Source organism: Arthrobacter sp. 4R501 (assembly GCF_002929755.1).
GTDB lineage: Bacteria > Actinomycetota > Actinomycetes > Actinomycetales > Micrococcaceae > Arthrobacter.
On the sequence record NZ_PJIW01000022.1, the window covers coordinates 1 to 56,632 of the forward strand.

Below are 56,632 nucleotides of genomic sequence, written 5' to 3' on the forward strand. Positions count from 1 at the left end.
AGCAAGCTCAGCGAAAGACACCGAAAGGGCCTCCGCCGCCGCCACAGCTGCTCTGCTATCCATACTCAAATCATCCCCGGAGGGTCTGACAATAACGGCGAGGCTGAATGCCGATGTGCATAACTCAATGGCTACGATGGCCGTCATGGCAGCTATCGCGACTAAGAGCCCGGCCGTTTCGGCGCGAGGGCGCGGTTCTGGCCCTCAGACCGGGGCCTCAACTGTCCGCTCGCGCCAAGGATCCGGCGCCTCAACTGTCTGGGAGAATCCCCTCGGGCCGTCTGCGAGGTGTCCTACCCGCCGGCGAAAGGAGGCAGCACGTCAACCACGTCGTCCGGATTTAACACAGTCGTGCGGTCCCGGACGGCCACCTCGTTGAGCAGGAAACTGCTCCGGGACAGGATACGTTGCAGGGGAGGAGTGCCGGCAGCGGGCTCGGCGCGGTCCACAGCCAGGACTGCCTGCAGCAGGTCGGCCACTGTGGCCCCCGGCGCGAGATCAACGAACTCCTCTTCGACCCCAGCGGCAGCGCGTGCGGCAGCGAAGTAACGTACGTTCAAGAATTCAGCCTCCGATGGCGCTCATGCTGCGGTCCGGCTGGACAAAGTCCGCCGCGCCGAGACCTGTGTGGTCCATGCCGTGGGCCTTTGGCTTGACCCACATGGCATCCTGCCAGCGTTCGGCCAGGGCCTGATCACTGGCGCCGTCCCGCAGAAGACCTAAGAGATCAAACTCCTCACGGGAGAACAGGCAGCTCATGATCTTGCCCTCGGCTGTGATCCGAGTGCGACGGCAGTCGGAGCAGAAAGGCTCCGTGACGGACGCGATGATGCCCACGGTGCCGAGCACCGGCCCGTGGGCTTCCGGCGCCGCCTCCACGCCTTCCGGCCGATGCACGTCAGCGGCAGACACTAGTCCCTCGGTACCCAGCACCGGACCAGCCGGCCCCGCGGTCCCGGCCGCCCGGCGTCGTACTTCAAAGCGTTCCGCGGGGGCACCGTCGCGGGCGCGCGGATCGGGAGTCAACACAAAGTCGTGCGAGAGCAGGGCTCGGATCTCGGCCGCCGTGATCATGTTCCGCCGCGTCCAGCCGTGGTCCGCGTCAAGGGGCATCTGCTCGATGAAGCGAAGTTCGTAGCCGCGGTCCAGCGCCCACGCGAGCAGGGACGGCGACTCGGTGTCGTTGATGCCCCGCATCAGGACTGCGTTGAGTTTGACGGGGCCCAGTCCCGCGGCCCAGGCGGCATCGACGCCGGCCAGGACACGGTCAAGGAAGGGGCGCCGGGTCAGCTTGGTGAAGGTTTCTTCGTGCAGCGAATCCAGTGAGACGTTGATGCGGGTCAGGCCCGCAGCCTTGAGCGCGGCGGCCTTCTTGTCCAGGCCCACGCCGTTGGTGGTCATGGAGATGGGCAGTTCCGGATGGTTGCTGCGCAGGGCCGCAATGATGTCAATCAGGTCCGCACGGACCAGTGGCTCCCCGCCGGTCAGGCGCAGTTCGCGAACACCGAGCAGCTCCACGCCGATCCGGACAATCCGCACGATCTCCTCGGCGGACATCACGGCCTGCTTGGAAAGCCATTCAAGCCCTTCGGCCGGCATGCAGTAGGTGCAGCGCAGGTTGCATTTGTCCGTCAGCGACAGCCGCATGTCCGTTGCCCGGCGGCCGTACTGGTCCAGCAGCCCCGGCGCCGTGCCGGCCGGCCGGGCAGGCGGCAGCCCCGGCCCTGCATCCTCCCGGGGTTGTGGCATGCCTAGCTGAACACTCATGAATTCAGGCTACGCCACGTTTACCCCCGGATCACGCCCATGACGTCCGGGATCCGGTCCATCGCCGGAAGTCCCTCCGAACGGTGGCGAAGTCCCGCGCTGCCGGGGCCTGGCGAACCTATGCTGGAGAGGTGAACAGATCCCAGCCCCTGCAGGAAACGGCCGACGACGGCGCCACCTCTCCCGGGCGCTTGGGAACCGACGGTGCCGCTCAAGGCAGCCGCCGCTGGGCTGCCGCCTCGGGGGCAGTGGCCGCCGGCGCCGCCGTCGTCATAGGGGAGCTGCTGGCAGGTCTGTTCAGTCCGTCCCTCTCGCCGCTGACGGCAGTGGGCGGGGCCATGATCGATGCTGTGCCGCCGGGTGTGAAGGACTGGGCCATCTCCCTTTTCGGCACCGCAGACAAGGCCGTGTTCGTGGGCGGGATGCTGCTGGTTATCGTGGCTGTCGGGTCGTTGGCCGGGATCCTGGAGCAGCGCAGGCGGTTTGCCGGTGCGGCGGTGATTGGTGTTTTTGGGCTCGTCGGGCTTACCGCGGTGCTTACCCGCGCCCAGATGACCCCGGCTGCGGCTGTAGTGGCACTGGCCGCAGCCGTGTCCGGTGCGCTCCTGCTGGGATGGCTGATCCGCCGGCTCCACGAAGGGCTCCCGGCCGGTGCAGCGGGAACAGCAGCCGTGACAGCAGCCGGGACAGACGCCGCGGGGACAGCAGCCGGGACAGAGGCCGCGACGGCGCAAGTTCCCGCGGGTACGGAAAGAACCGCCGGACGGCGCACGTTCCTGCAGGTCCTGGCAGCGAGCGCCGGGGCCACCGCCGTTGGCGGGGTTGTGGCCGCGGTCTGGCGAGGCGCCGCCGCCAGCATCAGCACCGCCCGCGAAAAGCTGCAGTTGCCGGCCGCAGTCTCCGGAGCGCCCGCCATCCCGGCCGGCGCCGAGGTAGGCCTGGACGGAATGCAGCCGCTGGTTACACCGAACCGTGACTTCTACCGGATCGACACTGCCCTGATTGTCCCGTCCCTCGACCCCGAATCCTGGGTACTCCGCGTCACGGGAATGGTGGAACAGGAGATTGAGCTGAACCTGGCAGATCTTCTGGCCAAGCCGCTGATCGAACGTCATGTGACCATCGCCTGCGTCTCCAACGAAGTGGGTGGAGACCTGATCGGCAATGCACGCTGGCTCGGCTGGCCGGTGCGGGAACTCCTGGCCCTTGCCCGGCCGCAATCCGGCGCCGACATGGTGCTGTCCCGGAGCTCCGACGGCTGGACGGCGGGCACACCGCTGGAGGTCCTCACTGATCAGCGCGACGCCTTGCTTGCGGTGGGGATGAACGGCGAACCGTTGCCGCTGGAACACGGCTTCCCGGTCCGGTTGATCGTGCCGGGCCTCTACGGCTACGTTTCCGCGACCAAATGGCTCACTGAACTCCGCGTCACCAGGTTCGCGGACGACGTCGGCTATTGGACGCCGCGCGGCTGGTCCGACCGCGGCCCCATCAAAACGTCCTCGCGGATCGATGTGCCCCGCACCGGCCGGCGGGTGGGGGCCGGAACGGTCATGTTCGGTGGTGTGGCCTGGGCCCAGCACACCGGGATCGGCAAGGTGGAACTCCGCGTCAACCGCGGTCCGTGGCAGGAAGCCCGCCTCGCGCCCGGGATTTCGCTGGACACCTGGTACCAGTGGCAGCTGGGCATCGAGCTGACTCCCGGCCAGTACGAGGTCCAGGTCCGCGCCACGGACCTCAACGGCGAGCCGCAGGTGGAGGAACGCCGGCCGGTTACGCCCGACGGTGCCACAGGCTTCCACACCATTAGAGTTGACGTGAATCCATGACCGCCCGGACCGAAGGCAGGACCATGCACAGCCCTCCGCACCAGCACGGCCACACCCCGAGCAGCAGCGAGCACGTCCACTTCGGGCACGGCCACACGCCCCACCAGGCACGGTCCGTCGCCCTGCACCGCGCCGCCGTGACCGAACTGCTGGCGCCCCTGCTCGCCCAGGGCCGGACGGAAACGCTGGCACTTCACGACGCGCTGGGCAAGGGCCTGGCCCAGGACGTGATGGCCCCCCTGAACCTCCCGCCGTTCGCCAACTCCCAAATGGACGGCTTTGCCGTCAACAGCCTGGACGTGCCCGACGGCGGTGCGGAGCTGCCTGTGGTTGTCCCCGTTCCGGCAGGTGCCGTGCCGGCGGCCCTGGACCGCGGCACTGCCGCCCCCATCATGACGGGAGCCATGATTCCCGCCGGTGCTGACGCCGTCGTGCCCGTGGAACGTGCTGTTCCGGACCGGTTCCCTGCCCCGGGGGAAACAACCACTGTGTGGCTGCCGGCGACGGCGGCCGGCACATTCGTGCGGTCGGCCGGGAGTGACATTGCGGCGGGGGAGCCGGCGCTGGCCTCGGGAACCTTCCTTGGCCCGGCGCAGCTGGGGCTGCTGGCGGCCCTGGGGATCGCTGAAGTTACTGTGCGCAGGCCGGTGACCGTCCTGCTGGCCACCACGGGCGACGAAGTGGTGGAACCCGGCCAGCCCCTGCCGGCCGGCAAGATCTACGATTCCAACGGAACCCTCCTCGAAAGCGCCATGCGGCAAGCGGGCCTGGCCGTCGTGCGCACGGCCATTGCCTCGGACCATCCTGACGAATTCCGGGCACTCCTGCGCAGCCACGCCGGCACGGTGGACCTGATCGTCACCACGGGCGGCGTCAGCAAAGGAGCCTACGAAGTGGTCCGCCAGGCCATGGACGGGCAGCCTACCGAGTTCCTTAATGTCGCGATGCAGCCTGGTGGCCCGCAGGGCATCGGGACGTTCGACGGGGTGCCCTTCCTCGGATTCCCGGGAAACCCTGTTAGCTGCCTGGTTTCCTTCGAAATGTTCCTGCGGCCTGTGCTGGCTGAACTGTTCGGAGCACCGTCACCGCGGATCCCTGTACACGCACGGCTGGGCCACAGCCTTTCGTCGCCTGAACACAAGCATCAGGTCCGGCGCGGAACCCTCCAGGGGGACGGAACCGTCCGACTGGAAGGGGGCGAAAGCTCCCACCTTATGCACGCCCTCGCCGGCTCCAACGCGCTGGTGCACGTACCCGTAGGGGTCTCGGCGCTCGCCGAGGGCGACGAGGTGGAAGTATGGATGCTGTGAATCCAGAACATAGCCCGTCCGCGCTGACCCATCTGCGCCAGGACGGCAGCGCACAAATGGTGGACGTGTCCGCGAAAGCCGAAACCACCCGCGAAGCCACCGCTACGGCCACGGTCCGTACCACTGAGGAAGTGCTGGGCCTGCTCGGATCAGGCGGCCTGCCCAAGGGTGATGCCCTGGCCGTGGCGCGGGTTGCCGGCATTATGGCCGCAAAAAAGACGCCCGAACTCATCCCGCTATGCCATCCCTTGCCGCTCTCGAAAGTCACCGTGGACTTCGAGCTCGGAACCGATTCCGTTGCGATCCTGGCCACGGTTAAGACCCGCGGGGTCACCGGGGTGGAGATGGAAGCGCTGACGGCGGCCTCCGTGGCTGCGCTCAGCGTGTACGACATGATCAAGGCCGTCGACAAACACGCCGTGCTGACCGACATCAAAGTGCTGGCGAAAAGCGGCGGCAAGAGCGGGGACTGGACACTATGAGCACTGAGAACACTTACACGCCTGAGCCCAACACCGAGCCGCACACGCACCTGCCGGTGCCGCACACGCACGGCGAGGTGCAGGGCCGGAAGGCCGGGGTTGTCATCGCATCCACCCGGGCCGCCGCAGGCATCTATGAGGACGAAACCGGGCCCGTCATCATCGACTGGCTCACCGAGCACGGCTTCGAGGCATACCCGGCCATGGTGGTTCCGGACGGTGAGCCTGTCGGTGCGGCGATCCGGGCGCTCCTCACCCAGCATCCCGCCGTCGTGATCACCAGTGGAGGCACGGGGCTCAGTCCGGACGACCGCACACCCGACGTCACCCTGCCGCTTCTGGACCGCGAAATCCCGGGCATCATGGAGGCCATCCGGCGCGAAGGCGCAGCCAAAACACCGCTTGCGGCGCTCAGCCGCGGCCACGCCGGAGCTGCCGGGGAGACGTTCATCATTAACCTGCCCGGGTCACCCAAAGGCGTTATGGACGGCCTGTCGGTGCTGGACCCGTTGATCGGGCACCTGTGCGACCAACTGGAGGGCGGCCATGGGCACTGAATCGGTTTTCGAAGTGGTGCACGCGGTACTGAGCCCAGAACCCATTTCCGTGGACCAGGCCATCGCCGCGGTGGAGTCTGACACCGCAGGGGCCGTGGTCAGCTTCAGCGGCGTGGTGCGGAATCACGACGGCGGCAAGGCAGTGGAGCGGCTCAGTTACAGTGCGCACCCCACGGCTCACCAGGTCATGGCCGACGTCGTCGCCCGGCTGGCCGCCGAACATGCCGGCGACGGGGCCGCCACGCAGCCCGTGCGGATCTGGGCTGCCCACCGCATTGGGATGCTGGAAATCGGAGATCCGGCGCTGGTCTGTGCGGTCTCGGCTGCGCACCGCGGACAGGCCTTTGCCGTGTGTTCTGAACTCGTGGACCGCATCAAGGAGCAGGTTCCCATCTGGAAGGAACAGTTCTTCGCCGACGGCACGGTGGAGTGGGTGGGCGCAGGCAGCTGAGCACCACTGGCTTCCCTTCGCCTGCCGGTGGTTGCGAGGTAACGCACAGCCTCCGGTTCAATCCCGCACCCGGCCCGACGGTAGGGTTAACGGCATGACCGAACAACTCTCCGTGCCCACCCGCGTGGCTGTCCTGGGCGCCAACGGGCGCATGGGCGCCGAAGCCGTAAAGGCCGTTGAAGCTGCCTCCGACCTGATGCTCGTAGCCGCCCTGGGACGCGGCGACTCGCTGGACCAGCTGGCCACTTCGGGTGCCCACATCGTAGTGGACCTCACCGTCCCCGAGAGCACGGAAGCGAACGTCCGCTACGCCGTCGAGCATGGCATGCACGCCGTCGTGGGAACCACCGGTTGGGATTCCACACGGCTCGCCGCCCTGGAAGCACTGCTGGCAGAGAATCCGGAAACCGGAGTGCTGATCGCCCCCAACTTTGCCCTCGGCTCCGTGCTGGCCTCGGCCTTCGCTGCCAAGGCTTCCAAATATTTCGAGTCCGTGGAAATCATCGAACTGCATCACCCCGAAAAGGTTGATGCGCCGTCCGGGACCGCTGTGCGCACCGCCCAGCTCATCGCAGCCGAGCGCAAGGCTGCGGACGTTCCGCCCAGTCCGGACGCGACCACCAGCGAACTCGCCGGCGCTCGGGGTTGCGATGTTGAAGGAGTCCGCGTTCACAGCGTCCGGCTGCGCGGGCTGGTGGCCCACCAGGAGGTGCTGCTTGGCGGTCCGGGGGAGCAGCTGACCTTCCGCCATGATTCCTTTGACCGTGCTTCCTTTATGCCCGGCGTGCTGCTTGGCGTGCGAAACGTCGCCGCGCATCCGGGACTGACAGTGGGCCTGGACGGCTACCTGGACTTGGGGCTCTAGACCGTGGGCGAGTTCCTGGCTGCGTTCCGGAAGAACCGCACCAAGATCTGGGTGGGTGCCGTCACGCTCCTGCTGGTCTTCTACCTGGTGGTGTCCTTCCAGCGCTCCGTTCTCCTGCTGCTGGACAGCAACCCCGCCGCCAAGGCCATCGGAGCGGCCTACCTGGTCCTCCCGGCCATCGGCGCCTGGGCCATGATCCGTGAACTGCTGTTCGGTGCGCGCACGGAACAGATGGCCAAGGTCCTCGAGGCCGAAGGCGGGCTCCCGGTGGACGAACTCCCGCGCACACCCGCCGGCCGGATCGTCCGCTCAGCGGCGGATCTGGAATTCGAAAAGTACAAGGCCGAGGCTGAGGCCGCGCCCGGCGACTGGCGTTCGTGGTTCCGGCTCAGCTGCGCCTATGACGCTGCCGGGGACCGCAAGCGCGCCCGCGCCTCCATGCGCGACGCCGTGAAGCTGTTCCGCGGCAACGTTCCGGCGTAGGAGACTGCTCTCGGCGACTGCTCTCGGCGACTGCTCTCGGCGGCAGGTCAATGGCGGCAGGTCAATGGCGGCAGGCTAGCGCAGGCCGGCTCGTCCGCCGCGCCCCAGTTGGTTGGCGGCATGGCCCACCAGTTCCAGTGGCCCCCGCCATTTCAGGAGGACAAACACGATGCCCACGGCGATGGCCGTCGCGGCATGTGCCCAGTACATCCCCGCCTCGGTCCAGCCCGCGGGCAGCGGCTTCAGGTAGAACGCCGAAACCACCCACACATGCACTGAGTAGAGCGTGAGCGTCATCGCCCCCGCGCCGCGCAGCGGCAGCAACAGGTCCAGGTCCAGCCAGTCAGCCAGCCTGCCGAGCAGGAGGAACACACCCACAACGGCGGCCGCCACGCCGCAGGTGTGAAGCAGATCCAGCGTGGTGGCCGAATGCGGTGCCGCGGCCGCCAGCCACCACCACGATCCTTCCTGCCGGATTCCCGTGAGGTTGACCTGGAGGACACTGTCCAGCGGGTATCCGGGGGCGTTCAGGACTGCCTCCAGCGCGGCCCGGCCGCCCCAGGTCTCCATTGCGGCGGTGCCCAAAGCCTTGGCCAGTGCGGCCACCGCAGTCCCGCCGGCAAGCAGCAGGACAGGAACCATCGCCTTGGCGAGGGCCAGCCGGCCAATGACCAGGCCCACCAGCAGGTACGACAGCCACTGGAACACCGGGTAGTAACCGGTCAGGAACAGGTCTCCCAGCAGGGGGAACGGGGTCGAGAGGTCTTCCCAAGACGGGTTGTGCCCCAGATTCAGGGGCGGATTGGCTGCCATAAGCCAGGGGCGGAGGAGATATGCGAGGACCGGGGAAACGACGATCCAGCCGACCGCCCAGGCGCACAGTGCCTTCAGCTTCAGGCCCAGGAACGGCAGGATGCACAGGAACAGCAGGGCGTAGTGGACCAGGATGATCGCAAGGTTCACTTCCAGCCCGCCCAATGAGAGCCCGACGGCGGCAATCACCAGGGCGCGCAGTGCTATGCCGCGGCGTGCTGCGTTCAGGGCAACACCTTCCGGAGGTACCTGTTTGCCGGTGGACAGCGCCAGGCCCACGCCCGCCAACACGGCGAAGAGGGCTGCCGCGCGGCCGGAGAAGGTCAGGCCGATCCACGTGGGAGTGAGGTCGGCGTTTGTCTCGAAGGTGGGGAGCAGATGTGTGGCCATCATGCCAAGGAGCGCCAGCCCCCTGGCTGCGTCAATACCGCGGAGGCGGCCCACGGCCTGTGAGGTTCGAGGCACCCGCGAGGGTCTTGCCGGGGCACGGGACGTCATGAGGCGATGTTCTCACACCAACCTTTGTGGCAGCAGTCAAGAGCCAGCCGGAAACGCGGTCTTGTAGACCTTGCGTTCGAATATATGTTCGAATAATATGGACACCATGCAAACCCCATCCCAGCCGCGACCCTTCCCGGAATCCCCAACCGCCGGCGGATCCGTGCGCCCCTCTCGGGACGCCCAGTACCCCGGCTCGGCACAGCCTGTTGGGCTGATGAAAGCGATGAGCCCGGGAGTGGTGGACTTCCTCTTCCGCCAGCTCGTGACAGGTCGGCCGCCGGTGGACATCCAGTGGCAGGACGAAGGCGTCACACTCACCGCCCAGCCGGCGGGTGCAGAGCTGGCCCGCAGGTTGGACGAAACCGACCTCGACGCCTTGACGCCCACGGAACTGTTCCACTACGTCCGGGCGGCCCAGCGGCTCGCGGCCTGGGCTGAGGTGCTGCGGGAGGCTGCGGTGGACCGTTACTGCCAGCCGGGGAAGCCGCAGGATGGCGTAGTTCCCTCGGCCAGGCGCGCATCCCTAGGATAGAGGGGTGACTGATGCCCTGACCGTCTCTACCGTGCAGTACCAGGCGCTGGAAGGCGGGATTATCCCGAACGTGCAAGAACACGTCCGGCTGGTCGAGGACGCCGAATCCCACGGAGCCCGGCTGGTGGTGTTTCCTGAGCTGTCGTTGACGGGGTACAACCTGGCGCTACTGGCTGCTGACGACTCGTGGCTTCAACGCGATGACCCGCGCTTGGCCGATCTCCACGAAATCTGCCGCCGGACGGGGATCACCGCCGTGGCAGGTGCTGCCTATCGGGAACCTGACGGCACACCGCGGCTCGCCAGCCTCGTGATCCACCCCGACGGCACCACTGGACTCGGGTTCAAAACCCACCTCCACGGCCCGGAGCGGGAGGCCTTCGCCGCGGGCGACGGTGCCGTCGTGATCGAGCTGGATGGCTGGAAGATCGCGCTGGCCATCTGTTTTGACGCCGCGGTTCCGGACCACTCCAGCGGGGCAGCCCAGGCCGGCGCGGATATCTATGCCGTTTCGGCCCTGTACACGCAGGCGGAAGAACGGCGGCTTGGCCTGCATCTCGGAGCCAGGGCCATGGACAACAGGATGTTCGCCATCTTGGCGAACCTTGGCGGACACACGGCGCTGGGCCCCTCCTGCGGCCTCAGCGGGTTCTGGGGACCGGATGGCTTCGAAATGAAAAAGGCTGCCGGAACCGGCACCGAAATAGTCACCGCCATCCTGCAACGGAGTGCCTTGCGGAAATTCCGCTGACTCCGCGGGAGTCGACCTGCGGTGCGTGCTGACCCCATTCCCTGGGGCATCGCGGCCCGCTAGTTGACGCGGATCACGCCGTCCCCATTGTCCTAACCAGCCGCCGACAGGGTAACGTTTTTTCCATGCCTCACAAATCCGCCACCGCTCCTGCCCTTGGTACGCTCCTGACCGCTATGGTCACGCCCTTCACCAAGGATGGCGCCGTGGACTACAAGCAGGCGGCCGAACTGGCCACCAAGCTTGTGGACGATGGCTGCGACGGCCTGGTCGTCACCGGGACCACCGGCGAAACGTCCACCCTCTCGGATGAAGAAAACCTTGGCATGTTCCGTGCTGTCAAGGAGGCCGTGGGAGACCGCTCCGCCATCATCGCCGGCACCGGGACGAACGACACCGCACATTCGGTGCGCCTCTCCCAGCAGGCGGCAGCGCTCGGCGTCGACGGCTTGCTGCTCGTCACGCCGTACTACAACAAGCCCAGCCAGGCCGGGGTCCGGGCACACTTCGAGACCGTCGCATCCGCAACCGATGTGCCCGTTATGCTCTATGACATTCCGGGCCGCTCCTCCATCGCGATCGAGCCCGAAACCATGATCCGCCTGGCGCAGCACCCGAACATCGTCGCCGTCAAGGATGCCAAGGCCGATTTCATGGCAGCCAGCCGCGTGATGGCAGAGACGGACCTGTACTTCTACTCCGGCGACGACGGATTGACCCTTCCGTGGATGTCCCTTGGCGCCGTCGGGCTCGTGGGTGTGACAACCCACGTCGCAACCCGCCGCTTCCGCGAGCTGATTGACGCCATCAACGCGAACGACCTCGAAACCGCGCGTAAGATCAACTTCGAGCTGCTGCCCGTCGTGAGGGCAACGATGACCCGCGTCCAGGGAGCCGTTGCAGCCAAACAAATTCTTAAATGGCAGGGAGTCCTGCCCAACTCGATTGTCCGTTTGCCCCTCGTGGAGCCGGACGAAGCCGAGATCGTAACCATCCGCGAGGATTTGGCGGAAGCGGGGCTGGTCTTTCCCTGAGGGCTAAGATCAGCACCCTTCCGCCTGGAAAGTAGTGCACTATGACCCAAACCGCCCTTCCCGGCCTTGTCACGCCTCCACGCCTGCCGCAAGGCACCCTCCGGATCGTTCCGCTGGGCGGACTGGGGGAGATCGGCCGGAACATGGCCGTGTTCGAAATCGACGGAAAACTGCTCATCGTGGACTGTGGTGTTCTCTTCCCGGAGGAGACCCAGCCCGGCGTTGACCTGATCCTGCCCGATTTCTCCTACATCGAGAACCGTGTCGACGACATCGTGGCCGTTGTCCTGACCCACGGCCACGAGGACCACATCGGCGCCGTTCCCTACCTTCTGCGGCTGCGCGCCGACATCCCCCTGGTGGGCTCACAACTGACGCTGGCGCTCATCGAGGCCAAGCTGCAGGAACACCGGATCCGTCCGTACACGATGACCGTTGAAGAGGGTCAGGTCGAAAAGTTTGGCCCCTTCGAATGCGAGTTTGTCGCGGTCAACCACTCCATCCCCGACGCACTGGCCGTGTTCATCCGCACGGCCGGCGGCACTGTCCTGCACACCGGCGACTTCAAGATGGACCAGCTGCCCCTGGACGGCCGGATCACCGACCTCCGGCACTTCGCCAAGCTGGGTGAAGAGGGCGTTGACCTCTTTATGTCCGACTCCACCAACGCTGACGTGCCGGGCTTCACCACCGCCGAAAAGGAAATCGGCCCCACGCTGGAACGGCTCTTCGGCCAGGCCACCAAGCGCATCATCGTGGCGTCCTTCTCCTCGCATGTCCACCGCGTCCAGCAGGTGCTGGACGCCGCCGCCAAGCACAACCGCAAGGTGGCCTTCGTGGGCCGCTCCATGGTCCGGAACATGGCCATCGCCGCCAAGCTCGGCTACCTCGACGTTCCCGACGGCCTGCTCGTGGACATCAAGAACATCGACAACATGCCGGACAACCGCGTGGTCCTGATGTCTACAGGTTCCCAGGGCGAACCGATGGCCGCGCTGTCCCGCATGGCCAACGGCGACCACCGCGTAGTGGTGGGCGACGGCGACACCGTGATCCTGGCCTCCAGCCTCATCCCGGGCAACGAAAACGCCGTCTTCCGCATCATCAACGGCCTGCTCAAGCTGGGCGCGGACGTGATCCACAAGGGCAACGCCAAGGTGCACGTTTCCGGACACGCAGCCGCCGGCGAACTGCTCTACTGCTACAACATCCTTGAGCCGCTCAACGCCATGCCCGTGCACGGCGAGACCCGCCACCTGATCGCCAATGGCAAGATTGCCATCGAGTCCGGCGTCCCCACCGCCAGCGTCATCCTTGCCGACAACGGCACCGTGATCGACCTTAAGGACCACCGCGCAGACGTGGTAGGCCAGGTTGAAGTGGGCTTTGTCTACGTGGACGGCTCCAGCGTCGGCGAAGTCACGGAAGCGGACCTCAAAGACCGCCAGACCCTTGGCGATGAAGGCTTCATCTCCATCATCACCGTCATCAACCGCACCACCGGCAAGGTGGTCTCCGGACCCGAGATCCACGCCCGCGGCGTGGCCGAGGACGATTCCGTCTTCGACGAGATCATCCCCAAGATCAACGCCGCCCTGGAAGAAGCCGTGCTCAACCGCACGGACCACACCACCCACCAGCTCCAGCAGGTTGTCCGCCGAGTGGTCGGCACCTGGGTCAACCGCAAGCTGCGCCGCAAGCCCATGATCATCCCGGTGGTCCTCGAGGCGTAACAGCCCCGAAGGCAAGCGGAATGGCAAAGGCCCGGTTCTTGTAGAACCGGGCCTTTCCCATCCGCAACATGAGGCCGGGAACAGCCGGAAATCCGCGGAAAACCGCGCCAGTTCCGGTACCGTGGCACGTATGGCCACTCGTACCACTCCCGCGCCCCGAGGCACTGCTGGCGGCAAATCCAGCGCCAAATCCGGCAGCCCGGCGGGCCGCGGTGCAGGCGCCACAGCGTCCAGCCGCACCGGCGGCCGGGCTGGCTCTTCGGCCGGCACCGCACGCACGCGCCAACTGCCCGCCGTCGAACAGCGGCAGCCCTGGCTCCTGCGTATTGTCGGCGGCGCCTGGCTGGCCGTGGGCCATCTGGTCGGCGGCGGTGTCCGCAGGATCGGCTCCGATGTCAGCGACCTGCCGGCGGAGGAGCGCCGCGACGGCGCGGCCCTGTTCAACCTTGCCCTGGGCGTCTTCATCGCCACCTTCGCCTGGTGGGGAATGACCGGCTGGTTCCCCGACGCCGTCTACGGCGTAGTCAACGGCACCTTCGGTTGGATGTCACTGCTTTTGCCGCTGATGCTTTTTGTGTGTGCCTTCCGGCTCTTCCGGCAGCCCGACGACGGCCGCGGAAACAACCGCGTGGGAATCGGTTTCCTCATCATGACGTTTGCGGGCTGCGGCCTTGCCCACGTGGTGGGAGGGCAGCCCACCGTTGCCGAAGGCTTCGACGGCCTCCGGCAGGCTGGCGGAATGCTCGGCTTCCTGGCCGCCTCACCCCTCGCGGCCATCCACGCGGCGGTGCCCGTGGTGGTCTACGGCCTGCTGGCCTTCGTCTCGTTGCTCATCATTACCGCCACCCCCTTCGGGGCCATTCCACGCCGCCTGCGGGGTGCCTATGAGCATCTGATGGGCCTGGACCTGCAGGAACCCGGCGACGGCGGGGACAGCCACGACCGCAGCTACCTCGAGGAATCGAAGGCAACCCCGGCGCCGCGGAAGAAGAAGCGGCGTTTCTTCGGCAAGGACGACGAGTCCGACGTCGGGCTGGAAGGCTACGTGGGCGACGAAGCCTTTGAGCACGCCGTCATCGACGACGACGAGACCGACGCAAAGTCGGGTCGCGGACCGCGCCCCGCTCCCGGCGTGCGCCGCCCCACCCAGGCGGAAATCGCCGTCGAAAAAATCAAAGCGGCCCAGGGCCTCAGTACTGCAGGGCGGGCTCCGGCAGAGGACAACACCACCGAGGCCATCCCGCTGGTCACACCCGGGATGGTGGCCGCCGGCTCACTCAACGCTGCACCGGCCGCCGCTGCGCAGGTGCCGGCCAAGCCCGTCACGCCCATGCCCCTTCCGGCTCCCATTCCGCAGCGGACCGAGCAACTCTCACTGGCGGGCGACGTCACCTACACGCTGCCGCCGTCGGACGTTCTGACCCCGGGCTCCATTCCCAAAGAGCGCACGGAGGCCAACGACGCGATCGTCGCTTCCCTGACCGAGACCCTCAACCAGTTCAACGTGGAAGCACAGGTCACCGGCTTCAGCCGCGGGCCCACCGTCACGCGGTACGAGATTGAGCTGTCCCCGGGCACGAAGGTGGAGCGCGTCACCGCCCTGTCCAAGAACATCTCCTACGCAGTGGCTTCCAGCGACGTCCGGATCCTCAGCCCCATCCCGGGCAAGTCCGCCATTGGTATCGAGATCCCCAATACGGACCGCGAAACCGTCTCCCTCGGTGACGTCCTCCGCAGCCAGAACGCCCGCCGGACCGACCACCCCATGGTGATGGGCGTCGGCAAGGACGTCGAAGGCGGTTATGTCGTGGCGAATCTCGCCAAGATGCCCCACCTGCTCGTCGCAGGTGCCACCGGCGCCGGTAAGTCCTCGTTCGTGAACTCCATGATCACCTCGATCCTCATGCGGGCAACCCCGGACGAGGTCCGCATGGTCATGGTGGATCCCAAACGTGTGGAACTGACCGCCTACGAAGGCGTCCCGCACCTCATCACGCCCATCATCACCAACCCGAAGAAGGCCGCCGAGGCCCTGCAGTGGGTGGTCCGCGAAATGGATGCGCGGTACGACGACCTCGCCAACTACGGGTTCAAGCACATCGATGACTTCAACAAGGCGGTCCGCGCCGGCAAGGTCCAGCCGCCCGTGGACTCCAAGCGCGTCATCCGGCCCTACCCATACCTGCTGGTGATTGTTGACGAGCTCGCCGACCTGATGATGGTGGCCCCGCGCGACGTCGAAGACTCCATCGTCCGCATCACCCAGCTGGCCCGTGCCGCCGGCATCCACCTGGTCCTGGCCACCCAGCGGCCCTCCGTGGACGTCGTCACCGGCCTGATCAAGGCCAACGTGCCTTCCCGGATGGCCTTCGCCACGTCCTCCGTCACGGACTCCCGCGTGGTCCTTGACCAGCCCGGAGCCGAAAAACTCATCGGCCAGGGCGATGCGCTGTTCCTGCCGATGGGTGCCTCCAAGGCCATGCGTGTCCAGGGCGCCTGGGTCACGGAGTCTGAAATCCACAAGGTCGTGGAACACGTCAAGGGCCAGCTCAAAGTCGACTACCGCCACGATGTCGCCCCCGAAGCGCCAAAAAAGCAGATCGACGACGACATCGGGGACGACCTCGAAGTGCTGCTTTCGGCCACCGAACTGGTGGTCACCACACAGTTCGGTTCGACGTCAATGCTCCAGCGCAAGCTCCGGGTGGGCTTCGCCAAGGCCGGACGGCTAATGGACCTCCTGGAGTCCAGGGGAGTGGTCGGCCCCTCCGAAGGGTCCAAGGCACGCGACGTCCTGGTGAAACCGGACGACCTCGCGTCGGTGCTGGCAGCCATGAAGGGCCAGGACGCGCCGGCCATTGCTGATTCACAGACGGCAGCGCTCAGCGACAACGCCAACGCGAACATTGCCCAGGGCGGTTATGCGGAGGACCTCGTGCAGGCGGACCTGGACCAGCGCAGCCAGAAGGTTGAGTACTTCGACGGCGCCGACGCCACCTCGGGCGACGACGAAGACGGTTCCGAAGACGCTTGGTCGCTCACCGGACGGTAGCCTAGGAGTGTGACTAGCACCGAAGCAACTGCCGCCGGCTCCAGCAGCCCAGGAATCTGGAATCTTCCCAACATCCTGACCATGCTGCGCATCGCCCTGGTGCCGTTCTTCGTCTGGTTCCTCCTCGCCGATGCCCCTGGCCTAAGCAGCGAGTCAGGGCCCTGGCGCTGGGCCGCTGTGGTGGCCTTCGCCGTCGCCATCTACACTGACAAGCTCGACGGCGACATCGCCAGGAGCCGCGGCCTCGTCACCAATTTCGGCAAAATCGCCGACCCCATCGCCGACAAGCTCCTCATCGGCTCAGCCCTGGTGATGCTGTCCATCCTGAATGAACTGCCGTGGTGGGTCACCATCGTCATCCTCGTCAGGGAATGGGGCATCACCGCCCTTCGTTTCTTTGTCATCCGGTACGGTGTCATCCCGGCCTCGCGCGGGGGCAAGCTCAAGACGGTCGTTCAGACGGCAGCGATCTTCCTGTATCTCCTGCCCCTCGGCGCGCTGGCGCCGTGGCTTGTCTGGGTGGCTTTCGCCGTCATGATCGTGGCTGTACTGATCACGGTATGGACCGGCGTCGAATACGTCATTGAAGCCCTGCGCATCCGGTCACAGGGCAAACGGGCCGGAAAAACTACAGCTGGCAACTAGGGAGCCGATGTGACCAACCTTCACCACCTGGCGGAACAGACAGTCAAAATGGCCCTGGAAACGGGCCGCACCGTCGCGACCGCGGAGTCGCTCACTGCGGGAATGGTCAGCGCCGTCCTCGCCGACACAGCCGGAGCCTCAGGCATGCTCCAAGGCGGTGTGGTGGCCTACCAGAACTCCGTCAAAGTGGACGTCCTGGGTGTTCCGGCAGAGCTGCTGGCCGCCGCCGGATCCGTTGACGGTGCTGTCGCAGCGGCCATGGCGGCCGGGGCCAGGACTGCGCTGCATGCTGACATCGGCGTTGCCACCACAGGAGTAGCCGGCCCGGAGGAACATGATGGCAAAGCGGTGGGGGCGGTGTTCATCGGGGTTGCCACAGCGGACGGCGCGTCATATCTCGAATACGCCTTCACCGGGAACCGTGCAGAGATCCGCGGACAGGCTTGCGGCGCCGCGCTGGAAAGTCTGATCGCGGCCCTATCTTCCTGAAGCTACCGGGCGTAAAGTTGCCGGGAACAAATCCCGGTGTCCATTAGTTATTACATTGTGTCGCTTCCGGAGAGCGGAGGCGCCTAGGATGAATAAACCACCACGGTTCGCTCCACGGCGGACCGAACTTATGAGGGAGCAAGGCGATACAGATGGTAAAGCAGCCCGTATCCATAAACGGCGTTGTCCGCTGGAAGGATGTGGGCCTCGCCGATCAGGCCAAGAGCGAACAGAAGGAGCGCAAGATGGTTGTACTTCGTCACGAAATCGGTGATGTCCTGCGCGATGTACGCCAGCGCCAGGGACGCACGCTCCGCGAAGTTTCGCACAGTGCCCGTGTTTCCTTGGGCTACCTCAGCGAAGTAGAGCGCGGCCAGAAGGAAGCTTCATCAGAGCTCCTTTCCTCAATCTGCTCAGCCCTGGACGTGCCGCTGTCGAGCATGCTCAGGGAAGTCAGCGACCGTGTCGCCGTCGCCGAGGGCGTTGCGGTTCCGGACACCGTTCCCCAGGAATTCTCACAGCGCTACGGCCGCGACCTTGATCGCGATCTGAACGCTGAACTCAACAACGAACTGTCCAAGGGCCTGCTTTCCGGCGCACGGTAAGCCGTCCGCAGGAGCCAGACAGGAAGTACAGCAAAGCCTCCGGCCATGGGCCGGAGGCTTTGCTGTGTGCGGCTATTTTGCAGTGTCGCCGGCGGACGGGTCCTTCGCGAAACCGTCGAGTTCAAAGAGGGAGTTGAGCTTTGCCATGTATTCGGCGAGGGTCTGCAGTTCCCCGACCGGCCACTCACCGAGCCGCTCACGGAAATCCTGGCGGCGCGCATCCTGGACCTGATGCATTTTTTCTTCGCCCTTTTCGGTGAGGCGGATCGACTGCGCCCTTCCGTCCAGGGGGTCAGCTTCCTTGAACACCAGCCCGATGCTTTCCAGGAAAGCGATCTGGCGGCTGACGGATGGCTTGCCCACTCCGATGTTCAGGGCAAGGTCTGTCAACCGGATGGGTCCCTCGCGCCGGATGACCGAAAGCAGGCCGTAGGCTGCCGGTTCCATGTCCGGGTGCACCTGCCGCGAGAGCTGATGGGACACCGACCGGGCGCGCCGCCAAAAGAGACTGATTTGGTGTTCCACGGTGTTCAGGGCCTCATCGACGGTGTCCTTGTCGGTACCTGTCCCCGCAGGGGACGTCGCCGGAAGGCCGGTTTCGGGGAGGCCTGTGGCAGGAGGGCCGTCGGCAGTGTTGCTCATGGCAACAATTCTAGGGTCCGGGGCCGTGAGAGACTCTATTGGTGCGGATCAGTGACTATTGGCGGCTTATGGACGACGAATTCGGGGCTGGCTACTCCCGGGTCTTGAGCAGCACCCTGGTCCTGGCCGGGGCCGGCGGGCGAACCGCCGACCAGGCCCTCGCGGCCGGAATGAGCCCGCGGCAGGTGTGGCTGGCCATCTGCGATGTCCAGGATGTGCCGCCGGAGCGGCGCCTGGGACGCGACGTCAAACCCCTGCGCGACTGACGCCGCCACCAACCGGACAGCGTTCCCAGGCTCACGTGCGCCCTTTCTGGGCTGACACGCCGCCGGATCTGTTCGAATACCTGTTCGGGTAAAGCTATGCTTTTCGTAGTGGGTTATCCACATAGGCGATGTCATCCGGCCAGAATGTCAGCGGGTGCCATTAGCGTCAGAGATGACCAAGAAATGGCCGCTGAGGCCACTCCAAAGCGAGAAAGCATTAGAGGTGTGAACCATGGCGGCAGCCCCGGATCGTCAAAAGGCGCTCGACGCAGCGCTGGCACAGATTGACAAGCAGTTCGGCAAGGGCTCGGTCATGCGGCTGGGCGATGAAGTCCGTGCCCCCATCGAAGTCATCCCCACCGGATCCATCGCGTTGGACGTCGCCTTGGGAATTGGCGGCCTGCCCCGCGGCCGCGTGGTGGAGATCTACGGCCCGGAATCTTCGGGTAAGACCACCGTGGCACTGCATGCCGTTGCCAACGCGCAGCGCCTGGGCGGCATTGCCGCCTTCATCGATGCCGAGCACGCACTGGACCCCGAGTACGCCGCCAGGCTGGGCGTGGATACGGACGCCCTCCTGGTCTCGCAGCCGGATACAGGCGAGCAGGCCCTGGAAATCATGGACATGCTGATCGGCTCCGGCTCGCTGGATGTCATCGTCATCGACTCCGTTGCTGCCCTGGTGCCGCGTGCGGAAATCGAGGGTGACATGGGCGACAGTCACGTGGGTCTGCAGGCCCGCCTCATGAGCCAGGCGCTGCGTAAGATCACCGGCCGCCTGAGCCAGACCAAAACCACCGCCATCTTCATCAACCAGCTCCGTGAAAAGATCGGCGTGTTCTTCGGCTCCCCGGAGACCACCACGGGCGGTAAGGCCCTGAAGTTCTACGCCTCCATCCGCATCGACGTCCGCCGGATCCAGACGCTCAAGGAAGGTGCCGACTCCGTCGGTAACCGCACCAAGGCCAAGATCGTCAAGAACAAGATGGCCCCGCCCTTCAAGATCGCCGAATTCGACATCATCTATGGCCAGGGCATCTCCCGCGAGGGCGGCATCATCGACATGGGCGTTGAGCACGGCATCATCAAAAAGTCGGGTTCGTGGTTCACGTACGACGGCGACCAGCTGGGCCAGGGCATGGAGAACTCCCGCAGGTTCCTGCGCGACAACCCCGAGCTGGCGACCGAACTGGAGCGCCTGATCAAGGAGAAGCTTGGTGTCGGGGTAGTCAAGCCCGCCGAAGCCGATGTCAAAGACACGCCGAAGCTGAAGGCTGTTGACGGCTTCTAGGGACGTCCCTGACGTGACGGCCGGGCAGAGCGTCGGATGGCGTGCGGCCGGGCAGGATACCGGATCGGGGCGACGGCAGCGGAGATGGGGCGGACGCCCTGGCTTCGGGCCGGACGGACCCGATCCGGATGCTGCCCTCACCGGAGACGCCGACGCAAACCCAGACGCAGAACCGGATCCAGCGTCCGTGGCGCGGGCCATCGTGCTCCGGCAGTTGACCAGTTCGGCCAAGAGCCGGCTGCAGCTGGCTAGGAAACTGGCCGAGCGGAACATTCCGGAGGATGTGGCGGAAGCCGTCCTGGACCGCTTCCAGGAGGTCCGCCTCATTGACGACGCCGAGTTCGCCGACATGTGGGTGCGCAGCCGGTCGCAGTCTCGGAAGCTCGCCAAAGGGGCCCTCCGGCGCGAACTGGCGGACAAGGGGATTGACGGGGACACCGCTGCCGCCGCACTGGAACAGCTTTCCGACGCGGACGAGGAAGTGTCGGCCCGGCTCCTGGTGGAACGGAAGCTCCAGGCAGGCACGGATTTATCGGACCGCGCCGAGCGGGACAAGATCACGCGGCGGCTGGCGTCAATGCTTGCCCGCAAGGGCTATCAGCCGTCGCAGGCGTTCCGGATCGTCGGCGAGGTGCTCGACGCACATGCGGAGACCCAAACAGACGCACCGGACAACCGGCCGGATCTGTAGGCCCGGGGAAGCGGCGCTCCCGCCCCTACGGCAACCTGAGCGATCCCGCAACCTGGGCGATCCTGCAACCGTAGTGACCCGGTACCCTTAACAGGTGAGTTTGACCATTCCTTCCCCCGCATCCGGTACCGCCCCGTCAGCCGACCCAGCCCTCAAGCAGCCCCGTACCTATCAGGTGCGCACGTTCGGCTGCCAGATGAACGTGCATGATTCGGAGCGGATGGCCGGCATGCTCGAGGCCGCGGGCTACGTACCGGCCAGCGGCGAGCAGGCCGACGTCGTGGTGTTCAACACCTGCGCGGTCCGCGAAAACGCGGACAACAAGCTCTACGGCAACCTGGGCATGCTGGCGCCCGTCAAGGCCGCCAACCCGGGGATGCAGATCGCCGTGGGAGGCTGCCTGGCCCAGAAGGACCGCGAGACCATCCTGAAAAAGGCTCCCTGGGTGGATGCTGTCTTCGGCACCCACAACGTCGGAGCCCTCCCGGCACTGTTGGACCGGGCCCGGCACAACAACGAAGCCCAGCTGGAGATCCTCGAATCCCTGGACGTCTTCCCCTCCACGTTGCCCACCAAGCGTGACTCGGTCTATTCCGGCTGGGTGTCCATCTCGGTCGGCTGCAACAACACCTGCACGTTCTGCATCGTCCCGGCCCTGCGCGGGAAGGAAAAGGACCGCCGCCCGGGGGACATCCTCGCTGAAATCCAGGCCCTGGTGGATGACGGCGCCATCGAGGTCACCCTGCTGGGCCAGAACGTGAACTCCTACGGTGTGGAGTTCGGTGACCGGCAGGCGTTCTCCAAGCTCCTGCGCGCCTGCGGGGAAATCAACGGCCTGGAGCGGGTCCGCTTCACCAGTCCCCACCCCGCCGCCTTCACCGAGGACGTCATTGACGCCATGGCCGAAACCCCCAACGTGATGCCGCAGCTGCACATGCCGCTGCAGTCGGGGTCTGACAAAGTGCTGAAGGACATGAAACGGTCCTACCGGTCCACCAAGTTCCTGGGCATCCTGGACAAGGTTCGAGAGAAGATCCCGCACGCCGCCATCTCCACCGACATCATTGTGGGCTTCCCCGGCGAAACCGAGGAGGACTTCCAGGCCACCCTCGATGTTGTGGAGCAGTCGCGCTTCGCGACCGCTTTCACGTTCCAGTACTCGAAGCGTCCGGGTACTCCCGCCGCGGACCTGCCGGACCAGCTTCCCAAGGCCGTGGTCCAGGAGCGTTTTGAACGCCTGACCGCGCTGCAGGACAGGATTGCCGCCGAGGAAAACGCCACGCAGCTTGGCCGCCGGGTGGAGGTGATGGTCACCGCCCATTCAGGGCGCAAGTCCGAAGAAACCCACAGGCTGTCCGGCCGGTCCCAGGACCAGCGGCTGGTGCACTTCTCTGTTCCCGAGGGGGCAGAGACACCGCGTCCGGGTGACCTGGTCACCGTGACCATCACCGAAGCCGCGGCCTTCCACCTTGTGGCCGACCCGTCGGTGCAGGACTACAGCCTGCGACGCTCCCGCGCAGGGGACGCCTGGGACAGGTCCCAGGCCGACTCGTGCGGGGCTCCCGTGCCGGCTGCCGCAGGCGGCGCCGGCCGGACCGGAGTCTCGCTGGGTATGCCCACGCTGCCGGTCCGGAGCCGCTGACCGGTGGCCCAGCCACCGGTTATTGCCGTCGTTGGTCCCACTGGGTCCGGTAAATCCGATCTGGCCGTGAACCTTGCCCTGGAACTTGACGGCGAGGTCATCAACGCCGATGCCATGCAGTTCTACCGCGGGATGGACATAGGCACCGCCAAGATCACGCCGGCAGAACGCAAGGGCGTTCCCCACCACCTTCTGGACATCCTGGACGTCACGGAGGAAGCCAGCGTTTCAGACTTCCAGCAGCAGGCCCGGAGCATCGTCAGCGATATCCACGCACGCGGCAAGCGCGCCATTCTGGCGGGCGGTTCGGGTCTCTACGTGCGGGCCGCCCTCGACGTCCTCGAATTCCCCGGCACGGATCCCGCCCTCCGACAACGGCTTGAGGCTGAGCTCGAGGAAGCCGGCCAGGATGTCCTCCTGGCGCGGCTCCGGGAGGTGGACCCGGTGTCGGCGGGCCGTGTCTCCGATTCGCGGCGGATCATCAGGGCGCTCGAAGTCCACGAGCTCACCGGCAGGCCGTTCAGCTCCTTTATGCCCCAGCGCGAGTATTTCCAGCCTGCTGTCCAGATCGGGCTGGCGGTGGACCGCGACGTCCTCCGTGGACGGCTGGCACTGCGCGTCCACAACATGGTGGACCAAGGGTTGTTGGCGGAAGTGCGCCGGCTGGATGCGGCCGGTCTCCGCGGCGGCAAGACTGCGCCGCGGGCCCTGGGCTATGCCCAGTTCCTGAAAGTGCTCGACGGCGGCTCAACAGTTGCCGAGGCAGCCGAGGACACCATTGTGGCCACCCGGCAGTTCGCCAGGCGCCAGCTCACGTGGTTCCGTGCCGATCCCCGCATCAGCTGGCTGGACTGGCAGGCGCCGGACCTTACGTCCCAGGCCGTGGCTCTCAGCCGGTAATCTAGGACCATGGACGCAACTCCCGCAGAGACCACAGAGCCCGCCTTCCGCACCTTGGGCGGACTCCGCTTCTCCAAGGGCCACGGCACCGGCAACGACTTTGTGCTGGTCGCCGACCCCGACGGCGTCCACACCATCGACGCCGGCCAGGTAGCCGCACTCTGCGACCGTCACCGCGGGATCGGCGGCGACGGCCTGATCCGGGCCGTCCCCTCCCGGTACCTCTCCGAAGGCCGCGAGCTGCTGCTGAGCAGCCCCGGGGCTGAGTGGTTCATGGACTACCGCAACGGCGACGGGTCGCTGTCGGAAATGTGCGGCAACGGGGTCCGCGTTTTTGTGCACTTCCTGCGCGCCGAAGGCCTGGTAGACCTGCCCGACGGCGGCGCACTCACCATCGGGACGCGCGGCGGCGTCAAGACCGTGGTCCGGACGGGGGACAGCTACGCGGTGGACATGGGGCCGTGGGAGTTCATTTTCCCCGGCGACGCGACCGCCAAAGCCATGGATTCGCTGGTCACCGCGGACGGCCTGGAAGTGCCCCGCCCGGCCCTGTCCGTCAGCATGGGCAACCCGCACACCGTGGTGGCACTGGCTGAACTGTCCGAATTGGAAGCCACCAGGCTCTACACTGCTCCGAAGGTCGATCCGGTGCCGGTCAATGGAACCAACGTTGAATTCGTCGTGCCTGCCGAACCGCTGGTCCACAACGGGATCGGCACCATCACCATGCGCGTCCATGAGCGGGGCGTGGGCGAGACCCAGTCGTGCGGAACGGGCGCGTGTGCCGCCACAGTGGCCATCCGGCACTGGGCCGGGGCGGAAGCGCCGGACTCCTGGCAGGTCAACGTGCCGGGTGGCGTCGTCGGCGTTAAGTTCTTCTCCGGGGCCGGCGGGCACGAGCACGTCGAGCTCAGCGGGCCTGCCGTCATTGTGGCTACTGGGACGCTTTCCTGACCCGAAGGATGCGGAAGGACTTGGACGTGGACTCCCGGCTCACGGCGAAGGATGCATCCAGTTCCGTCGCGAGCCAGCGCTGAAGCGAATCCGAGCCCAGGTTTTTTTGGACCACCAGCCACGCGGAGCCGCCCGGCGCCAGCCGGGGCAGCCACAGCTTCAGGAGGCTGTGCAGTTCATCCTTGCCGATCCGGATGGGCGGATTGGACCAGATCGTGTCAAAGCGCAGGTCCGGGTCCACCGCCTCCGGCGTGCTGGCCAGCACGTTGCCCAGGCCCAGCAGGGCCGCATTCTCGTTGGTCAGTGTGATGCAGCGTTCATTGACGTCCACGGCGTAGACCTTGGCGTGTGGCGCCCGCAATGCGAGGGTCAGGGCAATGGGCCCCCAGCCGCAGCCGATGTCAAGGAGGTTACCTGTGGGGTCCGGGGCCGGGACCTCGGCCAGGAGCACCGCCGTCCCCTTGTCGATGCCGTCGGGGCTGAAGATGCCGCCGGACGTCTGCAGCGTGCGCGTTTCGCCGGCCAGTTCCACGGTGAGCGGCTTGCGGGTGAACGGCCCGGCGGGCGATGCGCTGAAATAGTGTGCGGACTCCATAACTGGCCAGATTAGTTGGCCGGGGTGGACAATGCGAAACCGCGGGCACCGCTTCTGCTAATCTTGGACCCATGTTCTTGATCTTCGAGTAGCCGGCACGGCCGGTGTCCCTCCCGGACGCCGCCCGTTCCGAAGCCGTGCCCCGCAGCGATGCAGGTATTAACCTTCCGCAAGTGCGCCACATACCAGGTCTTCCGTACCTGTTATGCCGCCGGGCAACACTCGAGCGATCTGCCGCCGCCGGTCCTTGCTGTTTGCCCGCGCTTCCACCACTCCACGCATCCCCGGATGCGAAGACTCCCTGCGCTGCCCGGTCCCGGCCGGCGCGCAGCAGACCAGGAGGCCCGGATGACTGCAAGCCGTCAGCCCAGCGCGAATACTTCACCACTGACCAACGATCGGCACTATTCTGAAAATGCCGAAACTTCAAAGGAGACCATGACCAGCCAGCCCAACACCGGTTCCGATCCAGCAGCCCAGGACATGAGTCCCGAGGAGATCCAAGCTGTCATCGACCGGATTCTCGCCAAGGACGTACCGGCCAGGAACGTCACCGCCGCAGACGGTGACAAGGCCGTGTTCGGCAGGGCTCAGGCGATCTCCCGCCTGGACGACGAACACACCAGCTACGACGGCGACCAGCAGGACCGGGAGGAACGCCGGGCACTGAAGCGCGTGGCCGGGCTGTCCACGGAACTCGAAGACGTCACCGAAGTCGAATACCGGCAACTGCGCCTCGAACGTGTGGTGCTGGCCGGGCTATGGTCCGAAGGCACCTTGGCGGACGCGGAGAATTCCCTGCGTGAGCTCGCCGCCCTCGCCGAAACAGCAGGCTCGGAAGTCCTGGACGGGATGGTGCAGCGCCGTGCCAAACCGGACCCGGGCACGTTCCTGGGTTCCGGAAAGGCCCTTGAGCTCAAGGAAATCGTGATGTCCACCGGGGCTGACACCGTTGTGGTGGATGCCGAGCTGGCACCGTCCCAGCGGCGTAGCCTTGAGGACATCGTCAAGGTCAAAGTCATTGACCGCACGGCCCTGATCCTGGACATCTTTGCCCAGCACGCCAAGAGCCGTGAAGGCAAGGCCCAAGTGGAACTGGCGCAGCTCGAATACCTCCTGCCACGACTGCGTGGCTGGGGTGAATCGATGTCCCGCCAGGCCGGTGGCCAGGTGGGCGGCGCTGGCGCCGGCATGGGTTCGCGCGGACCCGGTGAAACGAAAATCGAACTGGACCGCCGCCGGATCCGGACCCGCATGGCCAAGCTACGGCGGGAGATCGCGGCGATGAAGCCGGCACGGGAAACCAAACGGGCCAACCGCCGTCGTAATTCAGTGCCTTCCGTTGCGATTGCCGGGTACACCAACGCCGGGAAGTCATCGCTGCTGAACAGGCTGACCGACGCCGGCGTGCTGGTGGAGAACGCGCTCTTCGCCACCCTGGATCCCACCGTGCGAAAGGCCGAAACCTCCGATGGCCTCGGCTACACCCTCGCGGACACCGTGGGGTTTGTCCGGTCGTTGCCCACGCAGTTGGTGGAGGCCTTCCGTTCCACGTTGGAGGAAGTGGCTGACGCGGATCTGATCCTGCACGTGGTGGACGTGTCCCATCCGGACCCGGAAGGCCAGATTGCTGCAGTCCGCAAGGTCTTCAGCGAAGTGGATGCCCGCAAGGTGCCAGAGATCATTGTCCTGAACAAGGCCGATGCCGCTGATCCGTTTGTGGTGGAGCGCCTCAAGCAGCGCGAGCCGCGCCACGTGGTGGTCTCGGCCCGCACCGGGCAGGGGATCGCCGAACTGCTGCGGGCCATCAGTGACGGGATTCCGCGGCCCGGCGTGAAGCTGGAGCTCCTGATTCCCTACGACCGCGGTGACCTGATCAGCAAACTGCACGAGACCGATGCCGAGATCCTGAGCCTGGATCACGGCGAGCACGGTACCCGCGCCTTGGTAATGGTGCGCGAGGGCCTTGCGGCTGAACTGGAATCCTTCATCAACCATGACTGAGGTTGCGGCGGGGGAAGTCAAAGGTACGGCCGGCGAGGAGTTCGTGATCGAACTGCTCGACCGCGCCGTGGCCGGCATGGGCGGTCAAAGCCGCAGCGGGCAGCACGAAATGGCCAGGCAGGTGGCCAAGGCCATCGAAACCGGCGACCACCTCCTGGTTCAGGCCGGAACGGGGACCGGAAAGTCCCTGGCCTACCTGATTCCGCTCATTGCGCACTCGCTCGTGAGCAACAAACCCACCCTGGTGTCAACGGCCACGCTTGCGCTGCAGACCCAGATTGTGGGCCGCGACCTTCCCCGGCTGCTGAAGACCATCACCCCTGCCCTGGACCGCCCGGTCAAGGTGGCCCTGGTCAAGGGCCGCTCCAACTATGTGTGCCAGCACAAGCTCGAAGGCGGGTTCCCCTCCGAGGAACCCGCCGAGGGCCAGCTGTTCTCCCTCGGCGAAGACACCAGCGTCCCGCATTTCGCCGCTGCCTTGGGCGGGCAGCCGTCCCAACTCGGCAAGGAAGTGGTGCGACTGCGCGAGTGGGCGGAGAAGACCACCACGGGCGACCGTGATGAACTGCTTCCCGGAGTAACAGACCGGGCCTGGCGGCAGGTTTCAGTGACGTCCATGGAATGCCTTGGGGCCCAGAAATGCCCCATGGCAGCCGAATGCTTCAGCGAACTGGCGCGCCACGACGCCGCCGAGGCCGACGTTGTGGTCACCAACCATGCCATGCTCGCCGTCAGCGCCTTTGAAGGCCTGGCAGTTCTTCCCGAGTACGACGTTGTGGTGGTGGACGAGGCCCACGAACTGCAGGACCGGGTCACCGGTGCGGTGTCGGGGCAACTCTCCGTGGCAATGGTCCACGCTGCGGCGTCGGGCGCACGGAAACACACGGCCATCACCGTGGATGCCCTCAACGCAGCTGCCGCCAACCTGGAACTCGCCCTGGACGGCGTGCCCAACGGGCTGCTCCCGAATGGCCTCAACGACGAACAGCTGGATTGTGTGGACCAGTTGCGTGAGGCCTGCCGCGCTGCACTGTCCGATTCCAAGGGGGACGGCAGCCAAACGGCCGACGGCGGGCGGCAGCTCGCGCGCTCACGCCTGATGCTGATCCTCGAACTGTGCGAGCGGCTGATCGTGGCCCGTGAAAACCGCGAAGTGGTGTGGTTTTCGCGCGCAAGTTCCTTCGATCCGCAACAGGGCTATGCGCAGCCCGACGAGTCTGCGCCGGTCCTGGTCAACATCGCGCCGCTTAGCGTTGCCGGCAAGCTCCGCGAAGGGCTGTTCGCCGGCCACACGGTTGTCCTGACGTCGGCAACCCTGGCCATCGGCTCAGCCTTTGAACCGACCGCCGGCGGCTTGGGACTGGTGGGGGAGGGCGCGCCCAGCTGGAGCGGGATCGATGTCGGATCGCCCTTTGACTATCCCAAACAGGGGATCCTCTATGTCGCAGGGCACCTCCCCAAGCCAGGCCGCGGGGCGTCGCCGGAGGCCCTCGATGAACTTGAGGCGCTGATCCGCGCGTCCGGCGGCGGCGCCCTGTGTCTGTTTTCGTCCCGTCGAGCCGCCGAGGAGGCCGCTGAAGCGATGCGTCCCCGGCTTGGCCTCAGCATTCTCTGCCAGGGCGACTCCACCATGACGGCCCTCGTGAAGCAGTTCGCGGACGAGCCCGATACCTGCCTGTTCGGCACCATGTCCCTGTGGCAGGGTGTTGATGTTCCCGGTGGATCATGCCGGCTGGTGGTGATCGACCGCATTCCGTTCCCACGGCCGGATGACCCGCTGATGACGGCACGGTCCCGCGCCGTTGCGCAGGCCGGCGGAAACGGCTTTATGGCGGTATCGGCGACCCAGGCGGCCATCCGCCTGGCCCAGGGCGCGGGAAGGCTGATCCGTTCCACCGGAGACAAAGGCGTGGTGGCCGTGCTTGATTCCCGGCTTGCTACAGAACGCTACGCCGGATTCCTCCGCGCCGCTCTGCCGCCGTTCTGGCCCACCACGGACCGCAAAACGGCGTTCGCCGCCCTGGAAAGGCTGGCCCGGAAGGGCGCCTGACTGCGCGCAGTCCTATAGCGACCGGAGGACCGAGACGACCTTGCCCATGATTGTGGCGTGATCGCCCAGGATGGGCTCGTACTGGGTGTTCTGCGGCAACAGCCACGTGTGGCCGTCGCGCTGGCGGAAGGTCTTGACGGTGGCTTCGTCGTCCAGCAGGGCCGCGACAATATCGCCGTTGGAGGCGTCTGCCTGCCGGCGGACCACTACCCAGTCGCCGTCGCAGATGGCAGCATCCACCATGGAGTCGCCGGCCACGCGCAGCATAAAGAGCTCGCCCTGGCCCACGAGCTGACGGGGCAGGGGCATCACATCTTCCACCACCTGGTCAGCAAGGATGGGCCCGCCGGCCGCGATCCGGCCCACCAACGGCACCATGGCGGTGTCCATGGCAGAGGGAAGTTCGGTGACCGTCCCGCCGATGCCGTGCAGGAGTGAGGGCTTGGTTGTCCCGTTCGACTTAGTGGACCCGCCGTCAAGCGTCAACGGCATCAGGACTTCCATGGCGCGCGGACGCTTGGGGTCCCGGCGCAAGTATCCCAGCTTCTCCAGCTGTGAGAGCTGGTGGGTCACGCTCGACAAACTCGCCAGGCCCACGGTGTCACCGATTTCACGCATCGACGGCGGATAGCCGTTGTCATTCACCGAGCGCTGGATGGTTTCAAGGATCTTCTTTTGGCGGGCGGTGAGCCCCTTGGGGGTTCGTGGGGGCTGGCGGCGCTGCGGTGTCGCCTTGCCCTCGGCGGCTGGTGCTGCCATTTTCGCCAATGCCTTTCGGTTGCCCGGCTCCGCTCCGGCCGCTGGTGCCTGGAACGCCCCGGGGCTGGTGTCGGAGTTGATTGTCAGACCCTGCTGATCAACTACAGAGGTGGTTGTTCTTTGATCCAAACGTAGGCCAGCCACAGGGCTTTTTCAAACATTTGTTCTAGCGAGTCTCGACAATATTCGTTGATAAGTGCTAAAAATGAAGAAGCAAAGTTCGAACATGTGTTCTACTCGTTGCTTGCGGATTCGAATATTCGAATTTATGGACGGCTCAGGCCGGTGCCGGCAAGTGGACGCGGAGGGCGCGCCGGGCAGCACAGTATGGTCCAGGAGGGCTCATTTCATGTCAGCTATATCTGCTTCGCAGGACTCGCGTCCGCAGTTAATTTCCGTGCAGGACCTCACTTCGCGGCAGTGGTCCGCACCCGTTTCGACGTCGGGTTCGGCGCCAAGGCAGCGCAGGGAACCGTTGCCGCCGCTGCGCCTGACCCGCAGGGGCCGGATTGTCCTCATCGGCATCCCGCTGGTGATCCTTGCCGCAATCCTGCTTTCCCTGGCTGGTTTCCTCAACGCCCCGGCAAGGGCCGCCGATTCTGCCGCCGACCTGTCACTAACGCCAACAGTCTCGGTCACGGTGCAGGCCGGCCAGTCACTCTGGGCGATTGCCAGTGCGGTGGCGCCCGAGCGTGATCCCCGTGATGTCATCGCGGATATTGCCCAGTTGAACAACCTTTCCGCCGGGGGCGTTGTCCCCGGACAGCAACTCTTCGTCCCCATCAGGTAAACAGCCTGCAGGCTCGGGCGTGTGCCGCCGCAGGCCGTCACATTTTCCGGCCGTCTGCTTCGGACCTAAACTGTTCAGGTGAATGACCAGCTAGAGCGTCTGAACAGACTTCCCCTCCGGACCAACCTCCGCGGACTGACCCCGTACGGTGCCCCGCAGCTGGATGTACCTATCCTGCTGAACGTCAACGAAAACACCCATGGCGTCCCGGCGGACGTACGTGCCGCGATCAGCGTGGCCGTGACGGAAGCCGCGGCGGGCCTCAACCGCTACCCGGACCGAGAATTCACCGAACTCCGGGAAGCGCTGGCCGAGTATCTCGGCCACGGTCTGGATGCGACCAACATCTGGGCGGCCAACGGCTCCAACGAGGTCCTCCAGCAGATTCTCCAGGCTTTCGGCGGGCCCGGGCGCGCGGCGCTGGGATTCCCGCCCACGTACTCCATGTACCCGCTCCTGGCCAGCGGCACGGACACCGGGTACCTCGTCGGGCAGCGGGCCGACGATTACGGACTCAGTGCCGAATCGGCCGCGTTGCAGGTCAAAGAGCTTCAGCCCAACATCGTTTTCCTCTGCTCGCCGAACAATCCCACCGGCACGGGCCTGGGCCTGGATGTTGTGGAGGCCGTGTACGAGGCCGGCGAGGCCAGCCAGACCATCGTCATCGTTGACGAGGCCTACCACGAGTTCGCCCACGACGGAACGCCCAGCGCCCTTACGTTGCTGCCCGGCCGGGAGCGCCTCATTGTGTCCCGCACCATGAGCAAGGCGTTCGCCCTCGCGGGCGCCCGCCTGGGCTACATGGCCGCCGCTCCTGAAGTCACGGACGCTCTGCGCCTGGTTCGGCTGCCGTACCACCTTTCGGCCATCACCCAGGCAACAGCCCTCGCCGCCCTGCAGCACCGCACTGCGCTGATGGCCGACGTCGAGGACATCAAGGAGCAGCGCGACCGCATCGTGTCCGAGCTGACGCGAATGGGACTCAAACCTGCCGCCTCCGATTCGAACTATGTCTTCTTCGGCGGCCTCGACAGCCCCCATGACGTCTGGCAGCGGCTGCTGGACGACGGCGTACTCATCCGCGACGTCGGCATCCCCGGCCACCTGCGTGTCACGGCGGGAACTGAGACGGAGACCACAGCCTTTCTGACGTCGCTGGAACGCATCCTGGCCAGCCAGGCCAGGCTGCCCGCCTAAACTTGAAGTATCGGCGCCGCCGCGCGCCGGCACATCTCCTTCGCTTTCGCACCACTGACTTCGCCTAAAGGACATATGACCATGAGCTTCACCGGATCGAACGCTGCCGCGCCCCGGACCGCACGCATGGAGCGTGCCACCAGTGAATCGTCAGTGCTCGTGGAGATTAACCTCGACGGCACGGGCGTTTCGGACATCGACACGTCTGTCCCGTTCTACGACCACATGCTGACGGCGCTCTGCAAGCACTCGCTCATTGACATGACGGTCAAAGCCACCGGTGACATCCACATTGACGTCCACCACACGGTGGAGGACGTCGCCATCACGTTCGGTGAAGTTCTGCGCACTGCCTTGGGAAACAAGGCCGGGATCCGCAGGTTCGGCGAGGCCACCGTGCCCCTCGACGAAGCCCTGGCGCACGCCGTCGTCGACGTCTCCGGCCGCCCCTACCTGGTGCACGGCGGAGAGCCTGCCGGGCAGGAGTACCACTTGATCGGCGGCCACTTCACGGGGTCATTGACCCGCCACGTCTTTGAGGCCATCACGCTTCATGCCGGCATCTGCCTCCACATGAACGTCATCGCGGGCCGCGACCCGCACCACATTGTGGAAGCGCAGTTCAAGGCCTTCGCCCGCGCCCTGCGTGCTGCGGTCGAGCCCGATCCCCGCGTGGAGGGAATCCCCTCCACCAAGGGTGCCCTGTGAGCGGCCAAATTCTCCGGGACGGCGCCGTCATTGATCCGGCCACCGGCAAGAAGCCTGTGTCGCCCGAAGGCAAGCCCACGGTCACTGTCCTGGATTACGGTTCGGGAAACGTCCGGTCCGCCGTGCGCGCCCTGGAGCGGGCAGGAGCCGAGGTCATCCTCAGCTCCAAGCCGGCGGACGTGCTTAATGCCGACGGCTTGGTAGTACCCGGGGTCGGCGCGTTCGAGACTGTGATGCGCGAGCTCAAGGCCGTGGACGGCATCCGGCTGATCGGCCGGCGCGTGGCCGGGGGCAGGCCGGTCCTGGCAATCTGCGTGGGCCTGCAGGTCCTGTTCGAGGCCGGGGTGGAGCACGGGACAGAAGCTGAAGGCATGGGGGAGTGGCCGGGCAAGGTGGAACTCCTTCCCGCCGAGGTGGTGCCACACATGGGCTGGAACACGGTTGACGTTCCGGAAGGATCCAAACTCTTCGCCGGCGTCGCGGACCAGCGCTTCTACTTCGTTCACTCCTATGGTGTCCAGGACTGGAACTTCGACGTGATCCAGCCGCGGATGACTGCGCCCCTGGTGACCTGGTCAGAGCATGGCGCGCGCTTTATTGCCGCAGTGGAGAACGGACCGCTCTGCGCTACCCAATTCCACCCGGAAAAATCCGGCGACGCCGGTGCACGGCTGCTGCGCAACTGGGTGGACGGCCTTCGCAAGCCAGCTGCCACGGACGCCGCCTAGATGTGGTCGATTGTCCTGATGGGCCTGGCTGGCCTCTTGGTGGGCGGCGCACTGTCCTTCAGGCAGCAGCACAAACCGCTCTGGACCCAGGTGGGCTTCTACGTCCTGGCCGGGATGGCGCTGCTGGCCGCCTACCTCCTGACGCTTCCTGGAACATAGCTCACACATTCAACAGTTCCGCTTCCACGAGCAACCCAACACCCAAGAGGATTTGAGATGACCACCGCAACTGATCTGCCGGTTCTTGAACTGCTGCCCGCCGTCGACGTCGTAAACGGACAGGCCGTGCGGCTGGTCCAGGGGGAGGCCGGTAGCGAGACGAGCTACGGCACACCGCTGGAGGCAGCCCTCAACTGGCAGGAGCAGGGCGCCGAATGGGTGCACCTGGTGGACCTTGACGCCGCGTTCGGCCGGGGGTCGAACGCCGAGCTGCTCCGTGAAGTGGTGGGCCGGCTCGACATCAAGGTGGAGCTCTCCGGCGGACTCCGGGACGACGAATCCCTCGAGGCGGCGCTGGCCCTTGGCGTGGCCCGCGTTAACCTCGGCACGGCGGCGCTGGAGAACCCCGAGTGGACCCGCAGTGCCATCGACCGCTTTGGCGACAGGATCGCCGTCGGCCTCGACGTCCGCGGAACCACCCTGGCAGGCCGCGGCTGGACCAAAGAAGGCGGCGACCTCTGGGAGGTCCTGGGCCGGCTCGAAGAAGCCGGGTGCTCCCGGTACGTTGTCACTGACGTTACGAAAGACGGCACACTGCAGGGCCCCAACGTTGAACTCCTGCGCCAGATGGTGGAGAAGACCGGCAAGCCGGTGGTCGCCTCCGGCGGCATCTCCAGCCTGGACGACTTGAAAGTGCTGCGCTCCCTGGTGCCGCTGGGCGTGGAAGGCGCGATTGTTGGCAAGGCGCTGTACGCCGGTGCCTTCACGCTCCCCGAAGCCCTCGACGTCGCCGGCCGCCGCTAGGCAGTTTCCGTGGACAGCACGCACAACGCCGATCCGGCTGCGGAATCGCCGCCGCCGCGCCATCTGCCCGGACACATTGCGGCGGCTTTGGCGGGCGCGGGCGGCCGTACTGACTCGGCCGGCCAGCCGTGGGAAGGCCGGAGCCTCGCCGGGGACGACGGCAGGATCCATAATTTCGAGGACGACGACGGAACGGCCGACGCCGGCTACCTCGCCGCCGTTGCGGCCCTGGTTGACGGCAACGGCGACGAAGCGGCTGTGGTGGCCTCGCTGGCCACCGCCCGCGTCTTTATCCCGATCATCGCCCAGCTCGGCGAGGAAGCGGCCGGCGTCGACGGCCTGACGTCGGACAAGCAGGCGGACATGGCGCTGGTCACCCTGAAGGCCGCCGACGGCCGGACGGCCATGCCGGCCTTTACCTCGGCCGAGGCCTTGGCTGCCTGGCATCCCGAAGCCCGGCCGGTGGCGGTATACGCCGCCCGGGCTGCCCTCTCAGCCGTGGCCGAGGGGGCCGAGTTACTGGTGTTCGATCCAGGCTCGGAGCTCACGTTCGTGGTCCGGCGGCCCGCCGTTTGGGCGCTGGCCCAGCAACGGGAGTGGATCCCTTCCTACACAGATGCGGCGTTGGCAGCCGAGATGGCGGAGGCAACGGCCGCCTTCCCTGCGGTGCGCAAGCTTGCCCTCCTCCCGGGTTCCGGCGTCGCCGTCCTCTCCGGTAGGGGTGCCAGGCTCTCCGGGGGCGGTGCCGGGCCGGAACTTCAGGTGCTGCTCCACCTTGAGGATGGGTTGGACGCTCCGGCAGTCCAGGAGCTGGTGTCCGGCCTCCAACAGGCATGGTCCCGGAATGTATTGTTTGGAGAGCGTGTTGACTCGATCGAAATCAAGTTGCGGCGCGCAGCACAATAGCTGACGGTTGGCGCGGAGATCCCGGGCTGCCGCGGGCAGACCCAAAGGATTTTCCGTGAACTTCGCTCTTTACCGGGAGCTGCTGGCCCACCGGCCCATCCGGCGGCTGCTGCTGGTCGGCATGATCGCCCGCATCCCCCACTCCGCGGCAGGCCTGCTGCTGACCTTGCATATCGTCCTGACCCTGGACCAGGGGTACGCAGCAGCCGGCGCCGCAGCGGCTGTTATGACCATCGGCATTGCCGTTGGCGCACCTTGGCGCGGCAGGCGCGTGGACACTGTTGGCCTGCGCCGGGCGCTGATTCCGTCAGTGGTGTCAGAGGTCCTCATTTGGTCCATGGTGCCGCACGTATCCTACCAGTGGCTGCTTCCGCTGGTGTTCGTCGGCGGCCTGCTGACGTTGCCGATCTTCAGTGTGATCCGCCAGTCCCTGGGCGTCCTCGCGGACGGCGACCAGCGGCGGACCGCTTTTGCGCTGGACTCGATCGCCACGGAGATGGTGTTTATGATCGGGCCTGCCGCCGGAGCCGTTGTGGCCACCAGCGGCTTCACCGTTCTGGGGCTCACCGTGGTGGGCGTTTCGACGTCACTGGCCGGATTGTTCCTCATGTGGTTCAACCCGCCCACCCGAAGTGCCTCGCAGACTGAGGAGTGCCAGGCCGACCAGCGCCACGCCGCGGCAGTGGCTGTGGTTTCCGCCGCACCGGCACACCTCCAGGAAGCGGCGGCAGACCTCGTCCCGGCCGGGGCAGAACGCACCCGCAGCGGGCCGGCGGGGCTGCGCGGCAAGGTGGCCCACAACTTCGCATGGCTCACGGCCACCGTAGCGGCGGTATTCGCCGTGGCGGCTGGAACCGGCATGGTGCTCAGCGGCACGGACGTTGGCATTGTTGCTGCCTTGGAAACAGGCGGGCACCAGGGCGAAATCGGCATTGTGTTCCTCTTTTGGTGCGCCGCATCGGTGGTGGGCGGACTGGTGTACGGGGCCATGCACCGTCCAGTTTCGCCGATCCTGCTGCTGCTGGGGATGGCGGCCCTGACTATCCCGATGGGTTTCGCCCAGGACACCTGGACGCTGGCCTTCGTCTCGATCCTTCCGGGCCTGTTGTGCGCCCCCGTCCTGTCGGCCGCCTCCGAACATGTGGCAGACCTGGTGGCGGAGGACCGCCGCGGCGAGGCGATGGGCTGGTACGGCTCTGCGCTGACTGCCGGGGTGGCGCTCGGGGCGCCCCTTGCCGGGATTTTCATCGATGGGATGGGACCATCCGGCGGATTTGTCTCCGTGGGCGTGGCCGGAGTTCTGCTCTGCCTGGTGGGACTACTGCTCCAGGCCCACCGACGCCGCCGCGCTGCCGTCTGACGCCGGCCTCCGGAGTTATTATCCAGATATTTCGCCTTTCCAGGTGCGGAAGTCCCGTTATCTGGACAAGAACAAAGTGGAACACGACGGCGGCGGAGGGTCCGTGTGGACCGTCCGCCGCCGTCGTCGTACTTTGTGAAGTTCTTGCTGGTTGGTTCTAGTTGACGGCGCCCGTGTACTTTTCGCCCGGGCCCTTGCCCGGGGCGTCCGGAATGAGGGACTCCTCGCGGAACGCGAGCTGCAGGGAACGCAGGCCATCGCGCAACGGGCCGGCGTGCTGGGATCCGATTTCGGGGGCCGCTGAAGTCACGAGTCCGGCAAGGGCGGTGATGAGCTTGCGGGCCTCGTCCAGATCCTTGAGTTCCTCTGCATTGTCCTCGGCGGCGAGGCCCAGCTTGACCGCTGCCGCGCTCATCAGGTGCACGGCGGCGGTGGTGATGACCTCGATGGCCGGCACCTCCGAGATATCACGGATTTGCTGGGTCACGTCAGCCTTGGCGTCCGAGGCCTCGAAAACGTGTGAATTACTGTCTGGGGTGCTCATACTGGTAAGCTTGTCACAGACCGACTGGATGTCGTTATTTTTCTGTGGAAGGTCCCACCAACGCTTAGCTGCGTTAGGCGGGATTTGTTCTGTAGAATGACATGCAGTTTGCAAGCGGAGTACTCTCCCACCCGCGTCAGCCGTTTTCCCACCGGAAGCAATTCCGCCAGGAACCAAGGTTGCCGGGTACCGGTCGGACAGTTCCATCAGGCGTTGAGCCTGGGGAAGTGCGCACAGCCTTTACGAAGGATCGTGCATCCGACCTTCGAGGCCTTCGATTGCTCCGGCAATTGGGGGCCTTCTCTATTTGCCGGTGGAATGCCACATCAATCACAGGAGCTTTAACATTAGCGAGCCAAGAATCAATGAGCGTATCCGCGTCCCCGAGGTGCGGCTGGTCGGTCCTGCAGGTGAACAAGTAGGAATCGTCCGTATTGACGATGCCCTGCGTTTGGCTGCCGAGTCCGATCTTGATCTCGTTGAAGTTGCACCGCAGGCCAAGCCTCCGGTGTGCAAGCTGATGGACTTCGGCAAGTACAAGTACGAGGCCGCCGTCAAGGCACGTGAAGCACGGAAGAACCAGACCAACACTGTTCTGAAGGAAATCCGCTTCCGCCTCAAGATTGACACCCACGACTACGAGACCAAGCGCGGCCATGCACTGCGCTTCCTCGGTGCCGGTGACAAGGTCAAGGCCATGATCCAGTTCCGCGGCCGTGAGCAGCAGCGTCCGGAAATGGGCATCCGCCTGCTCCAGCGCTTCGCTGACGATGTCGCCGAAGTGGGCGTTGTCGAGTCCAGCCCCCGTATCGATGGCCGCAACATGGTCATGGTTGTGGGCCCGCTGAAGAACAAGGCCGAAGCCAAGGCTGAGGCACGCCGCGCATCACAGCGTGCAGAGGCCAAGGCGCAGAACGAAGCGAAAGCTACGGGTGGCGGCCGCATCGACGTCTCCGGCGACGACCAGGCACCGCTCACGCAGTCGCTGGCTGACCTTCTTCCGGAAGGTTTCGCCATCACCACGGTGCCGGAAACCGAAGCTCCGGCACAGTCTGAAGCACCTGCTGAAGCCGCTCCGGAAGCCGAAGCCCCTGTCAAGGAAGCGCCGGCGAAGGAAGCTCCCGTCAAGGAAGCCGCCGCGAAGGAAGCTCCTGCAAAGGAAACCGCCGCCAAGGCAGCACCCGTGAAGGAAGCCGCCGTCCAGGAGGCGCCCAAGCAGGCTGCCCCGAGGGCCGCTGCTCCCAAGCGTGAGGCTCCCAAGGCAGCCCCGGCACCCGTCAAGGCTCCTGTCGCTGCCAAGCCCGCCGAAGTTGCGGCTCCGGCAGCTCCGAGGCCGCCGGTGCCGATGCCTAAGCCGATCGCCCGGCCGGCAGCGCCGAAGCCTGCTGCAAGGCCTGCCCCCAAGGCAGCTCCGAAGCCGGCTGGCAAGAAGACTACCTAGTTCAAAGCTGCGGGAGGTTATCCTCCTGCAGTACGCAACCAGCATGCCGCCTGCAGGGGCGGCTGCTCGAAAGAACTGCAGACAATGTCTGTGGACACGTAAGGAGATCGGTTCCCATGCCGAAGATGAAGACCCACAGCGGTGCTAAGAAGCGCTTCAAGCTGACCGGCAGCGGCAAGCTGCGCCGCCAGCAGGCCAACCGCCGCCACTACCTTGAGCACAAGTCCTCCAGGCTGACTCGTCGCCTGGCCGGCGACAAGATCGTCTTCAAGGGTGACGCTAAGGTCATCCGGAAGATGCTCGGCATCTAAGTTCCAAGTTCTCTGACTGATGCCACCTGGCAGCAGTCAACTACCAAAAAGGCTTCTCAGGCCAGCCGGTTGTTCCGGCAGTAGATGCTTGGGATCAGAATTTTCGAAGGAGTACGCACGTGGCACGTGTGAAGAGGGCGGTCAACGCCCACAAGAAGCGCCGGGTTATCCTTGAACGCGCAAAGGGCTACCGTGGACAGCGTTCACGCCTGTACCGCAAGGCAAAAGAGCAGCTGCTGCACTCGTTTGTGTACAGCTACGGCGACCGCAAGAAGAAGAAGGGCGACTTCCGCCGCCTGTGGATCCAGCGCATCAATGCTGCATCCCGCGCCAACGGCCTGACTTACAACCGCCTGATCCAGGGCCTGAAGGCCGCTGAGGTTGAGGTTGACCGCCGTATGCTTGCTGAGCTGGCCGTTTCGGATGCGAACGCATTCGCCGCGCTGGTGAAGATCGCCAAGGGTTCCCTGCCTGCCGACACGTCCGCTCCGGCCGTCGAAGCCGCAGCCCCCAAGGCTGCCAAGGCACCCAAGGCACCCAAGGCACCCAAGGCCAAGGCTGCAAAGCCTGCCGCTGACGTGGCTGCCAAGTAGCACCCACGCCAGTTCGGGGACTGGTGGCTGAAGCCACTAAGGTTCTTATATGAACGAAACCGGGCGCCCGCAAGACTTTCCACTCTCCAACCCCCGAGCTGATCGGGTGAGGAAGGTGGCACAGCTTGCCGGGCGCCCGGCCCGTTTAAAGCGCAGCGAGTTTCTGGCGGAGGGTCCCCAAGCTGTCCGTGAGGCCCTCACGCTGCACCAGAAAAGGATTGCAGCGGGCGAGCCCGGCGTCGTCTATGAGGTGTACGCGAGCGAGGCCTGCCTCGACCGGCACCCGGACCTGGAGGCTCTCGCGGAGGGTATTGACGCATACCTCACTACCGATGAAGTGCTGGCCGCGATGGCGGACACGGTTACCCCGCAGGGCATTCTTGCGGTCTGCGGTTTCCTGGACGTCAGCCTTGAGCAGGTCCTCGACGCCGGCCCTCGGCTGCTTGCAGTGCTGTGTCAGGTCCGGGACCCCGGCAACGCCGGCACTGTACTCCGGGCTGCTGACGCGGCCGGGGCGGACGCCGTCATCCTGACCTCGTCCAGCGTTGACATCTATAACCCCAAGGCCGTCCGTTCCACCGCCGGTTCCCTGTTCCATCTACCCGTGGTCCTGGGTGCCGATATCGCGGAAGTGGCAGCCGCCTGCCGTGCGCGGGGGATTGGCATACTGGCCGCCGACGGTGACGGCGACGTCAACCTGGATACGCTCCAGGACGAAAACGCCGCCCGCCGGATCGCAGGCCCCGGCGTCGAATCGCTGTTTGCCCTGGAGGGTCCCACTGCGTGGCTGTTCGGAAACGAAGCGCAGGGGCTCGCCGAAGATGAACTGGCCTTGGCAGATCACCGGGTGGCGGTGCCGGTATACGGTGCCGCCGAAAGCTTGAACCTCGGCACGGCGGCAACGGTGTGCCTCTACGCCAGTGCCCGGTCCCAGAAAGCGTGACTGAAGACGTGACTTAAAAGGCAGGGCCCCGGAAGTTTCTCCGGGGCCCTTGCTGTATGAACCAGATGAGGTACTTGCTGTATGAACCAGATGAGGTAGGGGTATCAGGGCGCCCGTGTGCTCTTGCTGCGTCCTGTGATGGCGCCGTAGACGCCGGCAACTACCAGGCCGCCTACGATGGCCAGGATCCAGGTACCCAGATCAAAGAAGGCAAGGTCACCCTTGCCGAACAGGAGGCTGCCAATCCAGCCGCCTACAATTGCGCCGACAACGCCGAGCACGAGACTCGTCACCCAGCCGCCGCCGACTTTGCCCGGCATAACGGCTTTAACGATGGCCCCTACGATGAGGCCGAGAATAATCCAAGCAAGAAAACCCATGTCTCCTCCTTCATATTCGTCGGGATTAAACGTCCCGATTAGTGTTCAAGCTAACACACCGCCCCTCTGATGTCAGCAGGCTTAGTGCATGTCAGAAGTGCGTCTTCTGCACCCGAAAAGGTACGGTATTCGTGGGCGGAGCCCACTGCGGCGCCGCGAATATCCCTGCTGTTCTTGAAACCTGTGAAGAGGAGAAGCCTCCGTGGCTGCAAATGGCGGTACCAAGGCGATCGTCGCGGCCCTAGCCGCAAACCTGACCATCGCCGTCCTGAAATTCGTGGCCTTTTTTCTGACGGCTTCCTCGTCGATGCTGGCCGAAGCCATCCACTCGATTGCCGACTCCGGCAATCAACTGCTGCTCCTGATCGGCGGCAAGCGCGCCCGGAAGGCAGCCAGCCCGGAGCACCCGTTCGGGTATGGCCGTGAACGCTACATTTACGCCTTTATCGTCTCGATCGTGCTGTTCAGCGTGGGCGGGCTTTTTGCACTGTTCGAAGCGTGGGAGAAGCTGCAGCACCCGCACGCCATCGAAGGGGACTTCTGGTGGGTTCCACTGGCGGTGCTGATCGGCGCCATTGTTGCTGAGTCCTTCTCGTTCCGGACGGCCATCATCGAATCCAACCACGTCCGCGGCAAGCAGGGCTGGGTGAGCTTTGTGCGCACGGCCAAGCAGCCGGAACTGCCCGTCATCCTGCTGGAAGACCTCGGGGCGCTTCTTGGCCTTGTGTTCGCGCTCGTGGGTGTGAGCATGACCCTCGTGACCGGCAACGGGATCTGGGACGCCGCGGGTACCGGCATGATCGGCCTGCTGCTCGTGGCCATCGCCGTGGTGCTGGCTGTCGAAACCAAGTCCCTGCTGCTGGGCGAGTCCGCCACCCGGGATGACGTGGCCCGCATCAGTGAGGCCATCGAGGCCGGGGGACACAACCGGATCATCCACCTCAAGACCCTTCACCTCGGACCGGAGGAGCTGCTGGTGGCCGCCAAGATCTCCGTGGGTGCCGCAGAAACCGGCCGGGACATCGCCGCCGCGATTGACGGTGCCGAGTCCCGAATCCGCACGGCCGTTCCGATGGCCCGGGTGATCTACCTCGAACCGGATCTGCACCGCGAGGACAGTCGCACGGACGAGGTCTCAGGCGCCGGTCAGGTTCCCAGCGCCGGCCAGACAGCCGCTGATGCCGGGGCTCGGGACCCGCAGGCCTGACGTTCCTTCCTCAGCGCACCGAATGCTTCGGTGAAGCCGCTGCCCGCCCGTTCCCAGGATCAGGCGGCCAGCGGCTTTTTGCGTTCCAGTACGCCGCTGGTCACCGCGATGCCAAAGCCCAGGACTGCCAACCCGGCGCCCACGAGCGCGGGTGCCACGAAGCCCCAGCCCCAGGCGATCACTAGGCCGCCCAGGAAGGCGCCCAGGGCATTGGCAACGTTAAGCGCGGCGTGGTTGAGCGAAGAAGCCAGGGAGGGGGCGTCCGGCGACGCATCCAACAAACGGGTCTGCAGGGCCGGGATCAGCATGGAGCCGGACGCTCCCACCACAAAGACCATCACCAGGGCCGACCAGGGCCAGTGCACAGCCACCGCGTAGACCACCAGCGCGACGGCGATCCCGGGCAGGACCCAGTACAGCGTCCCCATCACTGACTTGTCGGCCAGCCTGCCGCCGACGACTGTTCCGGCCACCATGCCCAGTCCGTAGAGGGCCACCACAATGGGCAACAGCGATCCCGGAATCCCGGCCACCAGGGTCATGGTGTGCGCAATGTAGGTGTAGGTCGCGAAGAAGCCACCAAAACCCACGATGCCGATCAGGATGGCCAGCCACACCTGGAGCCGTTTGAGCGCACCGAGTTCGCGGCGGATGCTCGCGTCAGGATGGGGGGCCTGGTACGGGACATAGCGCCACAGCAGCACCAGTGTCAGCAAGCCAATGCCTCCCACGAGGAGGAACAGCAGCCGCCAGCCGAAGGTCTGGCCCACCCAGGTGGCCGCGGGCACACCGATGACGTTCGAAACGGAGAGGCCCGCCATCACCATGGAGATGGCCCAACCCCGACGCGTGGGGGAAACCAGGGAGGCGGCGATCACAGCCGCGACCCCGAAGAATGCACCGTGCGGCAGTCCGGCCGCAAACCGGGAAACCAGCATGCTCCCGTAATCGGGAGCAACATAGGACGTCAGGTTGGCCAGCGTGAAGAACAGCATGAGGCCCAGTGCGAGGTATTTGCGTGGCAGTTTGGCACCGACTGCGGCGAGCAGCGGCGCGCCCACCACAACCCCGAGGGCGTAGGCGGAAATGAGGTGTCCGGCCTCCGGGGTGCTGATGCCGAGTCCTTGTTCCACCTCTTTCAGCAGGCCCATCATGGTGAACTCCGTGACGCCGATTCCGACGCCGCCCATTGCCAGCGCAAAGATCGCCGCGCCAACATGCGGAGTCTTCGCCTTGGACGCGGTGGAGGTTTGGACGACGCTGCTCATGTGCCTGCTTTTCAAAGGGGATGTTGGGGGAAGGCCCGTAAACCATTCTCCCTCATAGACTGGGGCGGTGAGTGGACTGATACAGGTAGTTGGCGGAGCAATAGTGGACTCGTTGGCGAACCCCGCCCGCATGCTGGTGGCCAGGCGGACTGCTCCCGAGCAGTTCGCTGGGCTCTGGGAATTTCCCGGCGGGAAAGTGGACGCCGGTGAGGAATGCGAGGCCGCGTTGCACCGGGAACTCAGGGAAGAACTGGGCGTAGAGGTCCGTCTGGGGCCGGAACTCCACTCCGGGACGGCAGCTGGCTGGCGGCTGAACGAGCGGGCCAGCATGCGGGTGTGGTTCGCGGAGATTTCCGACGGCGATCCCCAGCCGCTCGAAGACCATGACCAGCTGAGATGGATCAGCACCACGAATCGTGATGAAGCTCTCAGTCTTCCGTGGATTCCCGCAGACTTCCCGATTGTCCGGGCACTTCTTGAATCACTGGGCACGCCTGTGGGATCAGCCCCCTTCGCTGAATTATAGGAGCTGCTAGTGGAAGGCAAGGACAGTGCCTACTACAACGTGCTGGCAGTCAAAGCCGAGATGAAGGACGATCCCCGGGTCCAGAAGCTCTACAAGATCCTGACCTCGCAGGACATGAAGGATTTCCTGCAGGAGAAGTACAAGGGCCTGGTCATTCCGGCCAGCTAGGAATCCGTCCCTAGAACAGGGTGGGCTGCTGACGTGGCCCGGCGGCGGCCGGTTGGGACTCCCCAGCCGGCCGTTCCTGTGTGCCGACGCCGGTAGACGGGATACTCCCCGCCGGATACTGGGCTTCCTCGCCACGGGGATCGTCTTCGAGGTCACGGTGGCTGAAGCCGTGGCCGCTGGTGAAGCCGTGCCGGTGCTTGAAATAGCGCACCTTTGCGGTGAGCCAGGTGCGGTATTCCTTGGACGCGTAGGACCCTGTGCCATAGAGGCGCCGGTAGCGGCCAGCCAGTTCCGGATGGTTCTTGGCAATCCACTGCATGAACCACTCGCGTGTTCCCGGCTTCAGGTAGAGGGCGCCCGCTGTGACGCCCGTGGCACCGGCTGCGGCCAACGAAGCGAACAGGGAATCGAGGGCTTCGTCACTGTCGGACAGCCACGGCAGGATAGGCATCGCCATAACACCGCAGGGGAGCCCGGCATCGCGTAAGCGGGAGACCAGCTTCAGCCTCGCCCGAGGCCCCGGCGTGCCTGGTTCCACGGCTTCCGAGAGCGCCTCATCCGTCATGGCCAGTGAAATACCCACCCCTACCGGCACCTGGGCGGCAGCCCGCTTCAGGAGCGGGATGTCCCGGGCGAGCAGCGTCCCCTTGGTGAGGATGGACAACGGCGTACCTGAGTCAGCCAGCGCCGTGATGATTCCCGGCATCAGCTGGTAGCGGCCCTCGGCCCGCTGGTAGGGGTCCGTGTTGGTGCCAAGCGCCACCTGGTGACGGCCCCAGGACGGTTTGGCCAACTCCTTCCGGAGGACCTCGGCCGCATTGACCTTGACCACCACCTGGCTGTCGAAATCCAGTCCGGCGTCAAAGTCGAGATACGTGTGGCTCTTGCGCGCAAAACAGTAAACACAGGCATGGCTGCAGCCGCGGTATGGGTTCACGGTCCACTCAAACGGCATCCGCGACCCGGCCACCACCTTATTGAGCACCGATTTGGCGGTGACCTCATGGAAGGTGATGCCGGCGAATTCGGGGGTGGTCACAGAACGGACCAACCCGGCAAGGGGAAGCAGGGCGGGTGATGGGCCACTTCCGAGGTCATCGGCGGGCCGGGGCATCAGCGCTTGTGCATCCCATCTCATGCCTTCCATTCGAATGTATGTTCGAACTTAAGTCAAGGACCGGGCGCCGCGGAAGTCCGCGCGCCGCGGGTTCGGCGCCGGCCTGGGGGAACCGTCAGTCCAGCAGTTCCCACACCACGGTGACGCTGGCGTTAATGCTCGCGTGGCCCGCCTCCACGCTGATGGCTTCGCTGGCGGCGGCGCGCTGGATCCGGGCCACCGGGATGGGCCCGGGCGCATCCGGGTGCTCGGCAACGGACATCACCGCGCCAAGCCGCGCGGACGCCAGGGATGCAAACTGTTCGGCTTTGGCTGAGGCATCCTGCCATGCAGCGTCCCGGGCGAGTGCGGCGACGGCTGACTCATCCGAGAAACCAAGTTCCAGTCCGTTCAGGCGCACGTCATCGCCGCCGGCGTCTACTGCGGCGGCAATAACGGCGGATGCCGCGCTGACCTGCCGCAGGCGCACGGTAAGCATGCTGGAGGTCACGTACCCCGTCACCTGCTGGCCCCCGCCGTCGCGCCAGACGAACTCCGGCCGGACGTTCAGTCCGGAGGTCCGGATGTCCGTGTCAGCCAGGCCGTGCCGGCGGAGCGCACCGGATACGGCTGCGGACGCTGTTCCTGCATCCGCATAGGCGGCGCCCACGCTGTCCCTCCGGCACTCGACGCCCACAGAAATCGTCAGTAAGTCAGGTGGCGCCTCCGCCGTCCCCGTTCCGGTCACGGTGATGGTCCTGTTGTTTGTCGTGGTGTTGGGTTCGCCCGTCATTGTCAGACCTCGATTCCGCCGGCCCCATGGGGCGCCGGCTTTGGTGTCCTGATGTCAACGTAACCGCCGGCTGCCAGGCCGGCCTGCCGCTCGAAGAAATTTGCCGTCGCCGGATTGCCCGTCCGGAGCTGCGACCAGCCGGCGGCCAGGAAATACAGCGGAAGGAAGGGCAACCCCAGGCAGTAGGCGTACTGGCTGCAGTGCTTTTCCTCATGCCCCAGGAGCGCCGGATTGGACGTCAGTTCTTCAGTCCGGATCCGGCAGATGACCACGTTGCCCAGGGTGAAGGCCCCCGCATACGGAATGCGCCACCGGTAGCCGGACGCTATGACCAGCCCGCGGGGGCCTTTGCTGACGGCGGTTCCCGCAGCCGCGGCAACGGCCAGGCCCAGCAGGGTAGTGCCGTTGGCCAGGTTGGCGAGCTGCCGTACCCGCTGCCCCGGCGTCAACAGCTGCGCGGCTGACAGGCTCTGCCCTTGTGTCATGAGGCCATGGTAGCCGGAGCCTTCACTTAGACTGGAGGATAGTGGCCGCCAGTTTGACCGGTGTGCCCTGACCTGGTCATCGAGTGCGTTCACCTTGGGTGAATCCACAACATGACCTGCCAGTGACGGATGCGCTGCCGGGAAACCGCGCACGGCTGCACCCCTCACCGGCAGCCCCGACTCGTAGCTAAGAACAGTAGATGACTGAAACTTTGCCGGGCGCCGCCATCCCGAACCCTACGGATGAAGCCGCCATCACTGCAGCTGTAGACCAGGCCATCGCCGCCATTGCCGGCGCAGGCACCCTTGACGAACTCAAGGCGGTGAGGCTGGCGCACACCGGTGAGAAGTCACCGCTCAGCCTGGCCAACCGGGAGATCGGCGGACTGCCGAAAGACCAGAAAGCCGTAGCCGGCAAACTCATGGGTTCGTCCCGGGGCCGGGTCAACAAGGCGCTCGCGGACCGCACCGCCGAGCTGGAAGCACAAAACGACGCCCGGATCCTGCTGGAAGAGACGGTGGACGTCACTGCCGCACCCCGCCGTCGTCGGGCAGGAGCGCGTCACCCGCTCTCCACGCTGCAGGACCGCGTGGCGGACATCTTTGTGGGCATGGGCTGGGAAATCGCCGAAGGCCCCGAGGTGGAATCCGAATGGTTCAACTTCGACGCCCTGAACTTCAAGCCGGACCACCCCGCCCGCGAAATGCAGGACACGTTTTTCGTGGAGCCGCCGGAGGCCCACCTGGTGATGCGTACGCACACCTCCCCGGTGCAGGTCCGGTCCATGCTGGAACGCGAACTGCCCATCTACGTCCTCTGCCCCGGCAAGGTGTTCCGCACCGATGAACTGGACGCGACGCACACCCCGGTGTTCCACCAGTTCGAGGGCCTGGCCATCGACAAGAACTTGAGCATGGCCGACCTCCTGGGCACGCTGGAGCACTTCACCCGACAGTTGTTCGGCGACGAGGCGTCCGTCCGGCTGCGCCCGAACTACTTCCCCTTCACCGAACCCTCCGCGGAACTGGACATCTGGCACCCGGGCGCCAAGGGCGGCCCGCGCTGGATCGAATGGGGCGGCTGCGGCATGATCAACCCCAACGTCCTCCGCGCCGCGGGCATCGACCCGGATATCTACTCCGGTTTCGCATTTGGCATGGGCATCGAGCGCGCGCTCATGTTCCGCAATGACGTCGGCGACATGCGCGACATGATCGAAGGCGATGTACGTTTCAGCGAGCACTTCGGGATGGAGATCTAACAGTGCGTATCCCACTTTCCTGGCTGCGTGAATTCGCAGCAGTACCGGCCGGAGCAACGGCCGAAGACCTGATGGCCGAACTGGTCAAGGTTGGCTTTGAAGAGGAAGCGGTCCACCGCCCCACGGACACCCTGCAGGGCCCGATTGTGGTGGGCCAGGTCCTGAGCATCGTCAAGGAACCCCAGACCAACGGCAAAACCATCAACTGGTGCCAGGTCCGGGTTGTCCCCGAAGGCCAGGAACAGACCCTCACTGGAGACGGCATCGACCCGTCCGGGGTGCAGGGCATCATCTGCGGCGCTCACAACTTCGTTGAAGGCGACAAGGTAGTTGTCACTCTGCCGGGGGCGGTGCTGCCCGGCGACTTCCACATCTCCGCCCGGAAGACATACGGCCACCTCTCCGCCGGCATGATCGCCTCCGTGCGTGAGCTTGGCATCGGCGAGGACCACGACGGCATCCTGGTGCTGTCCCGGATCGGGCTCGATCCCGAAATCGGCACGGATGCCATGGAACTGCTGGGCCTCTATGACCAGGCAGCCGAGATCAACGTGACCCCGGACCGCGGCTACGCGTTCTCCATCCGTGGTGTGGCCCGCGAATATGCGCACGCAACCGGCACGGGGTTCACGGACCCCGCGTCAAAGGTCCAGGCCCCGGCGGAACTTTCCGGCGGCTACGGCGTCAAGCTCAACGACGACGCGCCCATCTACGGCAAACCCGGCTGCGACCGTTTTGTGGCCCGCACCGTCCGGGGCGTCGACGCCACCAATCCGACGCCGCCGTGGATGACCTCAAGGCTCCGGCTTGCCGGGATCCGCTCCATCTCCCTGCCCGTGGACATCTCCAACTACGTGATGCTCGAGCTTGGCCAGCCCACGCACTGCTATGACCTGGACAAACTGTCCGGCGACATCGTGGTCCGCCGGGCCGTGGCGGGGGAGAAGATCACCACCCTGGACGACAAGGAGCGCACGCTCGACGTCGAGGACCTCCTCATCACCGACGGATCCGGCGCGATCGGCATTGCCGGCGTGATGGGCGGCGCAGCTACCGAGGTGAGCGATTCGACGTCGAACGTCCTGGTGGAAGCTGCACACTTCGACGAGGTGTCCATTGGCCGTTCCCGCCGCCGGCACAAGCTGCCGTCCGAGGCGTCCAAGCGCTTCGAGCGCGGCGTCGACTGGCACGTTGCGGACATCGCTGCCCAGCGTGTTGTTGACCTCCTGGTGGACCTCGCCGGCGGGGTTGCTGACGAGGCGGGGACCGACGTCGGGACCGCACCGGATGCCGTGACCATCGCGCTGCCGGAAGCCTTCGCCGCCCAGCGGATCGGCATCGATTTCACCGAAGAACAGATCACCACCTCGCTGGTGGACCTCGGCGCCGTGGTGGAAAAAGCCGACGGCGGCTGGACCGTTACCGCCCCCAGCTGGCGCAACGACCTGGAAACCAAGGAAGACCTCACCGAGGAAATCGCGCGGCTGGTGGGCTACGACAACATCCCCGCCACCCTTCCGGTGGCCCCTCCGGGACGTGGCCTGACCCGCGTGCAGCAGCAGCGACGTCGGCTCATCCAGTCACTGGCCGACGCCGGTCTGACCGAAGTCCTGGCCTACCCGTTCGTCTCCAAGGCGGCCAACGACACGTTCGGCGTCGCCGAGCAGGGTGCGGCCCGGAGCGCGGTCAAGCTGGCGAACCCGATCAGCGAGGAACACGGCTTCCTGCGCACGTCCATCCTCCCCGGGCTGATCGAGGTGGCCAAGCGGAACTACTCCCGCGGGTTCCGCGACCTGGCGCTCTTCGAGTCGGGCCTCGTTTTCCTGCCGGGCGAGACCTTGGGTACGCCGTCCATCCCGCCGCTGGGCGTCAAGCCTTCCGACGAGGTACTGGATGCACTGTACGACGGCGTTCCGGACCAGCCGCTGCACGTAGCCGCTGTCCTCACCGGCCACGATTCACCCGCTGCCGCCGGCCACACGCCGCGCTTGTGGGACTGGTCCGACGCACTTGACATTGCCCGGCTCGCCGGGGATGTCCTGGGTGTGGAGGTTGTGGTCAGCCAGGGTGCGCACCAGGCGTTCCACCCGGGCCGTGCCGCGCAGCTCTCGCTGCGGACCGGTGAAGTAGTGGGTTACGCCGGCGAGCTGCACCCGAAGCTCCTGGCCGCGCACGACATGCCTGCCCGTTCGGTGGCGCTGGAGTTCAACGCGGATGCGCTGTTCGAGGCAGCTGCGGATGTGATTGTGGCCCGCCACATCTCCACGTTCCCGGTGGCCACCCAGGACGTTGCCCTGGTGGTGCCGCAGGAGATTCCCGCGGACCAGGTCCTCGAAGCGCTCCGCGAAGGCGCCGGCGAGCTTCTGGAGGACGTGGCGCTGTTCGACGTCTACGCCGGCAAGGGTATTGAAGAAGGCAAGAAATCGCTCGCCTTCGGCCTGCGTTTCCGGGCAACGGACCGGACGCTGACAGCCGATGAGGCCTCGGCTGCGCGCGAAAGCGCGGTTGCCCTGGCCGCAGAGCGCTTCGGCGCCGTCCAGCGCTAAACGCGGATCCGGATGACAGGGCTGGTGGGGGCGGGGCCGGTGGCGCCGGTGCCGGTCCTGCGTTCCTGCCCTCCCGGCGTATCCGGAGGGCAGGACCCGACGGCGGGCCACCAGTCAATAGGGCTGGGGCCCGCCGAGCTGGCCCGTGCAGCTGCCCTGGCACCCGGCCCGCGCGCCGTTTTTGTCGCTGGCCGGCGTGCCCTGCGAAGGTTCGCAGCAGAACTGCTGGACGTCCCGGCGTCGAACCTCACCACTCACTTCAACTGCCCCCGGTGCGGCTCCGGCCCCGAGCTATCGCACGGCAGGCCGGGCTATACGCTCAGGGGAGAGCCGGTGCCGCTCGCGCTGAGCCTGTCCCGGAGTTCCGGGTGGATCCTGGTGGGCGCCGTGGTGGATCCACGGGCCGGAGTCACGATGGGCCTGGACCTGGCGGACCCGTCCGGCACTGCCTTTGAGGGGTTCGACGGCGTGGCCCTCACCGCCGCGGAGCGCGCGGCCCTAACCGGGCTGGCCGGGCCTCTGCTACTGCAGGAGCGGGCAAGGCTCTGGGCGCGCAAGGAAGCCTGGCTCAAGATGACGGGCGACGGTCTCGCCACGGCACCGGACACCCTCGACGTTTTGTCGCGCCCGGAAATCCGGGACCTGGCCGCCGGCGAGGCGGGCCTCCCGCTCAACTTTCGCGCCGCCGTCGCGGTTTCGCGCACCGGCAGCTAGCGACGTTGTTGTCAGCGTTTTGCTGGTCAGCGCACCGGAAGTGGCGGGAGGGCTGCTTCGAGCAGCCACGGGTGCAGCAGCGCCTCGGTGTCCAGGCCGGTAGCCCGGTCCGCGGCGAGAATAAACGCCGCCGTGGACACTGAACCGTGACGGTGGGCATCCGTCCAGTCGTGCAGCAATGCAAAGAATGCCAGGTCACCGCACCGGACCCGCAGAGCATGCAGGGCCAGGGCTCCCCGCTTGTAGACGCGGTCATCAAACATAAGCTCCGGCCCGGGGTCGCCCACGATAATGTCCTGGCTGCCGGCGGCCAGTTTCCGCCAGGCTGCGGCGGCCCGGTTCGCGACAGGCAGGACGCCCGCCTCCTCTGACCAGATCCACTCCGCATAGCAGGCGAAGCCCTCGTGGAGCCAGATATCCGACCATGATGCGGCAGTGAGGGAGTTCCCGAACCACTGGTGTGCGAGCTCGTGGGCGATGAGCCGCTGGGATTCCCACTCCTGCGTCAGATGGTTCCGGCCCAGAATGGAGAGCGTCTGCGCTTCAAGCGGTATTTCCAGCTCGTCTTCGGTCACCACCACGGAGTATTCCGGGAAAGGGTAGGGCCCGAAACAGCTGGCAAAGGTGCGCATCATCTCAGGCTGCCTCGCCAGGCCTTCGCGGGCCGTGTCGACCAGCAGTGCCGGGACGGCGGCGAACTGTGGAACCTGCCCGTCCACGGGGAAGGGAGTCAGGGCGAGGAACTCATAGCGGCCGATCTGGACCGTGGCCAGGTAGGTGGCCATGGGCTCGGCCTGTTCGTAGACCCAGGTCTCGCGGCTGGCCCTGCTGGTGTGGGAGATCAGGGTGCCGTTACACACGGCCCGGTAATTGGCGTCGGTGGTCACGCTGATCCGGTAGCTGGCCTTGTCACCGGGGTGGTCGTTACACGGGAACCAGGAGGCGGCGCCGTTCGGCTGGCCGGCCACAAGGACTCCGTCGGTGAGTTCCTCCCAGCCCACCTCGCCCCAGAACCCGCGCCGGGGACCAGGGTTGCCTTCGTAGCGGATGTCGAGGGTAAATTCCTCGCCCGCCGGCAGCGCGGCCTCGGGCACAATGACCAACTGCCCGGCGCGCTGGTTGAACTTTTTGACCCGGCGCCCGCTGAGCTGGATCTTCGTGGCCCGGAGCCCGGTCAGGTCCAGCACGAGGGCCGCCGTAGCGTACTGTGTGACCGCGCTCAGGACCGCACGCCCGCTCAGGCGGTTACTGCTGAGCTTGTAGTCAATGTCCAGTTCGTAGCGGCGGACCTTGTACGCGTTTGTGCCATGGCCGGGCATATAGGGGTCGGGCGCAGATGCGCCGTGCTCCGAGTTGCGTGCTGGGCCGGTATTCGCGGCCGTGGGTCTCGGTGCGGGGGAACTCATAAGACGGTCTTTCCGATCAGCATTGGGCGGCAGGACAGCTGGTATTGCGGGGCTAGCGGGGTTTGGGAGCGGACGCTGCGGGACCGCTCCAGGGGCTCACCGGGTTGCCCATCCAATAGGTCGCGGCGGGAACGGATTCGCCCCGCATCACCAGCGACGCCGGTCCCACAGTTCCACCGCTGCCGATGCTCGCCTGCGGCAGGATGACGCCGTGGGGGCCCATGGTTGCTCCGTCTTCGAGGGTAACAGTGTCCAGGCTCATGACCCGGTCATGGAACAGGTGGGTCTGGACCACACAGCCGCGGTTGACCGTGGAGTTCCGCCCGAGGGTGACCAGGTCCGCTTCGGGAAGCCAGTAGCTTTCGCACCACGTGCCGCGGCCGATCCGGGCGCCGAGCGCCCGGAGCCACCAGACCAGGGCCGGGGTCCCGGTGGCTGCCCGCGCGAACCAGGGGGCGCTGACCATTTCGATAAACGTATCAACCACCTCGTTGCGCCAAATGAACGAGCTCCAGAGCGGGTGCTCGCCGGCCCGGATCCGCCCCACGAGGACCCATTTGGCGACGACGGCGCTGCCCGCGGCCGCCGCGCCCGCCAGCAGCATCACGACGCCGCCCAGGGCTGCGGCAATCCCGTAGTTGTAGGCGGCAGCCAGCCAGTCAAAAGCAAGCATCACGCCGGCGGCGATCGCCACCGTTACCACCACGGGGATGAAGCGGCCCAGTTCCCAGAGGCAGCGGGCAAACTTGAGCCGCAGCGGCGGCTGGTAGGTGCGGGTATCGTCCGAGGCGATGGCGGTGCGCCGGAGCCGCACAGGCGGGCTGCCCAGCCAGGACGTCCCGGACTTGGCCTTGGCCGGTGTGGCCGACAGGACGGCGACGAGTGAGTTCTTGGGGACATTCCGGCCGGCAGCGGTCATGCCCGAGTTGCCCAGGAAGGAGCGCTTGCCGATCTTCGCGGGCGCAATCCGCAGCCACCCGCCGTCGAGCTCGTAGGAGGCCACCATGGTGTCGTCGGCCAGGAAGGCGCCCTCGCCCACGGTGGTCATCTTGGGGATGAGCAGGACCGTGGAGGCTTCGACGTTCTTGCCGATCTTGGCGCCCAGCAGGCGCAGCCAGACCGGCGTGAAGAGACTGGCATAAACGGGGAAGAGCAGGTCGCGGGCCAGGTCCAGCACACGTTCCGTGGCCCAGACCTGCCAGCCGATCCGGCTGCGGACGCGGTAGTAGCCCTCCGCCAGGCCGATGCCGAGCAGGCGAGTGGTGACCAAAATCAGCAGCAGGTTGACGATGAACCACACGAGGGCCGCGGGGGCGAGGGCCAGCAGGAGTTGCGGGACGGCTGCGGAGAGCGATTCACTGCCTTGGATGAAGGCAAAGACCACCAGTGCCGCGGCGGCGGCGGATACGTAAGGGATCAGGGCCAGCACGGCTGAAGCCATGGCGAATCCGGCGAACCAGAGCCGGCCAATCAGCCGATGTTCGGCAGGAGTGTCCGGCAGCGAGTGCTTGGCCTTGCCCCGGCGCTCGGCCGGGGACCCGGCAACGTGGTGGCCGGCCTTCACCCTGCCGAGGACGGCCGAGCCGGGTTCCACCTGGGCTCCGGCGCCGATGGAAGCGCCGGGCATCAGCGTGCTGCGCGCCCCGACGCTGGCTCCTGGCCCGATATGGACGGCCCCGATGTGGACGATGTCCCCGTCGATCCACCAACCGGAAAGATCCACCTCAGGCTCGATGTTGGAGCCGCTGCCGAGGGAAAGCATCCCGGTGACCGGCGGCAGCGAGTGCAGTTGAACGTTGTTGCCGATCTTGGCGCCCAACGCCCGGGCGTAGTACGGCACCCATGGTGCGCTGGCGAGGCTGATGGCCCCGGCGAGGTCCTGGATCTGTTCGGCCAGCCAGAGGCGCAGGTGCACGCGCCCGGAGCGCGGGTACATTCCCGGCCCCACATTCCGGAGCAGGGTCCGGGCAGCGGCCACGGAAATCAGCATCCGGCCGGCCGGGGAAACGAAGGCGAGCCAGGACGCGGCCACCCACCACCAGGAAACGATGGGGGCTGCGCTGAAGCCGGCCAGCGCGGCCAGCACGTTGTTTGCCGCCATGAGGTAGGTCAGCCAGCGCATCCCCACCAGGATGTGCAAGGGAATGCCCATCAGCGACTGGAAGACCTGGGATTTGAACGCGGTGGGGCGTACAGTGCGGGACGGCGCCGGCCCGGTGGCCACTCCGTCGGGAAGGGTCTGGCGGGCCGTATCAATCAGGGCACCGATCCTGGGTGTGGCATAAATGTCGGCGACCGTGATGGTCGGGTACCGGACCCTGAGGGCTGAGACCAGCTGGGCAGCGGACAGGGAGCCGCCGCCGTAGGCGAAGAAGTCGGCGTCGAGGCTTGTTACGCGGCTGCCAAGGACTGCAGTCCACTGTTCGGCCACCCAGGAGGCATCTTCGGGCAGGTTCAAGGGGGCAGCGTCGGCCTCCGCCGCGCCGGTCCCGGTCAGCGGCCAGGGCAGGGCACGGCGGTCCACCTTGCCGCTGGTTTTGGTAGGCAGGGAGTCGACGACGGTCAGCAGCGGAATGAGGGGCGCGGGGAGGCTCTCTGCCAGGAGTCCGCGGGCGGCCGCCAGATCCAGGTCAGGGTCGGCGGCGGCCAGGTAGCCCACCAGGATCTGGTTGCCTGCAGCGGTTGTCCGTACTGCCGCAGCAGCTCCGGCAACGTGAGGGAGGGCCTGCAGGGCGGCGTCAATTTCGCCCAGTTCGATCCGGCGTCCCCCGAGCTTGACCTGTTCGTCGGCGCGGCCCATAAAGATCAGTCCGGCGGCTTCGTAGCGGACCAGGTCGCCCGAACGGTAGGCGCGGTCCCAGCCGAAGGACGGCATGGGCGCGTACTTCTCCCGGTCCTTGTCCGGGTCAAGGTAACGGGCCAGTCCGACGCCGCCGATGATCAGTTCGCCGATCTCCCCTTCGCCGACGGGCAGTCCTTCAGCATCCACCACGGCCAGGTCCCAGCCGTCCAGGGGCAGTCCGATCCGGACCGGACCGGGGCCACCCAGGGGAGCCGCGCAGGCCACTACCGTGGCCTCCGTGGGTCCGTAGGTGTTCCAGACTTCACGGCCCGGGATGGCAAGCCGCTCGGCCAGCTCGGGCGGGCAGGCCTCGCCGCCGAAAATCAGGAGCCGGACGCTCTCCAGTGACTCGGCCGGCCAGAGGGCAGCCAGCGTTGGAACGGTGGACACTGCGGTGATGCCGTGGCTGATGAGCCACGGGCCGAGGTCCGTTCCGGTCCTGACCAGGGCCCGCGGTGCGGGCACCAGGCAGGCGCCATGACGCCAGGCAAGCCACATTTCCTCACACGAGGCATCAAAGGCGACCGAAAGCCCTGCCAGTACCCTGTCCTGCGGGCCGAGGGGCTCCGCCTGCAGGAAGATCCGGGCTTCGGCGTCAACAAAGGCGGCGGCGGAGCGGTGCTGGACCGCGACGCCCTTGGGCGTGCCGGTGGAACCGGAGGTGAAGATCACCCAGGCGTCATCGCCGGGCTCGGCGGAACGGCTTTCGGCAGCACGACGCTCGGCTTCGACGCGTTCACCGCGTTCAAAGGGTTCAGTGGGTTCCGGGGAGTCAGGCACGGAGTCCGCGGCGCCACCGGTGAGCACTGCGGCTACGCCAGCCTCACCCGTGAGCGCTGCGGCTACGCCAGCCTCACCGAAAACGAGCCGGGCACGTTCCTCAGGGTCGTCGGCGTCCACCGGAACGTAGGCGGCACCGATGTGCAGGATAGCGAGAATCGAGATGTAGAGCTCACAGGTCCCGGACGGAATCCGCACACCTATCCTGTCGCCGGCGCCCAGCCCGGCTGCCTGGAGCTCCCGTCCTTTGGCCCGGACCGCGGCCATCAGGTCGGCGTAGCTCAGGGAACGCCGGCCGTCGGCGAGCGCTGAAGCCTCCGGGAAACGTGCCGCCGAGTCCGCCAGGATGGCCATGAGGGTCCGCTCGGGCGGGGCCAGGGGAAACCCGGCCAGCTGGGGGCGGTAGGGATCCTCCGGCAGGGATGCGACGACGTGTGACTGGTGCTCACTCACGGACGGATTCTGCCTGAGTAAAGTGAACGCAAGGTGTCCAGAATTAGTTGAAGATTCATGTTCTTTTCACGCGTGGTGCCTGTATCCATCAGGGAACCAGCAGGACCTTGCCCGTGGTGCGCCGGCCCTCGAGGTCCTCATGGGAACGCCGCGCCTCGGCCAGGGGGTAGGTGGCGCCGATCCGTACCTTTAAGTGCCCCTTTTCTGCGGCGGCGAAGATCTCCGCCGAGCGCCAGCGGCGCTCCTGCTCGTTGAGCAGGAAGTGGGCCAGGGACGGACGCGTCAGCGTCAGCGAACCGCCGGCGTTGAGGCGCTGCGGATCCACCGGCGGTACGGCCCCGGAGGCTGCCCCGAACAGGACCAGCATGCCTCGCGTGCGGAGGCAGGAGAGGGACCCGTCAAAGGTGTTCCGGCCGACGCCGTCGTACACCACGTCCACACCCTTCCCGTTGGTGAGTTCGCGGACATGGTGGGGGAAGCCCTCGTACCGCAGCACATGGTCGGCCCCGGCGTCGCGGGCAAGTTCTTC

At 66.0% G+C, this 56,632-nt stretch carries 55 protein-coding genes and 2 pseudogenes (1 of these 57 cut by a window edge); 41 read left to right on the forward strand and 16 right to left on the reverse strand.

Annotation, left to right across the window (positions count from 1 at the left end; all coding sequences use genetic code 11):
* Positions 1-293: 293 nt before the first annotated feature.
* Both CXR02_RS18690 and moaA read right to left on the reverse strand, forming a co-directional pair.
* On the reverse strand, positions 294-560 hold the full coding sequence (locus CXR02_RS18690; protein ID WP_104063351.1) for a MoaD/ThiS family protein: 267 nt from the start codon (positions 558-560) through the stop codon (positions 294-296).
* Positions 561-564: 4 nt separating this feature from the next.
* Complete coding sequence (gene moaA / locus CXR02_RS18695) at positions 565-1,767, reverse strand: GTP 3',8-cyclase MoaA (RefSeq protein ID WP_181037287.1); 1,203 nt, start codon at positions 1,765-1,767, stop codon at positions 565-567.
* A 338-nt stretch (positions 1,768-2,105) separates the two neighbouring features.
* Between moaA and CXR02_RS18700 the strand changes: the two genes are divergently transcribed.
* The 7 genes from CXR02_RS18700 to CXR02_RS18730 all read left to right on the forward strand — a co-directional run bounded on the left by CXR02_RS18700 (position 2,106) and on the right by CXR02_RS18730 (position 7,744).
* Complete coding sequence (locus CXR02_RS18700; RefSeq protein ID WP_258061124.1) at positions 2,106-3,596, forward strand: molybdopterin-dependent oxidoreductase; 1,491 nt, start codon at positions 2,106-2,108, stop codon at positions 3,594-3,596.
* Positions 3,597-3,619: 23 nt separating this feature from the next.
* A complete protein-coding gene (glp, locus tag CXR02_RS18705) occupies positions 3,620-4,906 on the forward strand; it encodes a gephyrin-like molybdotransferase Glp (RefSeq protein ID WP_104063408.1) in 1,287 nt (428 codons plus the stop codon).
* Complete coding sequence (gene moaC / locus CXR02_RS18710) at positions 4,894-5,388, forward strand: cyclic pyranopterin monophosphate synthase MoaC (protein WP_104063353.1); 495 nt, start codon at positions 4,894-4,896, stop codon at positions 5,386-5,388. Before glp ends, moaC begins: the two co-directional genes overlap by 13 nt.
* Entirely contained in the window at positions 5,385-5,945 is a 561-nt protein-coding gene (locus tag CXR02_RS18715; protein WP_258061119.1) for a MogA/MoaB family molybdenum cofactor biosynthesis protein, read from the forward strand. The genes moaC and CXR02_RS18715 overlap by 4 nt, the downstream gene beginning before the upstream one ends.
* Positions 5,935-6,396 (forward strand): molybdenum cofactor biosynthesis protein MoaE, encoded by a 462-nt coding sequence (locus CXR02_RS18720; RefSeq protein ID WP_104063354.1) that lies wholly within the window; start codon positions 5,935-5,937, stop codon positions 6,394-6,396. The genes CXR02_RS18715 and CXR02_RS18720 overlap by 11 nt, the downstream gene beginning before the upstream one ends.
* A gap of 94 nt (positions 6,397-6,490) precedes the next feature.
* Positions 6,491-7,261 (forward strand): 4-hydroxy-tetrahydrodipicolinate reductase, encoded by a 771-nt coding sequence (gene dapB, locus CXR02_RS18725; protein WP_104063355.1) that lies wholly within the window; start codon positions 6,491-6,493, stop codon positions 7,259-7,261.
* Between the two features lie 3 nt (positions 7,262-7,264).
* The gene (locus CXR02_RS18730) at positions 7,265-7,744 is read left to right on the forward strand and encodes a hypothetical protein (RefSeq protein WP_104063356.1); all 480 of its coding nucleotides are present in this window, start codon (positions 7,265-7,267) and stop codon (positions 7,742-7,744) included.
* A 75-nt stretch (positions 7,745-7,819) separates the two neighbouring features.
* Here the strand turns inward: CXR02_RS18730 and CXR02_RS18735 are convergent, their stop codons facing one another.
* Complete coding sequence (locus tag CXR02_RS18735) at positions 7,820-9,055, reverse strand: heparan-alpha-glucosaminide N-acetyltransferase domain-containing protein (protein ID WP_104063357.1); 1,236 nt, start codon at positions 9,053-9,055, stop codon at positions 7,820-7,822.
* A gap of 106 nt (positions 9,056-9,161) precedes the next feature.
* Between CXR02_RS18735 and CXR02_RS18740 the strand changes: the two genes are divergently transcribed.
* From CXR02_RS18740 to CXR02_RS18775, 8 genes are all read left to right on the forward strand, one after another.
* On the forward strand, positions 9,162-9,590 hold the full coding sequence (locus CXR02_RS18740) for a hypothetical protein (RefSeq protein WP_258061120.1): 429 nt from the start codon (positions 9,162-9,164) through the stop codon (positions 9,588-9,590).
* Between the two features lie 4 nt (positions 9,591-9,594).
* Positions 9,595-10,341, forward strand: coding sequence for a carbon-nitrogen hydrolase family protein (locus CXR02_RS18745; RefSeq protein WP_104063359.1), 747 nt, complete (start codon positions 9,595-9,597; stop codon positions 10,339-10,341).
* Positions 10,342-10,466: 125 nt separating this feature from the next.
* Entirely contained in the window at positions 10,467-11,375 is a 909-nt protein-coding gene (gene dapA, locus CXR02_RS18750; RefSeq protein ID WP_104063360.1) for a 4-hydroxy-tetrahydrodipicolinate synthase, read from the forward strand.
* A 41-nt stretch (positions 11,376-11,416) separates the two neighbouring features.
* On the forward strand, positions 11,417-13,108 hold the full coding sequence (locus tag CXR02_RS18755; RefSeq protein ID WP_058929474.1) for a ribonuclease J: 1,692 nt from the start codon (positions 11,417-11,419) through the stop codon (positions 13,106-13,108).
* A gap of 130 nt (positions 13,109-13,238) precedes the next feature.
* Complete coding sequence (locus CXR02_RS18760; protein ID WP_104063361.1) at positions 13,239-16,160, forward strand: DNA translocase FtsK; 2,922 nt, start codon at positions 13,239-13,241, stop codon at positions 16,158-16,160.
* A gap of 9 nt (positions 16,161-16,169) precedes the next feature.
* Positions 16,170-16,805, forward strand: coding sequence for a CDP-diacylglycerol--glycerol-3-phosphate 3-phosphatidyltransferase (gene pgsA / locus CXR02_RS18765; protein WP_104063362.1), 636 nt, complete (start codon positions 16,170-16,172; stop codon positions 16,803-16,805).
* A gap of 9 nt (positions 16,806-16,814) precedes the next feature.
* Positions 16,815-17,294 (forward strand): CinA family protein, encoded by a 480-nt coding sequence (locus CXR02_RS18770; protein ID WP_104063363.1) that lies wholly within the window; start codon positions 16,815-16,817, stop codon positions 17,292-17,294.
* Positions 17,295-17,446: 152 nt separating this feature from the next.
* A complete protein-coding gene (locus CXR02_RS18775; RefSeq protein ID WP_056342905.1) occupies positions 17,447-17,899 on the forward strand; it encodes a helix-turn-helix domain-containing protein in 453 nt (150 codons plus the stop codon).
* A 72-nt stretch (positions 17,900-17,971) separates the two neighbouring features.
* On the opposite strand, the gene CXR02_RS18780 is transcribed toward CXR02_RS18775, so the two are convergent.
* Positions 17,972-18,541 (reverse strand): MarR family winged helix-turn-helix transcriptional regulator, encoded by a 570-nt coding sequence (locus tag CXR02_RS18780; RefSeq protein WP_104063364.1) that lies wholly within the window; start codon positions 18,539-18,541, stop codon positions 17,972-17,974.
* Between the two features lie 41 nt (positions 18,542-18,582).
* On the opposite strand from CXR02_RS18780, the gene CXR02_RS18785 reads away from it, so the two are divergent.
* From CXR02_RS18785 to dapF, 6 genes are all read left to right on the forward strand, one after another.
* A complete protein-coding gene (locus CXR02_RS18785) occupies positions 18,583-18,807 on the forward strand; it encodes a DUF3046 domain-containing protein (RefSeq protein ID WP_056343046.1) in 225 nt (74 codons plus the stop codon).
* 232 nt (positions 18,808-19,039) lie between these two features.
* Positions 19,040-20,098, forward strand: coding sequence for a recombinase RecA (gene recA / locus CXR02_RS18790; RefSeq protein WP_104063365.1), 1,059 nt, complete (start codon positions 19,040-19,042; stop codon positions 20,096-20,098).
* Positions 20,099-20,285: 187 nt separating this feature from the next.
* Entirely contained in the window at positions 20,286-20,789 is a 504-nt protein-coding gene (locus CXR02_RS18795) for a regulatory protein RecX (RefSeq protein WP_258061125.1), read from the forward strand.
* Between the two features lie 94 nt (positions 20,790-20,883).
* Positions 20,884-22,431 (forward strand): tRNA (N6-isopentenyl adenosine(37)-C2)-methylthiotransferase MiaB, encoded by a 1,548-nt coding sequence (gene miaB / locus CXR02_RS18800; protein WP_104063367.1) that lies wholly within the window; start codon positions 20,884-20,886, stop codon positions 22,429-22,431.
* Positions 22,432-22,434: 3 nt separating this feature from the next.
* Positions 22,435-23,331 carry a tRNA (adenosine(37)-N6)-dimethylallyltransferase MiaA gene (gene miaA / locus CXR02_RS18805; protein ID WP_104063368.1) on the forward strand — a complete coding sequence of 299 codons (897 nt, stop codon included), beginning with the start codon at positions 22,435-22,437 and terminating at the stop codon, positions 23,329-23,331.
* Positions 23,332-23,340: 9 nt separating this feature from the next.
* Positions 23,341-24,285: a diaminopimelate epimerase gene (gene dapF, locus CXR02_RS18810; RefSeq protein ID WP_104063369.1), complete on the forward strand. Its 945-nt coding sequence runs from the start codon at positions 23,341-23,343 to the stop codon at positions 24,283-24,285.
* Here the strand turns inward: dapF and CXR02_RS18815 are convergent.
* Positions 24,266-24,880, reverse strand: coding sequence for a class I SAM-dependent methyltransferase (locus CXR02_RS18815; protein ID WP_104063370.1), 615 nt, complete (start codon positions 24,878-24,880; stop codon positions 24,266-24,268). The genes dapF and CXR02_RS18815 overlap by 20 nt on opposite strands.
* 438 nt (positions 24,881-25,318) lie before the next feature.
* Here CXR02_RS18815 and hflX point away from each other — a divergent pair, with 438 nt between their 5' ends.
* Together hflX and CXR02_RS18825 are read left to right on the forward strand one after the other, a co-directional pair.
* On the forward strand, positions 25,319-26,884 hold the full coding sequence (hflX, locus tag CXR02_RS18820; RefSeq protein WP_104063410.1) for a GTPase HflX: 1,566 nt from the start codon (positions 25,319-25,321) through the stop codon (positions 26,882-26,884).
* On the forward strand, positions 26,877-28,934 hold the full coding sequence (locus tag CXR02_RS18825) for an ATP-dependent DNA helicase (protein WP_104063371.1): 2,058 nt from the start codon (positions 26,877-26,879) through the stop codon (positions 28,932-28,934). The genes hflX and CXR02_RS18825 overlap by 8 nt, the downstream gene beginning before the upstream one ends.
* 12 nt (positions 28,935-28,946) lie before the next feature.
* Here CXR02_RS18825 and lexA read toward each other — a convergent pair whose 3' ends face one another.
* Positions 28,947-29,693 carry a transcriptional repressor LexA gene (gene lexA, locus CXR02_RS18830; RefSeq protein ID WP_104063372.1) on the reverse strand — a complete coding sequence of 249 codons (747 nt, stop codon included), beginning with the start codon at positions 29,691-29,693 and terminating at the stop codon, positions 28,947-28,949.
* Positions 29,694-30,042: 349 nt separating this feature from the next.
* Between lexA and CXR02_RS18835 the strand changes: the two genes are divergently transcribed.
* From CXR02_RS18835 to CXR02_RS18865, 8 genes are all read left to right on the forward strand, one after another.
* Positions 30,043-30,483, forward strand: a complete 441-nt coding sequence (locus CXR02_RS18835) for a LysM peptidoglycan-binding domain-containing protein (protein ID WP_104063373.1) — start codon at positions 30,043-30,045, stop codon at positions 30,481-30,483.
* 78 nt (positions 30,484-30,561) lie between these two features.
* Entirely contained in the window at positions 30,562-31,680 is a 1,119-nt protein-coding gene (locus CXR02_RS18840; protein WP_104063374.1) for a histidinol-phosphate transaminase, read from the forward strand.
* 81 nt (positions 31,681-31,761) lie between these two features.
* Complete coding sequence (hisB, locus tag CXR02_RS18845) at positions 31,762-32,388, forward strand: imidazoleglycerol-phosphate dehydratase HisB (RefSeq protein ID WP_104063411.1); 627 nt, start codon at positions 31,762-31,764, stop codon at positions 32,386-32,388.
* Entirely contained in the window at positions 32,385-33,116 is a 732-nt protein-coding gene (gene hisH / locus CXR02_RS18850) for an imidazole glycerol phosphate synthase subunit HisH (protein WP_104063375.1), read from the forward strand. The genes hisB and hisH overlap by 4 nt, the downstream gene beginning before the upstream one ends.
* A gap of 18 nt (positions 33,117-33,134) precedes the next feature.
* Positions 33,135-33,275, forward strand: a complete 141-nt coding sequence (locus tag CXR02_RS22475; RefSeq protein ID WP_181037290.1) for a hypothetical protein — start codon at positions 33,135-33,137, stop codon at positions 33,273-33,275.
* A gap of 57 nt (positions 33,276-33,332) precedes the next feature.
* Positions 33,333-34,079, forward strand: coding sequence for a bifunctional 1-(5-phosphoribosyl)-5-((5-phosphoribosylamino)methylideneamino)imidazole-4-carboxamide isomerase/phosphoribosylanthranilate isomerase PriA (priA, locus tag CXR02_RS18855; protein WP_058929461.1), 747 nt, complete (start codon positions 33,333-33,335; stop codon positions 34,077-34,079).
* A 9-nt stretch (positions 34,080-34,088) separates the two neighbouring features.
* The gene (locus CXR02_RS18860) at positions 34,089-34,985 is read left to right on the forward strand and encodes an SseB family protein (RefSeq protein WP_104063376.1); all 897 of its coding nucleotides are present in this window, start codon (positions 34,089-34,091) and stop codon (positions 34,983-34,985) included.
* A gap of 55 nt (positions 34,986-35,040) precedes the next feature.
* Positions 35,041-36,345: an MFS transporter gene (locus CXR02_RS18865; protein WP_104063377.1), complete on the forward strand. Its 1,305-nt coding sequence runs from the start codon at positions 35,041-35,043 to the stop codon at positions 36,343-36,345.
* Between the two features lie 157 nt (positions 36,346-36,502).
* Here the strand turns inward: CXR02_RS18865 and CXR02_RS18870 are convergent, their stop codons facing one another.
* Positions 36,503-36,889: a DUF1844 domain-containing protein gene (locus CXR02_RS18870; protein WP_104063378.1), complete on the reverse strand. Its 387-nt coding sequence runs from the start codon at positions 36,887-36,889 to the stop codon at positions 36,503-36,505.
* A gap of 313 nt (positions 36,890-37,202) precedes the next feature.
* Between CXR02_RS18870 and infC the strand changes: the two are divergent.
* Positions 37,203-37,727, forward strand: a pseudogene (gene infC, locus CXR02_RS23295) (translation initiation factor IF-3); the annotation flags it as partial.
* 299 nt (positions 37,728-38,026) lie between these two features.
* Here infC and CXR02_RS23300 read toward each other — a convergent pair.
* Positions 38,027-38,317: pseudogene (locus CXR02_RS23300) on the reverse strand (hypothetical protein); the annotation flags it as partial.
* A gap of 129 nt (positions 38,318-38,446) precedes the next feature.
* Between CXR02_RS23300 and rpmI the strand changes: the two are divergent.
* The 3 genes from rpmI (at position 38,447) to CXR02_RS18890 (ending at position 40,177) form a co-directional block, all read left to right on the forward strand.
* Positions 38,447-38,641, forward strand: a complete 195-nt coding sequence (rpmI, locus tag CXR02_RS18880; protein WP_009358635.1) for a 50S ribosomal protein L35 — start codon at positions 38,447-38,449, stop codon at positions 38,639-38,641.
* 119 nt (positions 38,642-38,760) lie between these two features.
* Positions 38,761-39,234 (forward strand): 50S ribosomal protein L20, encoded by a 474-nt coding sequence (gene rplT / locus CXR02_RS18885; RefSeq protein WP_104063379.1) that lies wholly within the window; start codon positions 38,761-38,763, stop codon positions 39,232-39,234.
* 49 nt (positions 39,235-39,283) lie between these two features.
* Positions 39,284-40,177, forward strand: a complete 894-nt coding sequence (locus CXR02_RS18890) for an RNA methyltransferase (RefSeq protein WP_058929456.1) — start codon at positions 39,284-39,286, stop codon at positions 40,175-40,177.
* A gap of 104 nt (positions 40,178-40,281) precedes the next feature.
* Here CXR02_RS18890 and CXR02_RS18895 read toward each other — a convergent pair whose 3' ends face one another.
* Positions 40,282-40,557: a GlsB/YeaQ/YmgE family stress response membrane protein gene (locus CXR02_RS18895; protein ID WP_056342958.1), complete on the reverse strand. Its 276-nt coding sequence runs from the start codon at positions 40,555-40,557 to the stop codon at positions 40,282-40,284.
* A 202-nt stretch (positions 40,558-40,759) separates the two neighbouring features.
* Between CXR02_RS18895 and CXR02_RS18900 the strand changes: the two genes are divergently transcribed.
* Positions 40,760-41,764 (forward strand): cation diffusion facilitator family transporter, encoded by a 1,005-nt coding sequence (locus tag CXR02_RS18900; protein WP_104063380.1) that lies wholly within the window; start codon positions 40,760-40,762, stop codon positions 41,762-41,764.
* A gap of 59 nt (positions 41,765-41,823) precedes the next feature.
* Here the strand turns inward: CXR02_RS18900 and CXR02_RS18905 are convergent, their stop codons facing one another.
* Positions 41,824-43,032 (reverse strand): MFS transporter, encoded by a 1,209-nt coding sequence (locus tag CXR02_RS18905; protein WP_104063381.1) that lies wholly within the window; start codon positions 43,030-43,032, stop codon positions 41,824-41,826.
* A gap of 67 nt (positions 43,033-43,099) precedes the next feature.
* Here CXR02_RS18905 and CXR02_RS18910 point away from each other — a divergent pair, with 67 nt between their 5' ends.
* Together CXR02_RS18910 and CXR02_RS18915 are read left to right on the forward strand one after the other, a co-directional pair.
* Positions 43,100-43,558, forward strand: coding sequence for a (deoxy)nucleoside triphosphate pyrophosphohydrolase (locus CXR02_RS18910; RefSeq protein WP_104063382.1), 459 nt, complete (start codon positions 43,100-43,102; stop codon positions 43,556-43,558).
* 9 nt (positions 43,559-43,567) lie between these two features.
* Positions 43,568-43,726 carry a MetQ/NlpA family ABC transporter substrate-binding protein gene (locus tag CXR02_RS18915; protein ID WP_258061122.1) on the forward strand — a complete coding sequence of 53 codons (159 nt, stop codon included), beginning with the start codon at positions 43,568-43,570 and terminating at the stop codon, positions 43,724-43,726.
* A 10-nt stretch (positions 43,727-43,736) separates the two neighbouring features.
* Here CXR02_RS18915 and CXR02_RS18920 read toward each other — a convergent pair whose 3' ends face one another.
* The 3 genes from CXR02_RS18920 to CXR02_RS18930 all read right to left on the reverse strand — a co-directional run bounded on the left by CXR02_RS18920 (position 43,737) and on the right by CXR02_RS18930 (position 46,100).
* On the reverse strand, positions 43,737-44,864 hold the full coding sequence (locus CXR02_RS18920; RefSeq protein ID WP_181037288.1) for an Rv2578c family radical SAM protein: 1,128 nt from the start codon (positions 44,862-44,864) through the stop codon (positions 43,737-43,739).
* A gap of 94 nt (positions 44,865-44,958) precedes the next feature.
* Positions 44,959-45,615 (reverse strand): SIMPL domain-containing protein, encoded by a 657-nt coding sequence (locus CXR02_RS18925; protein ID WP_104063384.1) that lies wholly within the window; start codon positions 45,613-45,615, stop codon positions 44,959-44,961.
* 2 nt (positions 45,616-45,617) lie between these two features.
* A complete protein-coding gene (locus tag CXR02_RS18930) occupies positions 45,618-46,100 on the reverse strand; it encodes a hypothetical protein (protein WP_258061123.1) in 483 nt (160 codons plus the stop codon).
* Between the two features lie 200 nt (positions 46,101-46,300).
* On the opposite strand from CXR02_RS18930, the gene pheS reads away from it, so the two are divergent.
* From pheS to CXR02_RS18945, 3 genes are read left to right on the forward strand one after another with little or no spacing between them, the layout of a single operon-like run.
* The gene (gene pheS / locus CXR02_RS18935; RefSeq protein ID WP_104063385.1) at positions 46,301-47,362 is read left to right on the forward strand and encodes a phenylalanine--tRNA ligase subunit alpha; all 1,062 of its coding nucleotides are present in this window, start codon (positions 46,301-46,303) and stop codon (positions 47,360-47,362) included.
* Between the two features lie 2 nt (positions 47,363-47,364).
* Positions 47,365-49,908, forward strand: coding sequence for a phenylalanine--tRNA ligase subunit beta (pheT, locus tag CXR02_RS18940; RefSeq protein WP_104063386.1), 2,544 nt, complete (start codon positions 47,365-47,367; stop codon positions 49,906-49,908).
* A 12-nt stretch (positions 49,909-49,920) separates the two neighbouring features.
* Positions 49,921-50,622, forward strand: coding sequence for a 4'-phosphopantetheinyl transferase superfamily protein (locus tag CXR02_RS18945; RefSeq protein ID WP_104063387.1), 702 nt, complete (start codon positions 49,921-49,923; stop codon positions 50,620-50,622).
* A 26-nt stretch (positions 50,623-50,648) separates the two neighbouring features.
* Here the strand turns inward: CXR02_RS18945 and CXR02_RS18950 are convergent, their stop codons facing one another.
* From CXR02_RS18950 to CXR02_RS18960, 3 genes are all read right to left on the reverse strand, one after another.
* Positions 50,649-52,028 carry a M1 family metallopeptidase gene (locus CXR02_RS18950; RefSeq protein ID WP_104063388.1) on the reverse strand — a complete coding sequence of 460 codons (1,380 nt, stop codon included), beginning with the start codon at positions 52,026-52,028 and terminating at the stop codon, positions 50,649-50,651.
* A gap of 52 nt (positions 52,029-52,080) precedes the next feature.
* Positions 52,081-56,004: a Pls/PosA family non-ribosomal peptide synthetase gene (locus tag CXR02_RS18955; protein WP_104063414.1), complete on the reverse strand. Its 3,924-nt coding sequence runs from the start codon at positions 56,002-56,004 to the stop codon at positions 52,081-52,083.
* Between the two features lie 187 nt (positions 56,005-56,191).
* Positions 56,192-56,632 carry the end of a quinone oxidoreductase gene (locus CXR02_RS18960; protein ID WP_104063389.1) on the reverse strand. 522 nt of this gene lie beyond the right edge of the window, so only the last 441 of its 963 coding nucleotides appear in the window; its start codon lies off the right edge, out of view; the stop codon is at positions 56,192-56,194.

Bases quoted from the DNA above. Each gene is read 5' to 3' on its own strand.
- CXR02_RS18920 (WP_181037288.1), bottom strand. From the start codon at position 44,864: ATGAGATGGGATGCACAAGCGCTGATGCCCCGGCCCGCCGATGACCTC.
- moaC (WP_104063353.1), top strand. From the start codon at position 4,894: ATGGATGCTGTGAATCCAGAACATAGCCCGTCCGCGCTGACCCATCTG.
- CXR02_RS18895 (WP_056342958.1), bottom strand. From the start codon at position 40,557: ATGGGTTTTCTTGCTTGGATTATTCTCGGCCTCATCGTAGGGGCCATC.
- CXR02_RS18930 (WP_258061123.1), bottom strand. From the start codon at position 46,100: ATGACACAAGGGCAGAGCCTGTCAGCCGCGCAGCTGTTGACGCCGGGG.
- CXR02_RS18955 (WP_104063414.1), bottom strand. From the start codon at position 56,004: ATGGCCATCCTGGCGGACTCGGCGGCACGTTTCCCGGAGGCTTCAGCG.
- CXR02_RS18950 (WP_104063388.1), bottom strand. From the start codon at position 52,028: ATGAGTTCCCCCGCACCGAGACCCACGGCCGCGAATACCGGCCCAGCA.
- CXR02_RS22475 (WP_181037290.1), top strand. From the start codon at position 33,135: ATGGGCCTGGCTGGCCTCTTGGTGGGCGGCGCACTGTCCTTCAGGCAG.
- recA (WP_104063365.1), top strand. From the start codon at position 19,040: ATGGCGGCAGCCCCGGATCGTCAAAAGGCGCTCGACGCAGCGCTGGCA.
- CXR02_RS18825 (WP_104063371.1), top strand. From the start codon at position 26,877: ATGACTGAGGTTGCGGCGGGGGAAGTCAAAGGTACGGCCGGCGAGGAG.
- priA (WP_058929461.1), top strand. From the start codon at position 33,333: ATGACCACCGCAACTGATCTGCCGGTTCTTGAACTGCTGCCCGCCGTC.
- CXR02_RS18815 (WP_104063370.1), bottom strand. From the start codon at position 24,880: ATGGAGTCCGCACACTATTTCAGCGCATCGCCCGCCGGGCCGTTCACC.
- rpmI (WP_009358635.1), top strand. From the start codon at position 38,447: ATGCCGAAGATGAAGACCCACAGCGGTGCTAAGAAGCGCTTCAAGCTG.
- CXR02_RS18720 (WP_104063354.1), top strand. From the start codon at position 5,935: ATGGGCACTGAATCGGTTTTCGAAGTGGTGCACGCGGTACTGAGCCCA.
- CXR02_RS18925 (WP_104063384.1), bottom strand. From the start codon at position 45,615: ATGACGGGCGAACCCAACACCACGACAAACAACAGGACCATCACCGTG.
- CXR02_RS18870 (WP_104063378.1), bottom strand. From the start codon at position 36,889: ATGAGCACCCCAGACAGTAATTCACACGTTTTCGAGGCCTCGGACGCC.
- CXR02_RS18905 (WP_104063381.1), bottom strand. From the start codon at position 43,032: ATGAGCAGCGTCGTCCAAACCTCCACCGCGTCCAAGGCGAAGACTCCG.
- CXR02_RS18760 (WP_104063361.1), top strand. From the start codon at position 13,239: ATGGCCACTCGTACCACTCCCGCGCCCCGAGGCACTGCTGGCGGCAAA.
- CXR02_RS18755 (WP_058929474.1), top strand. From the start codon at position 11,417: ATGACCCAAACCGCCCTTCCCGGCCTTGTCACGCCTCCACGCCTGCCG.
- CXR02_RS18775 (WP_056342905.1), top strand. From the start codon at position 17,447: ATGGTAAAGCAGCCCGTATCCATAAACGGCGTTGTCCGCTGGAAGGAT.
- CXR02_RS18700 (WP_258061124.1), top strand. From the start codon at position 2,106: ATGATCGATGCTGTGCCGCCGGGTGTGAAGGACTGGGCCATCTCCCTT.
- hisB (WP_104063411.1), top strand. From the start codon at position 31,762: ATGAGCTTCACCGGATCGAACGCTGCCGCGCCCCGGACCGCACGCATG.
- dapB (WP_104063355.1), top strand. From the start codon at position 6,491: ATGACCGAACAACTCTCCGTGCCCACCCGCGTGGCTGTCCTGGGCGCC.
- dapF (WP_104063369.1), top strand. From the start codon at position 23,341: ATGGACGCAACTCCCGCAGAGACCACAGAGCCCGCCTTCCGCACCTTG.
- CXR02_RS18945 (WP_104063387.1), top strand. From the start codon at position 49,921: ATGACAGGGCTGGTGGGGGCGGGGCCGGTGGCGCCGGTGCCGGTCCTG.
- hflX (WP_104063410.1), top strand. From the start codon at position 25,319: ATGACCAGCCAGCCCAACACCGGTTCCGATCCAGCAGCCCAGGACATG.
- pheS (WP_104063385.1), top strand. From the start codon at position 46,301: ATGACTGAAACTTTGCCGGGCGCCGCCATCCCGAACCCTACGGATGAA.
- CXR02_RS18715 (WP_258061119.1), top strand. From the start codon at position 5,385: ATGAGCACTGAGAACACTTACACGCCTGAGCCCAACACCGAGCCGCAC.
- moaA (WP_181037287.1), bottom strand. From the start codon at position 1,767: ATGAGTGTTCAGCTAGGCATGCCACAACCCCGGGAGGATGCAGGGCCG.
- CXR02_RS18780 (WP_104063364.1), bottom strand. From the start codon at position 18,541: ATGAGCAACACTGCCGACGGCCCTCCTGCCACAGGCCTCCCCGAAACC.
- CXR02_RS18835 (WP_104063373.1), top strand. From the start codon at position 30,043: ATGTCAGCTATATCTGCTTCGCAGGACTCGCGTCCGCAGTTAATTTCC.
- CXR02_RS18735 (WP_104063357.1), bottom strand. From the start codon at position 9,055: ATGACGTCCCGTGCCCCGGCAAGACCCTCGCGGGTGCCTCGAACCTCA.
- dapA (WP_104063360.1), top strand. From the start codon at position 10,467: ATGCCTCACAAATCCGCCACCGCTCCTGCCCTTGGTACGCTCCTGACC.
- CXR02_RS18740 (WP_258061120.1), top strand. From the start codon at position 9,162: ATGCAAACCCCATCCCAGCCGCGACCCTTCCCGGAATCCCCAACCGCC.
- CXR02_RS18890 (WP_058929456.1), top strand. From the start codon at position 39,284: ATGAACGAAACCGGGCGCCCGCAAGACTTTCCACTCTCCAACCCCCGA.
- glp (WP_104063408.1), top strand. From the start codon at position 3,620: ATGCACAGCCCTCCGCACCAGCACGGCCACACCCCGAGCAGCAGCGAG.
- lexA (WP_104063372.1), bottom strand. From the start codon at position 29,693: ATGGCAGCACCAGCCGCCGAGGGCAAGGCGACACCGCAGCGCCGCCAG.